Raw genomic sequence first — 57,671 nt, forward strand, 5'->3', positions numbered from 1 at the left:
GACACCTGTGAGCGGGTGATCTGGTTGGAGCACGGGGTGATGCTGATGGACGGTCCGACCGAGGACGTGCTGACCGCCTACGAGGCCAAGACCGGCAAGTAGCGCCCGCAACGCCGACGGGCCCGCCCTCCCCCTGTCGGGAGAGCGGGCCCGCCGCCGCGTTCCGCGAAGATCCGCCGCCGCGGCTGCTAGGAGCTGTCCGGCTGATCATGTGCCTGGCTCACGCCTGGATCGTTGGTCCAACCATGGGGCGGGTTCAGCGTGGTGATCTGTCGGATGTCGAGTGGGAACGGCTGCGGCCGTTCCTGCCGGTGAGCAACGGTCGCTGCGGGCGGTGGCGGGTCGCGGCCGGCGCCCGCGAGGAGCCGCCACCCGCACAGCCCACCCCAAAGGGGGCGGAGCGACAGAACGCCAGGCCGAATCTGCGCGGCTGCGCCTCGTCGACCGGCTGGTGGAGGTGGTGCGGGAGGTGAGGGGCCGGGCCGCTCGCGGGGCGGCTTCACCAGCACGGTCCACCTGAGCGCCGACGGGCGTTGCCGCCCGCTGTCCCTGGTCATCACCGCAGGCCAGCGGGGGGATGGCCCCGAGTTCAAGCCGGTCCTGCCGCGAGTACCTGCGACATCGCGGCATCCCGCACACGATCGCGGAGCAGGTGGACAGCCGGGCCGGCCGTCTGCGCAAAGGCTCACGCGGCGGGTGGCCGACCGGCCGGCTTCGACGAGGACCGCCACAAGAAGCGCAACACGTCGAACGGGCACTGCTGGCACGCCGTCCGCCTCGTTCCGCTTGACATGTTGCTAGGCCCCTAACATTATTGGTTAGGTGCCTAGCAAAAATGAGCCTGATCAGCATGAATCAGCAGGCGCGTGGGCGAAGCGGTACCACCAGGCCAGCCAAGCGGTTCTGGAATCGATCCTGCGTCCCTACGGACTCGGACCGACCCAGTGGTACGTGCTCTACCAACTGGCTCACGATGGTCCGACCAGGCAGCGCGACCTCGTACGGGCGCTCCGTATAGAGCGCGCCACGATGACCGGCGTCGTTGCCGCCCTGGTCCGTAAAGGGCTCGTGGAACAGGTACCCGACCCCGTGGACCTGCGGCAGAAGACGCTGCGCCTCACCGAAGCGGGGGGCCAACTGTGGACACGGCTGCCCGACCCCATCGCCCGCATCCGCGCCGTCGCCTTCGACGGCGTGAGCGAGGAGGAGCAGGCGCAGGTCGCCCGCACTCTGCGTGCGGCCGCCGAACGACTCGCACACCATCTGAAGGAAGAGACACCCCTTTCATGACGATCCTCGTCACCGGTGCCACCGGATTGGTCGGCACCCGCCTCCTGCCCCGCCTCGTCGACGCCGGCGTCGACTGCCGCGCCCTCGTCCGTCCCGGCAAGTCCGCCCCCGACGGCGTCGCCCCTGTTGAGGGCGACATCCTCGACCCCGGCTCGCTCGATGGCGCGCTCGACGGCGTCACCGACGTCGTGCACCTGGCCGCCCTGTTCCGCACCCAGGACACGGACGCCATCCACCGCACCAACGTCGAGGGCACGCGCAACCTCATCGCAGCCACCAAGGCACAGGCTCCGCAAGCGCGCTTCACCATGGCCAGCACCGGCCTCGTCTACGGCTCCGGCCTGAACCGGCCCGCTCGCGAGGACGACCCCGCCACCGCCGACCTCCCCTACCCGGCCAGCAAGATCCTCGCCGAGGCCGACCTCAAGGCCAGCGGCCTCAACTGGAGCATCCTGCGTTTCGGCTTCGTCTACGGAGACAAGGACGGCCACCTCGAAGCCGCCCCTGGCCTGATGGCCAACTGGAAGTGGCACCCCGCCCAGTCCCTCAGCCTCATCCACCACCGTGACATCGCCACCGCCGTCGAGCTCGCCCTCACCGGCGCGATCGACGGGCACACCGTCAACGTCGTGGACGAGGCCCCCACCAGCATCTACGAAATCGCTCAGATCGTCGGTGCCCCCTACGAACCCTCCGCCGAACCGCTCAACGATCCCTGGATGGGCCGCGCCGACGGCACCCTCCTGCGCACCCTCGGCTTCACCGCCACCGTCCCCACCGTCTACCAGGCACAACGCCACGGCCTGCTGTGAGGAGACCAGTGTGCGGCCGTGGGCCCTGCCCAATGCCTCCCGCGCACGGCTCCACGATCTTCCATGCCAGTGCAACGGCCGTTGCGCGAGCCATCACCGTCACAGGTGGTACCCGTTCCGGAAGAGGGCCAGCCGAGAAGTCCGCATGATCGGCCGGACAGTTCCCAGACGGCAGGCCGCGCCGGCGACGGCTACTTGCGGGCGGTGATGCGCTCGGCGAGGTCGCGGACAGCGGAGGTGCCAGGGATGCCGGGAAGGCGGGCGGCGATGTTGGTCATGCCGTCGTTGATGCGAACGGACTGGACGCCGTCCCACAGGTGAGGAATTCATCCCAGGTGGCCAGGGTGGTTTCGGTATTGCCGCGCCTGAGCTGGACCTGCCGCAGGTCGGCGAGCACGATCGCCCGCGTCCTCTTGCGATCGAGGCCAAGGCCGAGTACTTGCTCGATGTATGGCAGCCACTCGACCGGGAGCCGCCGACCGGTTTCCCATCGGTAGACCTGCTGGCGGTCGAGGAAGCCGGCTTTTCCCCAGCGGGCTTCGGACAGGCCGGCCGCGAGCTGCGCCCGGCCGAGGTCTTGGACCTGTATCTGGAGGCTACGACCGCATGCGGGGGTGCGTGGACGTCGGGCGCACTACGGGCTGCCCTGCGTGCCTATGCGGCCGCCACCGGCCTGGAGAACCTGCACGGCCTGGACCGCTGACCGGCGGCGCCCGGCATCCCCGGAGGGCACCGGGCGCCGCCGTGGTCACGCGCCGTCGAGGCCGACGACCGTGCCGAACGGATCGACGACCTGCGCGATACGCCGGCCGGGCTCGACGACCAGCGGACCGCGGTGGTGCGTGCAGCCGGCTTCGAGGAGCCGCGCCCGGGTCTCCCCGACGTCGGTCACCTGCCAGTAGACGACGGGGCTGCCACCGCGCGGGTTGCGTTCGTCGTCCGCTGGGTGGAATCCCAGCTCGACGCCGGCCACCTGGACCCAGGCGTAGACGGCGCCGCTGTCGGCGATGTCGAGCTTGACCGGGGCGTCGAGGACTTCACCCCACCAGCGGGCCGACGCCTCGGGGTCTTCCGCGAAGACCATCACGGTACGTACGCCTGCGAACACCGGTCACCTCCGAGCAGGTGCCATCCTACGAGCCACGGATGCTGCCGTGGACCGGATCACCGGCCCACGGTTGTCCAGAGGTGAACCGGGCCCGGAACATCCAGCGGCTCCTGGATCGGGCCCGGCCCGTCGACGTCGACCTGCCGTCCGACGAGGCGTGACCTAGACGGCCGCGGTCAGTTCGCGGTCCAGGGGCTGGTCCTGGTCCTGGTCCTGGTCGTGGCGGATGTCGTCGACCGGGGACGCGGTGGCCGAGTCGAACGCCTCGCGGTCGAGGATGCCCTCCTGCGCGGCGACGATGATCGGCGCCACGATCTGGCCCGCCACGTTCGTGGCGGTGCGCATCATGTCCAGGATCGGGTCGATCGCCAGCAGCAGGCCCACGCCTTCCAGCGGCAGGCCGAGCGTGGAGAGGGTCAGCGTCAGCATGATGGTCGCGCCGGTGAGGCCGGCCGTCGCCGCGGAGCCGACCACCGAGACGAACGCGATCAGCACGTAGTCCTGCACGCCGAGGTGCACGTCGAAGATCTGCGCCACGAAGATCGACGCGATCGCCGGGTAGATCGACGCGCAGCCGTCCATCTTGGTGGTCGAGCCGAACGGCACCGCGAAGGAGGTGTACGTCTTCGGCACGCCGAGCCGCTCCGCCGACTTCTGCGTCACCGGCAGGGTGCCCACCGAGGAGCGGGACACGAACGCCAGCTGGATCGCGGGCCAGGCGCCCTTGAAGAACTGCAGCGGGTTGACCTTGGCGACCGTCGCGAGCAGCAGCGGGTAGACACCGAACAGGACCAGCGCGCAGCCCACGTACACGTCGGCGGTGAACGTCGCGTACTTGCCGATCAGGTCCCAGCCGTAGGAGGCGATGGCGTAGCCGATCAGGCCGACGGTGCCCAGGGGCGCGAGCCGGATGACCCACCACAGGGCGGTCTGCAGCAGTTCGAGGACGACCTCGCTCAGGGTCAGGACGGGCTTGGCCCGCTCGCCGACCTTCAGCACCGCGATGCCGGCGATCACCGCCATGAACACGATCTGCAGGACGTTCAGCTCGGTGAAGGGCGTGATGACGTCGGTCGGGATGATGCCGGTGAGGAAGTCGATCCAGGAGCCCGAGTGCTGCGGCAGCTTGCCGTCCTTGGCGGTGAGGCCGGTGCCGGAGCCGGGGTTGGTGATCAGGCCGATCGCGATGCCGATGGCGACCGCGATCAGCGACATGATCATGAACCAGAGCAGCGTCCTGGCGGCCAGCCGGGCCGCGTTGTTGACCTTGCGCAGGTTGGTGATCGACACCAGGATCGCGAAGAAGACCAGCGGCCCCACCGCGAGCTTCAGCAGCTGGATGAAGAGGCTGCCGATCTTGTCGAGCGTGGTGGTGAGCCAGCTGATGTCCTGGCCGCGGGCGAGCCAGCCGAGCAGGGCCCCGAGGACGAGGCCGGTGACTATCTGGGCCCAGAACGGGACCTTGGGCAGGGAACGGCTGCGGGGTCCGGCCGGACCGGTGCTGCCGGCGGCGGTGTTCGCGGACACGAACGCACTCCTGACATGGCGTGGGGATGGGGACGGAAGGGGCCGGCCGCCACGCGCGCGGGAGCGGGTGCCCGCCGGACCGCGGGCCGGCGCGCACGGGTGCGGCCGGGGCGGGGGAGGGCGAGGGGATGCGCTGCTGCGCGGGTGTGGCGCCGGGGAGGTTCAGGTGGTGCGGCGACAGACCGCGGACATGCAGCGGCAGAGATCGACGTGCAGACGCGACACGAGCGGAGTGCTCATGCCATGTTCAGGGTGCACGGATATCTTCACGCCCGACAGTTAACACGGTGGCTTTGGGACATTCAAAGCAGTTCTTGGGGTCCGCTTGACGGTGCGCGGCAACGCCCTTACGCCTCGCGGTAGTTGGGTACGAGGGCGGCCGGGCGCTGTGAGCTGGATCACGCCAGGGCGCCGGCGGCGGGCGGCGCGGGCGGAACGGGTGGCGCGGGCGTCGCGGGCGGCGTTGCGGCGTGGCGGCGACGGGCGTCGGCGCGGGCCGACCGTGGTGACATCGGAGTTACCCAGGGTAATCACGGCTGCCGCCGGGTGGCGGCGAGCGCCGCAGCATAGCGCCGGCGGCCCCGCCCGCAACCTCTGCGAGGTGCGGGTTGTCGTGCTGTACTGGCCAGATGAAGCGCAAGCTCAGGCAGGCCTTCACCGCGCACGGAGGACGGGCCGCCGGTACCGCGGACGCCCCCGCCGGGGGCGCCGCCGCCGACGCGCTGGTCGAACAGATGCGCCGCAGGGTCCGGCTCATGATCGAGATCACCGCGCGGGCGGGCGAGTACCGCAGGGGCCTGGTGAAGGCGGCCGGCCGGCTCAGCCCCGAGGAGGCGGTGATCCTCGACGACCTGGAGCAGCACGGCCTCCAGGTGCCGCAACTGCGCGACGTGCTGCGCGGCGGCCACGTGCTGGTCGACGACCCGGAACTGTACGAGAAGTGGCGGGCCGGCAAGGGCAACCACGCGCGGCTGTCCAGCCACCACCGCGACATCGACAAGAAGGTCTACCCCGACTTCGGGATGCGCGGCCATGTCGTCCGGGAGAAGCTGCACGGCCGTACCGTGAACGGCACCTGGGTGCAGCTGGAGAAGACCCCGGCCGCGTTCGGCGGCAGCAAGAAGCCCAGCCTGGACGACCTGCGGCACCTGATGGACTACGTCCAGTACCGCTTCACGGGCAGCAACGTCGGCCCCTGGGGCCTGTCGCGGATGACCGAGCGGCACCCGATGTACCTCTCGCCGGTGGTGGCCGTGCCCACCACGCTCACCCCGCCGGTCGCGCGGACGCTCACGCGGACCCTGCGCAGGATCGAGCAGAGCGACGACGTCACCGCCGTGTCGAAGGAGCTGGCGGCCCACTTCCCGCCGCCGGACCGGCCGGACCTCAGCGGCGAGCTGGGCCAGGCGCTGACCGGCCGGGGCGGGCGCGGGCTGTTCGGCAACTCCGAGGTGTGGGTCACCCAGGCGCCGTCGCGGGACGCGGCCCGGGTGCTCCGCGAGACGCACGAGCCGCCCGCGCGGAGCACGTGGCGGACAGGAGGGCCCTCATGAGCGACGACCGCGACGACCTCCCGCCCACCGGTCCCCCGAACCCGGCCGGGGAACCGGACCCGGCCGGCGACCCGGGCGCCCCCGGTGACCCGAGCGCCCCGGCCTCGCCCGGACCCGGCGAGGCGTCCGTCCCGTCCGGCCTGGTGTCGGCCGTGGTGAGCCTGGTGAACACCGGGCCGGTGCTGCTCGGTGCGTACACGATCGCCGAACTGACCGCCGTGGACGCGGTCGTGGACTTCCTGGAGGCCCGGCCCTCGGACGACGAACTGGCCGAGGCCGTCCGCTCCCTGGCCGCGCGCGAACTGCTGCTGGCAGGTGACGGCGAGCGGGTCCAGGTCCGCGGGGACCTGGGCATCGCGGTGGCGTTCCAGCAGCGGGCCCGCCGGGTGCTCGACGCCCGTACGACCGGCACCGTCGCGGGGGAGCCGTGGCGCATCCTGCTGCTCCCGCAGCCCGAGCGGATCTGCCTGATGGTGCGGATCGACGCGCTCGGCGTGCACCAGATCGGGCTCTACAAGCTCGAAGAGGCGGTGCGCATCCTCGTGGACTGGCTGCCCCGCGGGCAGTCGGCCGAGCCCGATCCGGACCTCGGCGCCGACGACCTGCTCGCCGGGGCGGAGCGGGCCGCGCTGCTCACGCTCGTGGAGTACACCGCCGAGGGGTCCGCCGAGATCGCGGGCGCCAGCACCGACCTGGTGCTCGCCCGCAAGGGCGGCCGGCTGCACCTCCTGACCCGGGACCCGGCGCACGACGACAAGCTGGAGCCGAAGCCGGTGTCGGGCAAGGACGAGATCCGCGACCGCCTCGTCAGCCTGCTGACCTGAGCGGACCCCGCCACCCGAGCGGACCCCACCCGATCCGATCCACCCGATCCGATCCGATCCGGCCCGCCCGATCCGATTCAGCCCGCCCGATTCGGCCCGGCCCGCCCGCCCCGTCTGCTATCCCTGAGCGGGTGCCCACACCTCCCACACCTCCCACACCTCCCACGCCTCCCGTGCCCGCGCCGCCCCCTGCCCCCGCGTCGCCTCCCGCCGCCCTCCCGACGCTGATCGTCGTCAGCGGTCCGCCCGGAGCCGGCAAGACCACGCTCGCGCACGCGATCGCCCGCGCGGTGGGGTGCCCGGCCGTCTGCCGCGACGAGATCAAGGAAGGCATGGTGCACGCCACCCCCGGCCATGTGCCCGGCCCGGCGGACGAGTTGAACACGCGCACGCTGCCGGCGTTCTTCGGCGTGCTCGAACTGCTGCTGCGGGCCGGGGTGACGACCGTCGCGGAGGCGGCGTACCAGGACCGTCTGTGGCGGCCCGGCCTGACGCCGCTGCTGACGACGGCCGACGTCCGCGTGGTCCACTGCACGGTCCGCGCGGACGTGGCGCTGGAGCGCACCCGCCTGCGGCTCGCGGCGAATCCGGTACGGCGCGCCCACGAGAGCGGCCCGCCGCAGGACCCGGCGGCGCACGCGGTCCGGCACGACGCGTTCGACCGGGTCGCCCTGGACGTGCCCTGGATCGAGGTGGACACCACGGACGGATACGCGCCCGGGCTCGACGAGATCGTCGCCTTCGCGGGCGGCCCGCGCCGGCCGGGCTCCGGGGAGCCTTCCACCCCGCGTTCCCCCACGTGACAAGGCCGGTGGAGCCGGAGGGAGTTGCCGGGCGGACGGAAGGGCAACGTCTTCGCCCCCGCGACTGCGGATTACTGCCCATGGGGCCGCTGACGAGGGGGCCGGCTGATCCTAGGGTGGACAAGTGAGCCTTTGGACCTCTTTGGAACCCGCGTCGGCGACCGTCGATCCCGGCGGGAGCACCACCGTACGACTGCGGGTGCGCAACACCGGCGACGTGGTGGACGAGTACCGTTTCGAGCCCGTCGGGAGCATCGCCCCCTGGGTCCAGGTGGAACCGCAGGTGCTGCGGCTCTACCCGGGCACCACGGACTCGATCCTGCTGACCTTCACGCCCCCGCGCACCCCGGACGCCACGGCGGGCCCGAACCCGTACGCGATCCGGGTCGTCCCCACCGAGAGCCCCGAGGCCACCACGGTTCCCGAAGGGAACCTCACCATCACGCCGTTCACCGAGGTCCGCGCCGAGATCGTGCCGCCGACCGTGAAGGGCCGCTTCCGCGGCAGGCCCAAACTCGCGGTCGACAACATCGGCAACACCAAGCTCACCGCCTCGATCAGGGGCACCGACAACGGCGACCAGCTCGCGTACGACATCCACCCGGCCAACGTGCAGATCGAGCCGGGGCGGGCGGCGTTCGTGAAGGCGACGCTCAGGCCGCGGCAGATGATCTGGTTCGGCTCCAGCCAGCAACGCCCGTACACGCTGGACGTGTCGCGGTCCGGGGCGACGCCGCTCAGCGTCGACGGGAGGTACGTGCAGCGCGGCTTCCTGCCGCGCTGGATCGCCGCCGCCTTCTGCGCGCTGCTCGGTCTCGCGGTCGCCTTCACGATGATCTGGCTGACCCACAAGCCCGCGGTCGGCTCGCTCGCGACGGCGAAGGTCAACCCGGCCGGCTTCGCCACGCTGACCCCCTCGCCGCCGGCGCCCACCACCCCGGTCACCACGCCGCCCACCTCCCAGGCCCCGACGACCAGCCCGCCCGCGGGCGGCGGCGGGGGCGGCGGCGCCCCGGCCAAGAAGAAGCCGAAGAGTCCGGTGCCGGCCACCAGGGTGCTGCTGCGGAACACCACCACCAACAAGTGCGCCGACATCCCCGGCGCCGACAACGGCCAGTCCGGCGGCCCGGTCAACGAGTTCACCTGCATCGGCGACGACACGGACAACCAGCTGTGGGACCTGGAGGTGCGGTACCCCTCGCTCGGCCCCGGCGGCACCCAGCTGTTCCAGATCCGCAATGACAAGGACCGGCTCTGCATGGACCTGCCGAACCTCGGTGCGGAGCCGATCACCACCCCCATCTCCGAGTACGCCTGCAACGGCACCACCGCCGACAACCAGCTGTGGTGGATCGACAAGCAGCCCGACGGCGCGTACTGGATTCGCAACTACGCCAGCGACAACAAGTGCCTGGACGTGTCCGGCGACAGCACCGGCGGCGACAACACCAAGCTGACCCTCTTCAACTGCACCGACACCGACGACCAGGAGTGGCAGGTCGTGCACCCGAACACGGACTGATCCGCGTCCGGCGACCGGCCCGCTCCTGGCCGCCGTTTCACCGGTTCGTTCGCCGGTCCCGGGTCAGCCGCGGCCGGCCGGGCGGTGCGCGTGGCCGCCGCCGGTGAGAACGGCCTGCGGGAGGTAGAGCGGCATCGAGTCCTCCCACTGGCTGTCGGTCAGCATCGTCTTGCCGGAGCCGTCGGCGTTCATGACCATGACCATGCCGTACGGCTGGAAGGTGTTGTCGTACAGCGCGGCCTCCTCCCGGAAGCCGTACATCCCGGTGTTGTAGAGGATGCGTCCGTCGGCGTTCCAGACCGCGTGGCCGTCGTTGGCGCCGCTGCTGGTGAGGACTTTCAGGCCGGTGCCGTCGGGCTTGACGGTGCAGACGTCGAAGTTGGTCGGCGCGGTCTTGCGGGTGAACAGGATGAGGCTGCCGTCGGGGGACCAGTCGGGCAGGTTGTCGGACCCGGTGGTGAGGACGGTGGTCGTCATGGTGGTGAGGTCCAGGACGCGCAGGCCGTTCTGCGCGCCCCACACCCGGTAGACGAGTCTGGTCCCGTCGGCCGAGTAGCTCGGGAAGCCGGAGTTGGTGGAGTTGTCGGTGAGGGCTTCCGCGCCCGTGCCGTCGCTGCGGACCCGCCAGATCGCGGCCGTCATGACGGCGCGCTCCTGGAACCAGCCGCCCAGGCCGAACGCGATCCACCCGCCGTCGGGTGACCAGGTCGGCCGGAACGCGCCGGCCAGGCCCTCGGCGACCAGCGTCTGGTCCAGGCCCGAGGTGGTGGTGTCGAAGACCACCTTCTGGTCGCTGCCGTCCGGGTTCATGGTGACGACGTCGGACATGGCCGCGCCGAGCTGCTTCTGGGTGATCGCCAGCCTGCCCTGGAGCGACAGGGCCGGGAAGACGTCGCAGAAGCGGTAGTCCCAGTCCGCGTCCCAGCTGTAGAGGGCTGCGTCGAGCGGCCGGACGGTGAAGTCCTGCTTCTCGTAGACCACCGACTTGCCGTCCGGCGACCAGCACGGCGAACGCACCCCGGCGCGGGTGAGATCGGGGATCGAGCCGTTGACGTAGACCAGGCCCTCGTCCGCGCCGTTCTTGAGCAGGTAGCCGATCTCGGTGTTGGTGACGTACTGCGGCGAGACCTTCAGGTTGGCGCCGGAGGTGTGCTCGACGCGGTCGGTGCCGGTGGCGAAGTCGACCGAGACGATCTGCGACTCGGCGATCCCGATGTCCTCCGGGCGGTGGGCGTCCCAGGTGTTCTGCACGGTCATCTCGTAGTAGACGATCCGCTGCCCGTCCGGGGACCACTTGGGCGAGCCCAGGCAGTATCCCGGCTTGGTCGCGAGCTGCCGGAAGCCGGTGCCGTCGGGCTTGATGACGTAGATGCTCAGTTCCTGGGTGTGCTCCCAGCCGTTGCCGTTGTCGTGGCCCGTCCACTGCGTGTTGCGGTCGCTGGAGAACGCGATCCACTGGCCGTCGGGCGACCAGACCGGGCGGAAGTGCCCGTCGGGGCTGCTGGGGTCACCGGCCAGCGCGGCGGTTCCGCTGAGGTTGGTGAGCGCGCCGGTCTTGGTGTCCATCAGCCAGATCTGCGACAGGTGGTCCGCGGAGCGGGTGGAGGAGAAGGCGAGGGTCCGCTTGTCCGGCGACAGGGTGGCGCTGTCGTACACCGCCGGACCGCCGATCACCGAGGTGACGCCGACGCCCTGGCCCGAGCCGTTGAGGCTCGCCGAGTAGATGTTCGCGTTGCCGTCCCCGGACCGCTCCGAGGTGAAGTGGATCGTCTTGCCGTCGGGCGAGTAGTTGGCGTGCCGGTCGAACGCCGCGTCGGTGGCCGACAGCAGCCGGCGCTCGTTGGAGCCGTCGGCGTTCGCGATGTACAGGGTCGACTTCGACGGCGCGATGCGGTTCATCAGCATCACGCCCTTCTTGCCGTCGGCGGCGGCGGCCACGGCGAAGGAGGGGGTGGGCAGCAGTGCGGCGCCGGCGGTGGCCGCGCCGGCCACCAGGAACGCTCGGCGCCCCATACCCGTCTTTCCAGATCCCATCTGAGTCCCAGCTCTCATCGATTGAACGATCGGATGGTGGACGTTGACCCTCGGCGGGCGAGGGCAGGTGGTGCGATCGGTGTGCATCCGTGCGATCCGTGTGTCCGCGCGATCCGCACGCGAGGTGCGGACAGGTCAGCGGCGGAAGAACGTGACGGAGTCCGGGTTGGGCACCGCGAGGGACATGCCGGTGTCCGTGAGCTTCCCGGAGCGCCGGTCGACGCCGAACACGTTGACGGTGTTGCTCGCCTCGTTGGCGACCAGCAGCCACCGCCCGCTCGGGTGGAGGGTGAAGCCCCAGGGCGTGGTGCCCCCGCAGGGGACGCTCTGGAGGGTGCTGAGCAGGTCGGTGCGCGGGTCGACGGCGAAGACCGTCAGGGAGTTCTCGCCCCGGTTGCCGGCGTAGACGAAGCGGCCGTCGCCGCTGATCGCCAGGTCCGAGGCGCTCTTGGTGCCGGTGAAGTCGGGTCCGTCGAGCGCGAGCGTCTGACGGTGCGTCAATTCGCCTTCGTGCGGGTCCCATCGGAGGGTCTGGAGGTCCGAGCTGAGCTCGCTCAGCAGGTAGACGGTGCGGCCGTCGGGGTGGAAGGCGACCCGGCGCGGGCCGGAGCCGGGCGCCGTCGGGTAGGCGTACGGGCCGGCCGGGCCGCCGGCGGACAGGGTGCGGGTCGCCCGGTCGAAGCGGTAGACGAAGACGCGGTCGGCGCCGAAGTCCGCGACCAGGGCGAACCTGCCGCTCGGATCGACCTCCGCGTGGTGCGGGTGCGGGCTTGCCTGCCGCGGGTTGGGGCCGGAGCCGGTGTCCTGTGCGAGCGAGGCGGGCGGGGCCAGCTCGCCGGTCCGGGAGATCGGCACGGCGGCGGTGAAGCCGTCCTCGAAGTTCGTGGCCAGCAGGGTGTTCGACGGCTGGTCGATGCCGATGTACGACACCCCGCCGCCGTTCAGGCCGGTGCCGCCGGTGGACAGCTCCCCGGTCTTCGCCAGGGCGCCGGTCGCCGGGTCGATCCGGAAGGTGTCGACGACCCCGCCGACCGCCATCGTGGCGACGTACAGGATCGGCAGCGTCGGGTGCGTGACCGCCCAGTCGGCGTTCGCCTCGCCCACCGGCCCGATCGGCGTCAGGTCGCCGCGGTCGGGGTCGAACCAGGCCCCGTGGATCTGGGTGCCCTTCCAGGTGTTGACGTACACGAGTTCCCGCGCGGTGCTCCTCGGTGCCGCCGTGCGCCTTGCCGGTGCTGCGGCGGTGGCGGGCGCGGCACCGAGCAGCGGTACGGCCGCGGCGGCGGTGGCCGCCATCGAGCCCAGGAGGAGCCGGCGGGAAGGGTGCGGGGCGCCCCCGGCGGAAGCGCCGCGGGAGCCGCTGACCGGTGCGTCCGGGGGGCGCCCGGTCGGAGTGGGTCTGGAATCAGGCATGGCGAGAGTGCTCCTTCGCATCTCGGAGGGACGAGGCGGCGATCCACGCCGCGGGGTGAGGAGGGGCGGGGAGGGGTGGGGGGAGCGGAAGCGGGCAGGCCGGGGCGACGGACGCGGTCCGGACGGGGGAGTGCGGGGAGTGCGGTCCGGACGGGGGCGTGCGGGGCGGCCTCCCGGGCGTCGGCCGCGGTGCGCGGGGGTGGTGCGCGCGGGCCGGAGGGCGTGGGCCGGAACGGCGTGTTGCCGGGGTACGGAGCGGGGCGGCGCCTACGGACGCGGGCCCGACGGGCGGCGGGTGGCCAGGCCGAGCCGCTTGAGGGCGTACTTGTCGAGCTGGGTCAGGATGCCGTTGAGGATCAGCGTGATCGCCATCAGGACGATCAGCCCGGCGAACTCGGTCGCCGCGTCCAGGTTCATCGCGGAGGTGAACAGCTCGTGGCCGACGCCTTCGGAGGAGGCGATGAACTCCCCGCCGATGACCCCGAGGATGGCCAGCGGACCGCCGGTCTTGAGCGCGGCGAAGAAGGGCGCGGCCAGCGTGGGGACGGTGACGTAGCTGAGCACGTGGTGCTTGCGGCCGCCCATCACCTGGATGATCTCCACGAGTTCGCGTTCGCGCAGCCGCAGGCCCAGGTAGAGGTTGTAGAAGACCACGAAGGCCACTCCGGTGGCGGCGATGTAGATCTTCGACCAGGAACCGATCCCGAAGAACAGCACGAACAGCGGGGCCAGCGCGATCTTGGGGACGCCGTTGACCGCCGCGACCAGGGGCTCCATCACCCGCCCGGCGAGCGGGAAGGAGCCCAGCACCAGGCCCATCACGGTGCCGATCGCCACTCCGATGCCGAAGCCGACCACCACCTCGAACGAGGTCGTCTTGATGTCGGTCCACCCCTGCGCCGAGCCGAGCAGGTGGTGCAGGGCCGTCCACACGTCGGTCGGTTTGCTCACCGCGTACTCCGGGATCACCGGGCCGCTCATCACCTGCCACAGGACCAGGCAGAGCGCGATCACGGCGAGGCGCAGCACCACCACCAGGGCGGTGCCCCGCCACCGGCTGCCGTGCTTCGCGGGGGCCGCCGGGACCTTGGCCTCGGTCTTCTTCACGATGTTGTCGGTTGCCGTCATCACCGTCTGCTCCTTCCTCTCTCAGCAGGTGCCGGGTCGGGTCACTTGAGGTACTTGTTGGTCCAGTCGTCGGAGCTGACCTGGGCCTGCTTGGTCAGCGCTCCCAGCGAGTTGATGAACGCCAGGGTCTTGGTCCACTCCCCGTCCGTCATCTCGCCGCTCTTCGGCCACTCGACCTGCGGCAGGGCGGTCTTGATCACCGCCGCCGGCACGCCGGGCAGGGCCTTCTGCGCCACGGTCTGCACCGTGGCCGAGTCGAGGTGGGCGTTCATGTACGCCGTCGCCTGCTGCACCGCGGTGGCGACCTTCCCGGCGATGTCGGCGTGCTGGGAGAGGTAGCTGTTGCGGCCGACCACGAACTGGCCGTAGCCGGCCTGCGCGGAGGACCAGGCCGGCACCTTGATCGAGTCGGCCACCACGACGCCGTCGCCGGAGTCCTGGATCTCCAGCGGGGACGGCTGGGAGGTGACGAACCAGTCGATCTGGTTGCTCTTCAAGGCGGCCTTGTCGGCGGCCGGGCTGGGCAGCGACACCCACTTCACCTTCCCGGCGTCGACGCCGTACGCCTTGAGGTAGACGCTCGCCTCGCCCTTGGTGTTGGCCGAACTGGAGCCGCCGGTGGAGCCGTCCAGGGCCTTGGCGACCTGGGCGGCGGGGGTGTCGGCGGTCAGGCCGTGCGCCTTGGCGAACTTGGTGCTGACGATCAGGCCGAGCGGGTTGCCGCCGCCGTCCGCGGCGATCGCGGTCTCCGGGATCTTCTTGTCGACGGCGGACAGGAAGTCGGTGGGGCTGTCGTTGAGGAACTGCACGGAGCCCGACTCCAGCGCGGAGGCGCCGGTGGACGCGGTCAGCGTCACGTACTTGACCTTGATGCCCTGCTTGCTGAAGTAGCCGTTGGCCTCCGCGAGCTTGATCGGCACGTCGAAGATGTTGCCGGCGATGCCGATGGTGACGGTGGTGGTGCCGTCGGCGTTCTTGGAGGTGCCGCCGCCTCCGCACGCGGTCAGCGCCACGCAGCCGAGCGCTATCGCGGTCACCGCCGCGAACGTCCGGGTCCCGGGGGCGTGTGGTCTGCCGCCGCGCCCGCCGGACGTGCCGGCCGGTGTGGCCGGGGCGCCGGTGCCGGCCGCAGCGGTCGTGCCGTCGTGCTGGTCGAGGTGTGCCATGAGATCTCCTGTCACCATGCCTGTCGGGTCTGGAAGTAGCGCTTCCAGAAGTCGAGCCGGACCTGGTCGGCCACCGGGATCGGCCCGAAGCGGCCGCCGATCTCCATCACGGTCGGCGAGCCGGCCGCGTACACCGGCCAGTGCGGCAGGCCGGGGCCGTTGGGATCGCCGGTGGCGGCGAAGTTGGCCCAGTACGCGGAGACCGTCGCCGAGACGGCGCGGTCCTCGTCGGTCCAGGGGGCGGCGCCGGGGTCGAGGTTGCCGAAGACGAACTCGATCTCGGCGCCGTGCGAGGCGCGCCGGGGCGACTGCCCCTGCGCGGGGGAGGGGTGCGTCCAGAAGTACGTGTACGCGGGGCGGGTGGCGTGCTCGGTCCACTGGGTGCCCCACAGGTACGTGGAGACGCGGGAGTTGTCGCGTACCGCGGCGTTGGCGGCGCGCGCGGCCTCGTCGTCGGTGCCGGCCGGGTACAGCCGCAGGAACTCCTCGGCGAGCGGGCCGAACTTCCGCCCGGCGTGGGCGAGATACCCGTCGAGCGTGACGTGCACCGGCGGCGCGCCCGGCCGTACCGCCGCCGTCCCCCGCGCCCGGTGCTCGGCGAACGTGGACTCGGGGACCGCCCCGCCCTCGTCCAGGTTGTTCCCGGCCAGGTAGCAGACGTCGTTCTGCCGGCCCTTGGCGTAGGTGTCCTCGTAGCCGTACGGGAGCACCCACCCGTCGAGCACCGGGCGGAACAGCGGCGGCTTGGCCGGGCCGGCGGTGTCGACGCCGCGGTCGAAGGCCGGCCGCCCGTCGATCAGCTTCTGCCAGGGCAGCGCGCGCAGTTCGGCCGGCGACCGCGCGCCGTGCTCCCGGGCGAAGCGGACGCCGTCCTGCTCGGCGTCGGCCAGCACGCGGTAGGAGGTGGCCAGGTAGCCCAGTTCGGGGTCCCGGGAGTAGCGGGCGTGGCTCTGCGCGATGGCCCGGTGGAACAGCCCCTCGGCGAGCGGCGACATGGCCAGGAAGTTCACCGACCCGGCGCCCGCCGACTGGCCGGCGACCGTGACCCGGTCCGGGTCCCCGCCGAAGCCGGCGATGTTGGCACGCACCCAGCGCAGCACCGCGATGCTGTCGAGCAGCCCGTAGTTGCCGGAGGCGCCGTGCCCGGACTCCTCGCTCAGTTCGGGGGTGGCCAGGAAACCGAAGGCGCCCAGCCGGTAGTTGAAGGTCACCACGACCAGGCCGAGCCGGGCCAGGGCCTCACCGTCGAAGCGGGCGTTGGCCCCGGTGCCGCCCCGGAAGCCGCCGCCGTAGATCCAGACCAGCACCGGCCGCGGGGTGCCGGTGGCGGCCATGCCCTGCGTCCAGACGTTGAGGTGGAGGCAGTCCTCGCTCATGGGCAGTTCGACGCCGGCGGTGGCCGCGTCGTGCGGCGCCTGCGGGCACATCGGGCCGAAGCGGCCGGCCCTGTGAACGCCGGACCACGGGGCCGGCGGCTGGGGCGGTCGCCAGCGCAGGTCGCCGACCGGAGGCGCGGCGTAGGGGATACCGCGGAAGACGGTGACCGTGCGGTCCCGCCCCGATATGCCTTCTACCAGGCCCGATTCGGTTGCCACTGGATGCTGCATGGAGTCACTTCCGGTCGGTGGAGCCGACGATTCATCCGTTGCTTCGCCGGTGGGGCGCGGTGCGCGGGCCCGGCGGACGGCGGACGGCGGGCGGCGGACGAGGGGGTGCGGGGCGCACGGCGGCGGGCCCGCTATCCGAGGACCAGCGCGTGCCGGGCGCTGGCGACGTGGTGCCGCATCGCGGCGGTGGCCGCTTCGGGGTTGCGGGTGACGATGGCGAGCAGGATGGCCTGGTGTTCGTCGAACGACCCCGACCGCGGGTGGTGCGCGGAGATGTTCCGGTACTGGCGCATCACCAGCGGGTACAGCAGGGTGTCGTACGCCCGGGCCAGCGTCGTCTGGTGGGCGGCCGCCTTCACCTGCTGGTGGAATCGGCGGTTGCCCTGCGAATACGCCGCCTGGTCGTCGCGCGACTGCGCGTCGGCCATTTCCTCCAGCGTGCGGCGCAATTCGCGGATCTCGTCCTCCGTGGCCCGTTCCGCCGCCTTGCCGGCCAGCGCGGATTCGAGGGTCTCGCGCGCTTCCAGAATGTCCTTCGCCTCTTCCGGCGAGAAGCTCCTGGTGCGCACGCCGCGATTGACCTCGCTGGTGACGTAGCCCTCCTGCGTCAACCGGACAAGGACCGAGCGCATGGTGCTGCGCGAGACGTTGAACATCCTGGTCAGGTCGGCTTCGGTGAGCCGGGTGTTCGGCTCGATGCTGCCCGACAGCAGGAGCGAGCGCAGTTCGTCGTACGCCTGGCTGTAGCGGGTGCCGGACGTCCTGGTCTCGCCGGTGGTGCCGTCGTTGTTGCTCTGGTCCATCGTGATCGCCTACGTGTCCTAGAAGGGAATGCGCAGCCCGTACCCGGTTCGGCGTTCGGCACGGCGGCGGGACGCGCCCCCGTGCCGCGGCTAGTTCCGGGCCGCGCCGAGTCCGGGGTAAAGGCGCCGTGCGGTGCCGGCGAAGATATTCTGCTGTGCCGGCTCGGGCAGTCCGGTCAGGACGTTCCGCGCGAGTGCGAGGAGTTCCGGCAGCGACTGCTCGGCGGCGGGGCAGTTCGATCCCCAGGCGATCCGTTCCGCGCCGAACGCGGCGAGTACCGGATCGAGAAAGTCGGCCGCCTCCTTTCCGGCGTCCCGCAGCCGTTCGAGGTTGCGGTGCGTGAGTTTCAGGAACAGGCCCGGGTTCGCGGCGAGTTCGGCCACCTCCTGGCCGGCCCGCGCGGGCGACGCGGCGATGTCGGGGTATCCCATGTGGTCCAGGAGCACCCGGACACCGGGGAACCGCTCCAGCACCTCGACCAGTTGCCTGGTGGCCGGCCCCAGCCGCATCTGGAGGCAGACGGTGATGCCGGCCTCCTCGGCGGTCCGCCAGAAGTCGTGGGTCTCCGGCGCCGCGAACCACTCGCCCTGCGTGGGCACGGTGCTGCCGCTGGTGAACAGCCGCACCCCGGCGAGGCCGTTGTCGCCGACCAGGTCCAGCAGCCGCGCGCCGGAGCCGGGCCGCAGCGGGTCGAAGGTGCCCACGGCGACGAACCGCTCCGGCCGGCGCCGGCGGCTGTCCAGCACGTAGGAGTTGTCGTACCCGTAGGCGGTGGTGGCCTGCACCAGGACGGCCTGGCCGATGCCCGCCTCGTCCATGCGGGCGGCCATGCCGTCCGCGGTGACCGGCCGGGACGCGGCCCATTCCGACTGCTTCCCGCCGATCGGCGCCCGCGGATAGCGCGCCAGGTCCTCGGAGATGATGTGGCAGTGTGTGTCGACGACGTCCACGGTGTTCCCTCGCTCCTTGTGCTGCGTGTCTGTCCTGCGTGAACCGCGCGTGCGGTGACGGGTGGTGGGCGGTGCGGGCGCCCGGCGGGTGCGGGCGGTCAGGCGGTCAGGCGTCCGGGTGGTCGCCCTCGGCGAACAGCCGTCGCGGGTCGGCGGGGAAGCCCGCGTCGAGCAGGCCCTGGTCGCGGGAGTAGCGGACGGCCGCGGCCAGGCTCGCCTCGTTGGCGCCGATGCCGTACGGCACCGGGTCGCCGCCGATCTGGCGCGCCTGCCGGGCGAAGCGCGGAAGTTCGGTCCACTCCGGGTCCGCGGCGACCTGCCGCCGCTTGCTGTCGGCCAGCGCCGCGTACAGCGCCGTCGGCAGGTCCGGGTCGCGGGCCACCAGTTCGGAGCGGAGCGCGACCACCGAGTGCAGCGGGTAGATCCCCGTGCGCAGGTACCAGTCGGCACCGAGCACGTCGGCGTCGGCGAAGAGCGGGTACGGGCCGTCGTCGCCGGCGTCGTCACCGGTGCCGGTGCCGGTGCCGGTGGCGGTGGGGGTGGCTTCGGCCGCGGCCGTCCAGCCGGCCTTGGGCGCGCCGGCCCTTCCGGTGCCGGCGTTGCCGGTGAACGCGGCGTCGATCTCCCCGGCGCGCAGCAGCTCGCCCAGCGAGCGCCCGTCGGTGACCCGTTCGACGTTCGACGGGGCCCGCCCCTCGATGTGGTCGTCGTCGTCCACCACCCAGGTGATCTTCTCCACGTCCACGCCGTACTCGTCGCGGAGCACCCCGCGCACCCACACGCCGGTGCTCACCGTGTAGGCGCGCACCCCGACCCGGCGCCCCTCCAGGTCCTTCGGGACGCGGATGCCGGAGCCGGCGGCGCACTGGATGTCGCCGTGGTGGAAGCGGCGGTTGAGGAAGACCGGCACCGCGGTGAGCGGCACCCCTTCCTGGAGCGCCATCAGGTAGGAGACCGGGGCGAGTTCGCACACGTCGAACTCCAGGTCCCTGATCATCCGCCGGTAGGCGCCGATGATCGGCCTGACCCGCACCTCCTCGATGTCGTAGCCGTCCACCGCCGCGCTGCCGTCGAGCAGTGCCTGCACGTGCGGGTATGCGCCGAGTGCGACCGTGAGCTTGCCCATGCGTGTCCTCGTCCTGTCTTGTTCGGGTGCTTGCGGATGCCGTGCCGGGTGCGGTCCCGGTGCCGGGGGCACGGCGGGTCAGCCGCCCAGCCGCGCCGGCGGTACCCCGAGGGCCGCGCACGACCGGGCCACCAGCTCGTCGAAGTCCACCGCGCGTGGCAGCACGTCCTGCTCCAGCGCGTAGGCCGCGACCTGCGCGACCGGGCCGCGCAGCGCGTCGAAGCCCACCGGGTCGGACCCGCCCTCGTCCTTGGCGGCCATCTCGCGGATCGCGTCGTACATCGCGCAGATCGCCGCGGAGTTCTCGCGGGCGGCGGCCTCGGACACGCCGATCACGTGGTTGACGGGGGTGAAGCCCTTGCGCGCCGACCACTGAGCGGCGGCGTCGAGCGCGTCCGGGACGGCGGTGCGGATGCGGTCGTCGGCCGGGAGCTCGTTGCCCATGATCCCGTAGTCGAGGCGGCCGTCGAGGAAGTCCGCCTGCAGCTTGGCCCCTTCCGGCGCGCGCCGCACCCACGACGGGTCCTGGTAGGAGTCGACGTGTCCGTCCTCGTACACCGTCCAGTCCACCGTGCGCAGGTCCACGCCGTACTGCTCGGTGAGGAAGCCGCGCAGCCACACCCCGGTGGTCTGGCTCCAGGAGCGGACGCCGACGCTGCGGCCCGCCAGGTCCCGCACCGACAGGTTGCCCATGGTGACCAGGGTCTGGTGCTGAGCGCGCACCAGCGTGGTCACCGGCAGCAGCACCACCGGCCGGTCGTAGGCGGCGGCCTGGAGCAGCGTCACCACCGCGAGCTCGCACACGTCCACGGCCGCGTCGTTCACGAAGCCGCGCGACGCCTTGTGCACCGGCCGCACGTCGAGGCGTTCCACCTCGGTGCCCGCCGTCCGGGCGGCCTCCAGCGCCGCCGCCGCGAGGTCGTCGCGGCCCACAACCAACTTCATCTGGGACTCCTCCTGCTTCATGCCTCGGATGCCGGGTCCGCGGTCGCCGGCCGGTGGTGCCGCTCGTGGTGCCGGCGCAGCAGATCGGCGCCGTAGTCGTTGCCGTTCGGGGTGCGGACCACGGTGTGGATGTGCCGCCGCGTCGGCACGTCGTTGGCGAACATCACGCCGGCCTGGTGCTCGAACTCGACGAGGATCACCGGGCTGTGCACGCGGTAGTAGAAGGCGCTGTCCGGGCCGCCGTCGCCGATCCAGGCGAAGTACGTGTCCTGCCGGTGCGCGAGTACCTCGTCCATCCGTGCCGCGGCGTGGCCGGCGCCGGCCCGGCCGGTGTACAGGCCGAGCAACTCGGTGGCCAGCGCGTACTGGTGGCCGGTCAGCTCGGTGAACGGCATGCCCTGGTAGGCGAGTTCGTAGTTGTCCCGGAAGGCGCCCACGAACAGGTCGGGCGGCAGCTCGTCGGCGATCACCGCCCGGGCGCGCTGCCGCCCGGTCAGGCCGTCGAACAGCTCCTGCCCGACCGCCTCCTCGCGCCGGAAGACATGCGTGCCGGCGTACTTCCCCGAGGTGGCGTGCACCGGCTCCGCGCCGAGGAACGTCGGGGTGAGCACCATCTGGTCGCCGACGAAGGCGCAGTTGACGTTGACGTGGTGCCCGTCGAGCTGCCAGCCCCACGGGCCGCTTCCGGGGTCGCCGTAGACGGTGAACCAGTACAGCCACTCGTTGAGCAGGTGCTCCTCGCCGCGCAGCTCGCCGACCGTCAGGTTCAGGTGCATCAGGTCGAGGACCTGCGCGAAGCCCGCGTCACTCAGGCTGGCGCGGACGATCTCCAGGGCCGACTGCCTGGTCCGGTCGTCGAGTTCCTCCAGGCACAGCCCGTGCCGCAGGAAGTACCGGGCGCCGTTGGCCCAGTGCCGCCACGTCACGTCGTCCATCGGCAGCCGCCCGTCGGCCAGTTCGCGCGGTGCCAGCGCGGCCAGGTACCGCGCGGCTGCGCCGAGCACACCGCTGACGTCCACGCCGGTGGTCCGGAGCGGGAACAGGCCGGGGCGTATGCCGGACGGGTCGGCGACGCCGCGGAACGGCTCGTCCGCCGCGCGCCGGCGCCACTCGACCTTCTCCAGCAGCTCCGGGGTCCATACGTCGGGGCGCCGGGTGGGGGCGTCCCCGCGGACACGCAGTTCGCTCACGGCCGGCTCACCTCCGCGTCCCGCTCGTCGGGCGTCCCGGGCGTCTCGGCAGTCCTGGCAGTCCCGGCAGCCCTGGCAGCCCTGGTAGTCCCGGCACTCCCGGGCGCCGGTGCGGCGCCGAGGTGTGCGGTGTGCGCGGCGATCCGCTCGACGTCGATCGGGGACCGTACGACCTGCTGTTCCAGGGCGTAGCGGGCGCCGATCCCGACGGCCGCGACCAGTTCCGGGCGCCAGCCGGCCGCGACCACCCGGCCGGCCGGAGAGCCGTCGCGCTCGCCCGCGGTGGTCGCGATCGCGGCGGCCAGCGCTTCGACCAGCGCGGCGACCGCCTGCGGCGCGGACTCCAGCACCTCGTCGCGCACCACGACCATGTGGTTCACCGGCACGGTGCCGTGCCGGTCGATCCACGCCTGCGCGGCGGCCCGGGCGTCCGGGAGGACCGGGACGAGTTCGACGCCCTGGGTGCCGATGGCGCGCGGGCCGAGCACCGCCGAGCCCACCTCGCCGTCGCGCAGCAGGTCGGCGACCTTCGCGGCCCGGGACCGCCGGACGTTGTCCGGCTCGCGGTACCGCGCGACGTGCGGCTCCTCGGTGGTGACCCAGGTGACGTCCGAGGGCTGCACGCCGTAGTCCTCGCGCAGCACCCCGCGCACCCACAGGCCGGTGGTCTGGCTGTAGGAGCGCACCCCGACCCGGCTGCCCGCGAGCTGCCGCGGGGAGAGCGCCGGCCCGTCCGGCAGCCGGGTGAGCGACTGGTGGTGGGTGCCGCCGATCATCGCCACCGGCAGCAGCGTGATCGGCACGCCGGCCTCCCTGGCCTGGAAGTACGTCGCCAGCGCCATCTCGCAGACGTCGTACTCCAGGCCCCGCACCATCCGGGCGAAGGCCGAGTACAGCGGGGACGCCTGTGCCCAGTGGCACTCCACGCCGGGCACCGGGATCGTGCCGTCCTTCAGCGGCCGGGTGTGCGGGTAGTCCCCCAGCAGGACCGAGAGCGCGGTCATCACACGTCCTCGCCGTACTGGAGCCGCCGGTAGGGCACGCTCAGCACGTTCCGGGTGATCCGCACGTCGACCACGGTCGGGCGCGGGTCACGGACGAACTCCGCGAGCGCGGCGCGCAGTTCACCGGTGCTGCGGACGGTGGCGCCGGCCCCGCCGAGCGCGATCGCGACCGGGCCGAGGTCGGGGTTGGGGATCACCGCGAGCTGCGGGTCCAGGCCCTTGGCCTTCGCCTTGTGGAACTCCGCGCCCAGCCCCTCGTCGTTCATCACCACCACCAGCACCGGCAGGCCGTAACGGCAGGCGGTCTCGAACTCCGCCAGGTGCATCAGGAAGCTGGCGTCCCCCTCCACCACGAACGTCGGCCGGCCGCCGTTCGCCACGACGGCGCCGATGGTCAGCAGCGGGGCCTGGCCGATCGCGCCGAACATGCCGTAGTTCGACAGCACGTCGCGGGAGCGCTGGAAGAGCATCGTGCCGAAGTCGGTCTGGTGGCCGCTGCCGAGCACCAGCCCGATCTCGCCCGGGAGTTCGGCGTCCAGCACGCGGATGGCCTCGCGCGGGTCGAGCCGGCCCGGCTCGGCCTCGTAGCCGGACGGGGCCTTCAGCGGCTCGGTCAGCCGGTGCCGCACGTCGTCGGTGTGGAAGCCCTCCGGCTGCGCCGGGTGCTGCTCCAGGGCCCGGTTCAGCTCGGCGAGCGCGGTGCGCGCGTCGGCCCGTACGTAGCACTCCGCGGCCCGGCCGTTGCCCATCACCACGTGCGGCGCGTTGTCGATCTGCACGTAGGTGGCGTCGGGGAAGAGCAGGCCGTGTTCGGTGGTGTAGTGGTTCAGGCTGGCGCCGACCGCGATCACGCAGTCGGCCTCCTGGAGCAGCTCCATCGCGGCCTTGTTGCCGTACAGCCCGGAGATCCCGACGTGGAACTCGGTGGCGTCGCACAGCCAGTTCTTCGCCTGGAGCGTGGTGGCCAGCAGCGCGCCGGTCCGCCGCTGGAGCCGCAGCACCTCCTCACCGGCGTCCGAGGAGCGCGCTCCACGGCCCGCGATGATCACCACCCGCTTGGCCGCCCGCACCAGCGCCGATGCCTGTTCGATCCTGGCCGGGTCGGGCAACAACCGCGCGGTGTCGATGAGTTCGGTGGAGGGGATGTACGGCCCCGCCTCCTCGTACTCCTTGACCTGCACGTCGACGGGGGCGCTGAGCATCACCGGCCGGGACTCGGTCCTGGCCTGGTAGAAGGCCTGCTGCACGGCCTCCTCGGCGAGGTCGGGCCGGGAGACGTGGACGAAGCCGCACTCGATGGCGGCGGCGAACCGGCGCTGGTCGAGGTACTGCACCGCTGACTCGTCGCCCACCGGGGTCTCGCCGCAGAAGGCGACCAGCGGGGTGTGCGCGCGGGCGGCCACGATCATCGAGGTGGCGAGCTGGGCGGTGCCGGGGCCGCTGGTGGTGGTGACCACCCCTGGCCGGCCGGCGGTGCGCGCCCAGCCGTCGGCCATGCCCAGGCCCGAGCCCTCGTGGCGCACCTCGTACAGGTTCACCCCGCGCTCGTGCAGGGCGTTCATCCAGTGCATGTTGGCGTCGCCCATCATGCCGAAGACATCGGTCGCGCCCTCTTTGACGAACGCCTCGGCGAGCGCCTCGTAGACCTTCACTTGCCGTTCTCCTTCGCGGTCGTGGCGTGGTCCGCCGTGGTGGCGTGGGAGGAGAGCACGCCTTCCAGCCGTCCGAACACCCGCAGCGCGTTGCCGCCGTACACCGCCCGCCGGTCGGAGTCGGCCAAGGTGTCGATGGAGTCCAGGAGGTGCTTCGTGTCGTCGAACCGGTGCCCGGTCTCGGGGTCCACCCCGCGGACGGCGCCGATCATCTCCGAGGCGAAGAGGATGTTCTCCGCGGGGACGACGTCCACCAGCAGCTGCATGCCGCGCTGGTGGTACACGCAGGTGTCGAAGAAGACGTTCCGCAGCACCGCCTCCTCCAGCGGCGGCCGCCCCTGGTCCTGCATGAACCCGCGGTAGCGGCCCCAGTGGTAGGGGACGGCGCCGCCGCCGTGCGGCAGGATGAACTTCAGCGTCGGGAAGTCGGTGAACAGGTCCGACTGGCACAGCTGCATGAAGGCAGCGGTGTCGCCGTTGAGGTAGTGCGCGCAGGTGCCCTGGAGCGCGGGGTTGCGCGACATCGCGACATGGACCATCGCGGGGACGTCCAGCTCCGCCATCGTCTCGTAGAGCGGGTAGTAGACCTTGTCGGTCAGCGGCGGCGCCTGCCAGTAGCCGTCCGACGGGTCCGGGTTGAGCAGGCAGCCGACGAAGCCCAACTCCTCGACGCAGCGCCGCAGTTCGGTGGCGCTGCGGCGGACCGACGACGCCAGCGGCTCGCCCGGGGACTGCGGGAGCTGGCACACCCCGACGAACCGGCCGGGGAAGAGCCCGCACACCCGGGCGATCAGGTCGTTGCTGACGTGCGACCAGGCCAGGCTGGTCTGCTCGTCGCCGTAGTGGTGCGCCATCTTGCCCGCGCCGGGGGAGAAGAGGGCGACGTCGACGCCGCGCTCCCGCTGGAGTCTGAGCTGTCCCTGCTCGATGGCGGTGGTGATCTCGTCGTCGCTGATGCGGAGTTCGGCGGGCGACAGCCGCGCGCCCGATTCCTCGAACGCCTGGATCTGCCGTTCACGCCACTTCCCCAGTGCGGCCGGGGCCGTGGTGAAGTGACCGTGACAGTCGATGAGCATGGAAGTCTCCGAGATTCGCGTGGTGCGTGGCGCGCGGCGGGCCGGTGGATGGTGGGCGCCGCGGGCATGGAGGGCCGGCGGTGGGAGGTTTTCGGGCGCGCGAGGGCGCGGGAGGGCGGGGAAGGGCGGGGAAGGGGCGTGAAAACGTGGGGGCGCGGGAAGGCGGGACGGCTTGGGACGGTGGGAGGTGCCGGAAGGTACCGGCAGCCGTCAGTCGCGTCCGGTCAGCGTCCGGCCGAGCTCCAGGCCGGGGTAGGTCCGTACCGGCATGGACATCAGGAACCGGTAGCCGTCCTCCAGCACCTGCTTGACGTTGTCGGCGGTGACGTGGGGGTGGCCGACGGGGACGCCGCGGGCGGCGCAGATGTCGAGGACGCGGCGCTTGCACTCCCGCATCAGCGGGTGGTCGTACTGGCGCGGGATGCCCAGTTCCTGGCTCATGTCGCCCTCGCCGATGATGATCAGCCCGATGCCCGGCACCTGGTCGAGGATGTCCGGCAGGTTGTCGATGGCGAGCTGGTCCTCGATCATGAGGGCCACCAGGATCTCGCCGTCCGGGTCCAGCGGCCAGACGTCGGCCTTCGCGTAGTACTCCGCGTTGGAGATGCCCCAGTAGCGGGCCGCGGCGGCCGGGCTGTCGCCGCGCAGGCCGGCGGGTTCGTGGCGAGGGCGGTCGGGCAGCCGCGGGTAGCGGCAGGCGGCGACCGCGTTGTACGCCTCCTCGACCGTGGAGATGTGCGGCCACACGATGCCGTACGCGCCCAGGTCGAGCGCCTGCTTGGCCTGCCACTGCCCCTTCTCGGCGCCGTTGACCGGTATCCGGACCAGCGGGGTGAGCGCGGGGGCCACGCTGTCGGCGCCGAAGATCTGCCGCCGGTTCAGCAGGTACTGGAGGGTGTCGCGCAGCGCCGGCACGTCCCAGGGCTTGTGCTCGGTCTCGAAGACCAGGGCGTCGTAGCCGGTGGTGCCGAACTCCAGGGCGGCGGACGGGTCGGCCGCGGCGAAGGACGCGAAGACGTGCTGTCCCGCTTCGAGGGCGCCGATCACCTTATTGAGCCGGGGCGTTGCCACTGCCGACCTCCTCGGTCTGCGTCGTCTGCGGTGCGTGTGCGGTGTGCGGGAGAGAAGCGGGCGGGGCGGCTCGGTCCGAGGCCGTAGGGGTCGCCGGTGCCGGTGCCGCCGGGCTCCGCCGCCGGCCCAGGACGCGGGCGAGCCAGGCGAGGCAGCGGCGCAGCGGGCCGGTACGGGGCGGGGCGGCGGCCGGTGCGGGCACGGGGGCGGGTACGGGCGGGGCGGCGTCGGCTGCCGCCCGCTCGGCGGACGGCCCGGATGCCGCGGCGCCGACCGGCACGGACACCTGGCCGGTGGCCGGCTCGGCGCACTTCGCGACCAGCTTCGCCGAGAAGTCCTTGGTCATCCTGGAGATCACGACCCCGGCGCCCGACTCGACCAGCGACGCGAGCTTGCCGGTGAGGGTCACCTCGCCGTTCATCAGCACCCGCGCGCTGCCGGCCGCGGCGCCGTCGACCACGCGGAAGGTGGCGTCACCGCGGAAGCGGGTGGCCCCCTGCCCGTCGCCGCCGCGGGCGGTGAGCCGGCCCTCGGACTCGGGCTCGTCCAGCTCCAGCCGGATGCGGGCGGCGAACCTCACCCGGATCGCGCCGAACTTCACCACCAGGGCACCGTCGAACGACCCGTCGTCGTGGGCGGCGCCCAACTCGGCGCCACTGATGCAGGACACGACGTCCGAGGGGCTCGACACGACCTCCCAGACCCGGCCGCGCGGGCTCGGGACGTCGATCTCTTCCTTGATCGTTATCACTGCGGTTCCTTACGCGGAGGCGTCGGACAGGTCGATCTCCGACTTGAACAGGCTCCACAGGTCGTTGTAGAGCTCGGAGAACTCGTGCGACTCGACCAGCGACCCGATGGATCGGGGCCGGGGGAAGGGGACTTCGAGGGTGCGGTGCACCGTCCCGGGCCCCTTGGACATCACGATCACCTCGTCGGCGAGGTAGATCGCCTCGTTGAGGTCGTGGGTGACGAAGACGAGCGTGCCCTCCTGCTCCTCCCACAGATTGAGCAGGTCCTGCTGGAGCTTGAGCCGGGTGATGGCGTCCAGCGGGCCGAACGGCTCGTCCATCAGCACGATGGACGGGTCGTAGATCAGCGCGCGGGCGATGGCGACGCGTTTCTGCATGCCGCCGGAGAGCTCGCGCGGGTAGTGGTCCTCGAACCCGGTGAGGCCGACCACCTTGATCCAGTGCGCGATCCGCTCGTCACGCTCCGCCTTGGGGACCCTGCGGAACTTCAGCGCCAGGCCGATGTTGGCCTTCACGCTGAGCCAGGGCAGCAGGTTGGCCTTCTGGGTCACGTACGCGGCTTCGGAGTTGACCCCGGTGACGGGTTCGCCGTTGAAGTGGACCTCGCCCCTGGTCGGGCGGAGCAGGCCGGCGGCCAGGTTGAGGATCGTGCTCTTGCCGCACCCGCTCGGTCCGATCACGGCGACGAACTTGCGCCGCGCGACCCTGAACGAGACGTCCTCGATGGCCGGTTGGTGTCCCCCGGGGAATTCCAGGGTGACGTGGTCGAAGCGGAGTGCCTCCGCGCTGTGGTCCCGCTGGTTGGTCGACAACTCTGTCTCCTTGACCGGCTCGGGTGAGGCGATCCGGCACTCGCGTGTACACGTTCGAGTGGCCTTGCCGATGGGTCTCGATGGATTTCGACGACTGCGGCTGCGGCTGCGGCTCAGCTCGTCTCCGCGTGGCGCCCGACGCGTGGGGTTCCTCGCGTCGAGCGATGGATTGTCCAACAACTTGCGAGTGACCGTAACACCGCCGAATCAAGCCCACAAGAACTCTGCACGAAAATCGCGCAGTGAGCCGATGGGCGCCGTGAGTCACATCCAAGATTGTTGGACAAGTTAGCTATCTGGCCGCTCTCGGGGGCCTCGACAAGCTCCGCTGCGTGAGCGTCGAGGTCGGGGTCGAAGTCGACGTCGTACGGTCCGCGAGCTCGGAGGTTTGTGGCGGCGTTCGGCCGCCTGCTGCCGCAACTGTCCTCATCCCTGCGGCCGTTGGGCCGGGAGACGGTCGAGCGGATCGTGGGCTGCGAGACCGGCACGGTGCTGGTCGCCCGGTCCGGCGGCAAGGTCGTCGGCACCCTGACCCTGGTGCTGCTGCCGCTCGCCTCCGGCCCGCGCGGGCGGGTGGAGGACGTCGTGGTGGACGGCGCGGCGCGCGGCCAGGGGGTCGCGGCGCTGCTGACCGGGCACGCGGTGCGGCTCGCGCGGGAGGCCGGCGCGCGCAGTGTCGACCTCACCTCGCGCCCGGAACGCGGCGCCGCGAACCGGCTCTACGAGCGGCTCGGGTTCGCGGCGAGGCGGTCGACGGTGTACCGGTTCGCGGTCGGGGAGCAGGGGCAGCGGGCACCGGCGGGCGGGTGCCGTCGCGGGGCAAGCGCGCGCGGCGTGCTCGGCTCGCGCGGATTGCTCGGCGTGCTCGGCTCGTCCGGCGTGCTCGGCTCGCGTGGCGGTGGAGGGGGCCGGCGGCAGCGGCCGCGGGGGAGTGGTGAAGGCAACGGTCCGTCACGTTGACGGGACGCGCCGCCGCGTGGTGCCATGAAACGCATTTCCGATTCAGCAGCCAGGGGAAGCCGGTCGAAACCCGGCGCTGACCCGCAACCGTAGGCCCACCGCGAGGCGGGCGAGCCGGACCACCTGCGCTGAACAGCAAGTCACGCTCGCCGTCGAGGACTACGGCACGGACGACAGGCCGGTTCGTGTGCCGGCTTTCCCTCCGTGGCCCGCGCTCCGCGCCGGCCGGACCGGGGGGCCACCCGTGCTCGTTCTCGCCAGGCGTCGCCGTCACAGACGGCCGCGCACCGCCGTGCTGCTCACCGCGGCCGCGCTGACCTTCGGCTCGGTCGCGGCCGGCCTGGTGTCGGCCGCCGCGCCCGCGCACGCCGACCCGATCGGCGCCTGCACGCCGACCAAGGGCGCGGTCGTCGCGGTGGACTTCGCGCACTGGGGCGGCCCGGTCGTCCGCGGCTGCGACGCGCACCCGACCACCGGCATGAACCTGCTGCACGACGCCGGGTTCACCACCACCGGCACCGTGCACGACGGCCCCGGCTTCGTCTGCCGGATCGGCGACGCGGACTACGACGGCGGCACCGAGTACCCGACGGCGGCCGACGAGCCGTGCGTGCTCACCCCGCCGGCCGACGCCTACTGGTCGTTCTGGATCGCGCCGGCCGGGCAGCACACCTGGACCTACAGCCCGCTGGGCGCGCTGAGCGACCACCCGGCGGACGGCGAGGTCGAGGCGTGGGTCTTCGGCCCGACCGACACCGGCGGCACCACCGGCGGCCCGTCCTTCACCCCCGACTCCGTACGGGCCCAGGACACCTCGGCCACCACCCCGCCGGCCACGCCCCCGGCCACGCCGCCGACGTCGCCGGCCGGCCCCCCGGCCGCGGCCGACGCGGACCTGGCCGGTGCGGCGAAGTGGCTGACCGGGCGGCTCACCGACGGCGACCACGTGTACGACAGCGACAGGGACACCACCGACCTCGGCGCCACCGACTCCACCGCCGTGGCACTGGCCGCGGCCGGCGGGTCCGAGGCCACCGTCCGCAGGATCGACGCGTACCTGACCGCGCACCTCGCCGACTACCTCTTCCCCGACCCGACGGTCCCGGTGCCGAGCGTGGCCGCCACCGCGAACCTGGCGCTGCTCACCGAGATCCTCGGCGCCGACCCCGCCAAGGTCGGCGGCCGCGACCTGCTGGCCGACCTCACCGACCACGTCTGCACGGCCGCGGGCAGCCAGGGCAACTGCACCGCCGCCGGCGACTTCCACAACGTCGGCTCGCCGGACACCCAGGCGCTGGCGCTGCTCGCCCTGGAGCGCGGCGGCGTCACCCCGCCGCCCGCCGCGGTCTCCCGGCTCACCGGCATGCAGTGCGCCGACGGCGGCTTCTCCGCCTCGATGCTCGGCGCGAGCGAGCGCTGCTCCTCCGACCCGGCGATCACCGCCGACGCGGTCATCGCGCTCAAGCAACTCCCGGGTACCGCGGATGTGTTGAGCAAGGCCGGCGACTACCTGACCGGGCGGCAGGCCGCGGACGGCGGCTTCGTGCCGTACGGCGCCGCGTCCGCGGACACCGCCACCACCGCGGCCGCCGCGCAGGCGCTGCGCCTGCTCGGCGACACCGACCAGGCGGTGAGGGCCCGCGACTGGGCGGTCGCCCGCCAGTCCGACGGCGGCGGATTCACCGCGGACACCTCCGGCGGCGCCCCCGACGTCCACGCCACCACCCCGGCGCTGCTCGCCGCCACCGGCACCGACCTCGCCACGCTGACGTTCGGCGCGCGGCACACCACGCCGCCCACCTCCCCGTCGGCGACCGCGCCCACCACCCCGTCGGACACCTCCTCGCCCTCGCAGTCCCCGACCGCGGTCGGCCCGGACCTGGCCAAGGGGGTCGCCTACCTGGTGAACGGCGACAACCTGGTCGACGGCCACTCCTACGAGTCCTCGCCCGGCTTCGCCGACTTCGGCATGACCATCGACGGCCTGTTCGCCCTGGCCGCGACCGGCGGCGCCGACGACACCCTGGCGTCGATCTCGGACTTCCTCCAGCACGGCAAGGACGCCGGCGGTCGCGGTATCGACGCCTGGACGCTGATCGGCACCTCCTACGCCCAGGGCGGCTCGCTCGCCAAAGAGGCGGTGGCGGCCGAGGTGCTCGGCGCCGACCCCCGCGCCTTCGGCGGCCACGACCTGATCGCCGCGCTCGACGCCACCGTCTGCGCGAAGGCCGACGCCTCAGGCGGCTGCGCGGCCAAGGACGACTACGCCTACGCGACCTCGGTGTTCTCCCAGTCCCTCGGCGTCGTCGCGCAGATCCGGGCCGGCGAGGCCGACCGGGCGGCCGGGCCGATCACCTACCTGGAGAGCCTCCAGGACGCCGACGGCGCCTGGCCGAGCCTGATCCCGTCCGGCGGCGACCAGGACGCGGACAGCACCGCGATGGCGATGATGGCGCTGGACCTGGTGCCCGGCGACGCGGCGGCGCGGGCCGTCGCGAAGGGCGGCGCGTGGCTGGCGGGCAAGCAGCTGGCGAACGGCGGGTTCCACGGCGCGGCCGGCGACTCCGTCAACTCCGCGGCCCTCGCGATCCAGGGGCTCAGCCTGGACGGCGCAGGCGGCGGCACGTACACCGGGCAGATCGCCAAGGCCCGCGCGTTCCTGGCCGCCGAGCAGAACCCGGACGGCGGCTTCCGGGTCGCCTCCGACGCCGCCCAGACCACGTCCGACCTGCGCGCGTCCACGCAGGCGCTCGGCGGGGCGGTCGGCACCTCCTTCGGCACGCTGCTGCGGGACCTGCGCGACCAGAAGGCGGCCGCGGCCGGTGCCGGCTACCTCGTCAAGCAACTCGACGGCGGCGACCACCTGGCCAACGACTACGGCCCGGACTACGGCCTCACCGCCGACCTCTCGCTCGCGCTCGCCTCGACCGGCGGACAGGACGAGGCGCTGACCAAGACGACGGGTTACCTCGCCGGGCATGTCGCGCAGTACGCCGACCCGGACGGCACGTCCGACTACCCGGGCCCGTACAGCGGTTCGGCGGCCAAGCTGGCGCTGGTCGCCGAGGTGATGGGGCAGGACCCGCACCACTTCGGCGGGTTCGACCTGCTCACCACGCTGACCGGCCACGTCTGCACCGCGGCCACCGACGACGGCGCGTGCACCGCGCCGGGTGACTTCTCCCAGGCGTACTCCACGGTCTCGCAGGCCCTCGGCGTGCTCGCGCTGGCCCGCGGCGGCGTCACCGTACCGCCCGCCGCGGCCGACCGGCTGCTCCAACTCCAGTGCAAGGACGGCGGGTTCTCCTCCACGCTGATCGCGGCCGGCGCCAGCTGCACGTCCGACACGGACACCACCGGGTACGCCGTGCAGGCGCTCACGCTGGTGCCGGGGCACGCCGACGCGGTCGCCGCCGCGCGGGCGTACCTCGTCAAGGCGCAGCAGAGCAGCGGCGGTTACCAGGGCGCGGCCGGCGTCAGCACCAACTCCACCGCGCTGGCGGTGCAGGGCCTGCTCGCCACCGACCGGCTCCGCCCCGAACCCGCCCGCAGCGGGCAGGAGTTCCTGGTGTCGGCGCAGAACACCGACGGCGGCGTCCGGATCACCGCCGACGCGGGCGACTCCGACGTCCGCTCCAGCACGCAGGCCGTGCCGGCCCTCGCCGGCACCCCGCTGACCACGCTCACCCACGCGCTCGGCCCGATCACGGCGGTCGGCGGCGGTGACGACGGCGGTGCGTCCGGCGGCTCGTCGGGCGGCTCGTCGGGCGGTTCCGACTCCGGCTCGGGCTCCGGCGGCTCCTCCGGCGGCACGCTCGCGGCGACCGGTACGGCGGTGCTCTCGCTGGCCGCCGCTGCCGCGATCCTGCTGGCCGCCGGCGCCGCGATGACGGCCCTGCGCCGCAGGTCGGCCGACGAGGGGAGGCACCAGTGAGGAAGTTCTCCAGCCGAACGCGCCGGGCGGCGGCGCCCGGCTCGGGCCCCGGCGTACGGGAGCGGTTCGTCCGCGTGGGGGCCGCGCTCGCGGTGCTGTGCGCGGCCGCGCTGACCGGGCTCGGCCCCGGGGCTGGCAGCGCGGCGGCGAGCCCGCTGCCGATGAGCACGTGCACGACGACCTCCGGCGTGGTGCTCGCGGTGGACTTCAGCCACTGGGGCGGCCCGCTGCTGCGCTCGTGCGGCACCACGCCCACCACCGGCTACGCCCTGCTCAACCAGGGCGGTTGGCAGACCACGGGCACCCAGCACGACGGCCCGGCCTTCATCTGCCGGATCGGCTACGCCGGTTACCAGGGCGGCAAGCAGTACCCCACCAGCAAGGACGATGCGTGCGTGCTGACGCCGCCGGCCACCGCGTACTGGTCGTACTGGCACGCCGACCCGGGCCAGAACAGCTGGTCCTACAGCCAGTTGGGCTCGATGAGCTACCACCCCAAGCCCGGCAGCGTCGATCTGTGGATCTTCGGCGCGACGAACACCGCGGGCACCCAGGGGCGGCCGACGTTCTCCCCGGACAGCGTGCGGGCGCACAACACCGCGCCCGGGGGCGGGAGTTCGACCGGCGGCGGGGGTTCGACCTCCGGCGGCGGGAGTTCGACCTCCGGTGGCGGCGCGGGGAAGCCGCCCGCGACGCACTCGCCGCCCGCGTCCGGAGGGCAGCCGGCGGCGGGAGGCACGAAGGGCGGGACCGGCGGCAAGGCCAGTCCCTCGCCCCATCCGTCGGGCACCGGCCCGACCCCCACGGCGAGCCCGAGCTGCCCGGCCACCGATACGCCCACGCCCACGCCCACGCTCACGCGCACCGCGACGCCGACGCGCACGGCCACGCCGAGCCCGACCCGTACGCCGGCCCCCGCGGCCACCCCGAGTTGCCCGCCTTCCGCCACTCCCAGCGCGGACGCGGGAGCGGGCACCCGGTCGTCCTCCGCTCCGCCGGTGGTGGATGCCTCGCCGACGGCCGCCGTCCACCACTCCTCGGGCTCGTTCGTTCCCATCGCGGTGACGTCCGTGCTGGTGGCCGGGATCGGTGGCGCGACCGTCGTCCAGGTGCGGCGCCGCCGTCGGACGGAGTAGTCGTGACCCGCAGCGTGGTGCGTCCCGGCGCCGAGGGGCCGCCGACCGAACCGGCGAAGCCGGCTCAACCGGCTCAACCGGCTCAACCGGCCGGTTCCGGGCGGCGGTTGCCGCGCACCCTGCACCCGATCGCCTGGTGGATCTGGGGCATCGGCCTGGCCACCGCGGTCAGCCGCACCACCAACCCGCTGCTGCTCGGCCTGGTGCTGGTCGTGCTCGGCTACGTCGTCACCGAGCGCCGTACCGACGCGCCCTGGGCGAAGGGCTTCAAGTACTACCTGTGGCTCGCCCTGACGGTGATCGTGATCCGGGTGGCGTTCCGCTGCGTCTTCGCCTCCGGTATCACCCCCGCCGACCACATCATGTTCTCGCTGCCGCACATCCCGACTCCCCACTGGTACGCGGGAATCCAGCTCGGCGGCCCGGTCTCGCTGGAGGCCACCCTGTCCGCGGCCGTCGACGGGCTGCGGCTGGCCTGCCTGCTGTGCTGCATCGGCGCCGCCAACACCCTCGCCAACCCCAAGCGCGCGCTGCGCGTGCTGCCCGGCGCGCTGTACGAACTCGGCGTCGCCGTCACGGTGTCGATGAGCGTCGCGCCCCAACTCGTCGAGAGCGTGCAGCGGGTGGCCCGCGCCCGCCGGCTGCGCGCGGACCGGGCCAGGGGGCTGCGCGCGCTGCGCAGCATCGTCATCCCGGTGCTGGAGGACGCGCTGGAGCGGTCGCTGTACCTGGCCGCCGCGATGGACTCGCGCGGCTACGGCCGGGCCGGCAACGCCACCCGCGCCTCCCGCCGGGCGACCGGCGCGCTGATGCTGGTGGGCATGCTCGGCCTGTGCACCGGCGTCTACGGGCTGCTCGACGGCACCACTCCGCGCGCGCTCGGCCTGCCCGCGCTGCTGGCCGGCTCGCTGCTGTGCTGCGCCGGGCTCGCGCTCGGCGGTCGCCGGGTGCGCCGCACCAGCTACCGGCCCGACCCGTGGCGCGCCGCGGAGTGGGTGGTGGCCGGCTTCGGCTGCGCCACCGCCGTCGTGCTGTTCCTCACCGTCGGGTACAGCGCGAGCGACCTCAACCCGTCGCTGTATCCGCTGCGTTGGCCGTCGCTGCCGCTGCTGCCCGCCGCCGCGGTGCTGCTCGCGGGGGTCGCCGCTTTCGCCGCGCCGCCGCCCGCGCGCACTCCCGGCCGGGCGACGGCCACCTCCCAGCAGGCGGGCCGGAAGACCGGGAAGTCCGGCAGGACCGGGACATCCGGCAGGACCGGCAAGGCCGGGACATCCGCGGCGCCTGGGAACTCCGCGCCCGCGCCCACCTCCGCCCAGGACACCGACGACAACCACCGCGAGGCCCTGCTGTGATCCGTTTCGACCAGGTCAGCGTCCGCTACGACGGAACCGCCGCGCCCGTGCTGCGGGCGGTGGACCTGCGGATCGAGGAGGGCGAACTGTGCCTGGTGGTGGGCCGCACCGGCGCCGGCAAGTCCACGCTGCTCGGCACGATCAACGGCCTCGTGCCGCACTTCACCGGCGGCACCCTGGCCGGGCGGGTCACCGTCGACGGCCGCGACACCGCGCACCACCCGCCACGTGAACTCGCCGACGTCGTCGGCGTGGTCGGCCAGGACCCCTCGGCCGGCTTCGTCACCGACACCGTGGAGGAGGAACTCGCCTACGCCATGGAGCAGTTGGCGATTCCCGCGGACGTGATGCGCAAGCGGGTGGAGGAGACCCTCGACCTGCTCGGCCTGGCCGACCTGCGGCACCGCGCGCTCAGCGAACTCTCCGGCGGCCAGCAGCAGCGGGTCGCGATCGGCTCCGTGCTCACCGCCCACCCCCGCGTCCTCGTCCTGGACGAGCCCACCTCCGCGCTCGACCCGACCGCCGCCGAGGACGTGCTCGCCGCCGTCACCCGCCTCGTGCACGACCTCGGGGTGACCGTGGTGCTGGCCGAGCACCGGCTGGAACGCGTCGTGCAGTACGCCGACCGCGTCATCCACCTCACCGGCGACGGCACCGTCACCGACGGCCCGCCCGGCACCGTATTCCGCACGTCCACGGTGGCGCCCCCGGTGGTGGACCTGGGCCGCCTCGCACGGTGGGACCCGCTCCCGCTGTCCGTACGTGACGCCCGCCGCGCCGCCGCGCCGCTGCGCGAACGGCTCACACCGCTTCCGGTGCCGCCGCCGCGCCCAACGGCGCCCGAGGCGGGGGCCGTTGACCGCGCCGCCGCGGAGCCGGCCGCCGCCGAGCCCGTCGCCGCGGAGCCGGCCGTACCGGTGCTCAGCGCCAAGGGCGTCGTGGTCCGCTACGGCGAGGTGATCGCCGTCCGCGAGGTGGACCTCGACCTGCGGGCCGGGCAGGTCACCGCGCTGATGGGCCGCAACGGCTCCGGCAAGTCCTCGCTGATGTGGGCGCTGCACGGTGCGGGCCCGCGCCAGGCCGGCACCGTACGGGTCGGGGGCGGGCAGGAGGCAGCCCCGGTCGGCGCCGAACAGCCCCCGCAGCGCGGTTGGTTCGGCCGGCGCCGGGCGCGTACGGCCGAACGGCGCGGCCCGATCGGCCTCGTCCCGCAGACCCCCACCGACCTGCTCTACCTGGAGACCGTCGGCGCCGAACTCGCCCAGGCCGACCGGGAGTCCGACACCGCGGGCGCGCCCGCGGCCCGGGCGATCCTCGACCGGCTCGCGCCCGGCATCGCCGACGACACCCACCCCCGCGACCTGTCCGAGGGCCAGAAACTCTCCCTGGTGCTGGCCATCCAGCTCACCACCGCGCCCACGGTCGTCCTGCTCGACGAGCCGACCCGCGGGCTCGACTACCAGGCGAAGCGGGCCCTCATCCAGATCGTCGACACGCTCTCCGCCGAGGGCCGCAGCGTCGTGATCGCCACCCACGACGTCGAATTCGTCGCCTCCAGCGCCGACCGGGTGATCGTCATGGCCGAGGGCGAGATCGTCGCCGACGGCCCGACGGCGGAGATCATCGTCGCCTCGCCCGCGTTCGCCCCGCAGACCGCCAAGATCCTCGCGCCGCTGCCGTACCTCACCGTCCCCCAGGTCGCCACCGCGCTCGATGGCCTCGGCGGCCTGGACGACCTCGGCACGGCGGAGGCTTCCCGATGAGCGCGCCCGCCGCCCGGCCCGCGGACGACCACGCGGCCGCGGGGAACCGTACGACCGGGGAGCGCCGTACCAGCGCGGTGCGGCTGCACGCCATGGCCACCGTGACCGTGGTGCTCGCCGCGTTCATCGGGGCGGTCGCCTTCTTCTGGCCGTTCGTCGTCGCGCCCGGCCGGTTCGGCGCCTCCTACGCGCCGCCGCTGATCTTCGGGGTGCTGCTCGTCCTGGTGCTCGCCGTCGTCTTCGCGGAGATCGCCGACGGCGGCATCGACGCGAAGGCGCTGGCCATGCTCGGGGTGCTCTCCGCGGTCAACGCGGCCCTGCGCCCGCTCGGCGCCGGAACCGCGGGCGTGGAGACGGTCTTCTTCGTCCTGGTGCTGGCCGGCCGCGTCTTCGGCCCCGGCTTCGGCTTCACCCTCGGCTGCACCTCGCTGTTCGCCTCCGCCCTCCTCACCGGCGGCGTCGGCCCCTGGATGCCGTACCAGATGTTCGGCTGCGCCTTCGTCGGCATGCTCGCCGGCCTCCTCCCGCGCGCCCGCGGCAAACGGGAAGTGCTGATGCTGGCGGTCTACGGCTCCGCGTCCGGCTACCTCTTCGGCTTCCTGCTCAACCTCTCCTTCTGGCCCTTCTCGCTCGACCCCGGCAGCTCCCTCGCCTACCTGCCCGGCCTGCCCTTCACCGAGCAGTGGCACCGCTACCTCGCCTTCGACGCGGCGACCTCCCTCGGATGGGACACCGGCCGCGCCGTCACCAACTTCGTCTGCGTCCTCGTCGCCGGCCCGGCCGTCCTCACCACGTTCCGCCGCGCGGCCCGCCGCGCCAACTTCACCCCCGCGATCCACTTCACGGACCCGCTCCCGCCGCCGGCCCCGACCCCGCCGCAGTGACGCGTCGGCAACGCGCAGACGGCGTCCGCGGGTCCGGGTATCCCCGTATCCGCCCATAGGTTCCTCCGTCCCACCGCCCGTCCGGCCTAAAGTGACCGGGTGGACAGCCGGAAGGATCAGAGCGCGTCGCAGGGCGGCATGGCCGAGAGGGCCCGGCCCGTCCCGACCAACGTCGTGGGCCTGGCCGCGGAGTTCACCGACCCGCTCTGGCGAGTACCCGTGCGCCTGACCCCCGTGGAAGTCGACCTGCTGCGTACCGAGCCGCTCCGGCGCCTGCACTTCGTCGCGCACGCGGGGGCCTCGACGATCAGCACCTTGCAGTCGTACTCCCGGCTGGAGCACACCCTCGGTGTCCTCGCGCTGGTCGCGCACTTCCGTCCGCGGGACGAACTCCTGCGGGTCGCGGCGCTGTTGCACGACATCGGCCACCTGCCGTTGAGCCACACCTTCGAAGGCGTCCGGGGCCTCGACCACCACGCCATCGGCTTGCGGTTGCTGCGGACCGACCCGATCCGTGGCGTGCTGGAGCAGTACGCGATCCGTACCGAGGACGTCGCCGTCGCGCTCGGCGGGCAGCCCGCCTCGCCCCTCACCAACCGCTCCGGGCTGCTGAACCTCGACCATCTCGACTCCTACGTGCGCAGCGGACGCGCGGCCGGACGTCTCGATGCCGATCCCGCCGTGCTGCTGGGCCGGCTCGTCCTCAAGGACGCCGTGGTGTCGGCGGACCGCGAGAGCGCCGCGTCACTGGTCGGCCTGGTCTGCGCGGAGGCCCGGCTGCATACCTCGTGGGACAACGTGGGTCCGGTCGCGGTGGTCCGGCGGCTGGCCGGCCGGCTGCTCGACCACACCACCCTCACCCCCGACCGGCTGGCCCGGATGACCGATCCGCAGCTGTGGTCCGCGTTCGACGCCTGCGCCGCCACGCGCGCGGAGAGCGCCATGATCCGGTACGAGCCGCACCGGTTGCGGGTGACGGTCGGGCATGCCCCCGGGGATGGCTGTGGCGAGGACTTCTCGCTGCGCAAGATCTACCGTTCCGCGCCGCTGGTGGAGGGGCAGCCGATCGAGGTGTCCGCGCCCGAGCTGGCCGCCGAGTTGGACGCGCTGGGTTCGCTGGCCACCGACTTCCATGTCCGGTGGAGCTGAGTGCCCGCTCGCGGTGCCGTCCCCACGTCCGCAGGTCCCCACGTCTCCGCGTCCCCACGTCTCCGCGACTCCACGTCTGCACGACTCCACGTCTGCCACGACTCCACGTGCATCGGCCAAGTGCGGGCGCGAGGCGGCCGGTTAGGGTCGATGGCATGACGACGTCCCTTGCCGGCAGCGCCTTCGACTCACTCCGTCTCGACGCCGTGCGCGACCAGGACGCGCTGCGTCGGATCTACCAGCCGCCCAGCGACGCGGCCGTGCGCAAGCAGATGAGCGAACTCACCGAGCAGACACGCCGGTTGATCGGCTGCTCCTCGCTGGTCCTGGTCGCCAGCGCGGACGCCGACGGCAACTGTGACGTCTCCCCGCGCGGCGGCCCCGCCGGGTTCGTCGCCGTCCTGGACGCACGGACGGTGGCGATACCCGACGCGACCGGCAACAAGCGGCTGGACACCCTGCAGAACGTCATCGCCACCGGCCGGGCCGGGCTGCTGTTCATCATCCCGGGGCGCACCACGACGCTCAGGGTGAACGGCCGGGCCTGCGTCTCCACCCGCCCGGAACTGCTCTCCCAACTGACCGCCGTCGGCAAGCCGCCGGCCAGCGCGCTGGTGCTGGGGATCGAGGAGGTCTACCCGCACTGCCCCAAGTCGCTCATGCGCAGCGCGGCCTGGAAGCCGGAGGAGTGGCTGCCGGCCGACGCCCAGCCGGCCTCGGCCGAGGTGACGCTGGCCCAACTGCGCAGGCCGGAACTGACGATCGCCGACATCGAGCAGGCGGAGGCGGACTCGCTGAAGTACCGCTACGAGTAACGCCCGGACCCGCGCGAGCCGCCCACCTCACGGGTCGCTCTGATTCCGGTGGCCCTGACTCCGGATGCCGTGATTCCCGGGGACCCGGGCCCGCGGCTCACGGACCGGGTACGGGCGGCGCCGCTGCCACGCCCTGGTCGTAGTCCGTGCGGGCGCTCTGGACCTCCTCGATATGGCACTCGGCCCATGCCTTGATCGCGGTCATCACCGGGAGCAGGCTGCGGCCGAGCGGGGTGAGCCCGTAGTCCACCCGGACCGGCACCGACGGCGTCACCGTGCGGGTGAGCAGGCCGTCGCGTTCCAGCGTCCGCAGCGTCTGGGTGAGCATCTTCTGGCTGACCCCGGCGATGATCCGGTTCAGGTCGCTGTACCGCCGCGGCCCGTCGGCCAGCGCGTTCAGCACCAGGCTCACCCACTTGTCGCTGATCCGGTCCAGCAGTTGGCGGGCCGGGCAGGTGGCGAGGTAGGCGTCGTAGGCGGCGCGCTCGTCGGCGCGGCGCTGGGCGGCGGTGCGGGTGGCCATGGCACTCCCGGGTCGGGTAGGCACTCCGAAGTGCGTACTTCCCGATGGAGAGTAACACTCCGTATGTTCGTGGTCATGAGAGCTGTGATCGTTCGTTCCTTCGGCGGCCCGGAAGTCCTTGAGGTGGCGGAGGTGGCCGTGCCGGAACCGGGTGCCGGCCAGGTCCGGATACGGGTCGCCGCCGCGGCAGTCAACCCGGTGGACCTCCAGACCCGTTCCGGCGCGCTCGCGGCGGGCGGCCTGCTCCCGGAGCGGGCGGTCGTCGGCCTCGGCTGGGATGTCGCCGGCACCGTCGACGCGCTCGGGCCCGAGGTTGTCGGCTTCCGACCCGGCGACGCGGTGATCGGGTTGTCCGACCGGCTGGCGCTGCCGCTCAAGACGCAGGCCGAGTACGTGGTGCTGGACGCGGACGCGGTCGCCGCGGTGCCGGCGGGCACCGACCTGGTGGCTGCCGCGACCCTGCCGCTGGGCGGGCTCACCGCTGCTCAGGCGCTCGACATCGCTCGCGTCGAGCCCGGCGACACGCTGCTGGTCACCGGAGCGGCCGGGTCGGTGGGCGGCTACACGGTGCGGCTCGCCGCGCTGGCCGGCGTGCGGGTGGTCGCGGTCGCGGGCGGCGGCGACGAGGAGTTGGTGCGCGGTCTCGGCGCGGAGTTCTTCGTGCCGCGTACCGCCGATCTGCCCGCCGCGGTACGCGACTTGGTACCGGGCGGCGTGCACGCCGCGGTCGACGCGGCGTCCGTGGGCATGCCGGTGCTGGACGCGGTGCGCGGCGGGGGCTCGCTGGTCGGTGTGCTGGGCAACGCGCCGACGCCGCTGCGCGGCATCCGGGTGGGCAACGTCTGGATTCGCGCGGACGGCTCCCGCCTCGCCGAGTTGGCCGCCGCAGGGCTGCGTCCCCGGGTCGCCGACGTCCTGCCACTGGACGAAGTCGGCGAGGCGCACCGCAGGTTGGCGGCGGGCGGCCTGCGCGGTCGCCTGGTGCTGGTGCCGTGAACGGATGTCGTGGGCCGATGCGGTGAGCTGATGTCGTGGGCTGACGCGGTGGGCTGACGTGGTGGGCCGACGTGGTGAGCCGCTGCCGTGCGTCGACGTGGTGGGCCGACGTGGTGAGCCGCTGCTGTGCGTCGACGTGGTGGGCCGACGTGGTGAGCCGCTGCCGTGCGTCGACGTGGTGGGCCGACGTGGTGAGCCGCTGCCGTGCGTCGACGTGGTGGACTGACGTGGTGAGCCGGGACGTCCGCGGAAGCCGCCCCGTACCGGGGAGCCGCCCCGTACCCTCGGGCCCCAGTTCGTCGGGAGCCTTTCCCGGACATGTTCGCCGATGTTCGCCGCTCGCGTAGGGGCTGCTTCTCCCGCACCGGCCCGTGGATGATGCGACGATGACTCAATTTAACGCGGTCGAGGAAGCGTTGGCCGAGGTCGTGTCGCAGGGGCGTTGCCTCGGTGCCGCACTGCGCGTGCTGCATGACGGCGAGGAGGTCCTGGACCTCGCTGTCGGTGACGCCACTTCGACTCAGGCGATGGCGGCGGACACTGTCGTGCCGTGGTTCTCGGCATCGAAGCTGGCGGCGACCGTGGCCGTTGCCCGCGCATGGGAACTGGGCCTGCTGCACCCGAACGATCGCGTCGTACAGCACCTTCCGGAGTTCGCCGGACCTGGCAAGGATGACATCCGCATCGAGCATCTCCTGACCCACACTGCGCCGTTGCGGGCCGTCGACCGTGAGACCGGCCGACGGTTCGCCGACGGCAGGCATGCCCTGCTGGAGTTGGTACTGCGCGGTGACGCCGACCCCGATTGGACGCCTGGCACCCGAGCGGCCTACCTCGGCCACGCCGGGTATCTGCTCCTCGACGAGATCGTGCGACGAGGCAGCGGGCGACCGTTCGCGGACTTCCTGCACCAACAGGTCGCTGCGCCCCTGCGGTTGACCTCTCGACTGGGGGCTCCTCCCGGCGCCGACGTCGTCGACGTGCCGTGGTTCGGCCCGGCCGAACTGGCCTCCCGCGTCGCGCGTTTCGACGTCAGCATGGGGTATCCCAGCGCCTGCATGGCGGGCCCGTTCGGTGATGCCGCCGAGATCTGCGAGATGGTACGGCAGGTTGGTACACGGCACGGCCGACGTGTCCTCTCGCCCGAGACCTGTGCCGCCTTGGTCACCGATCAGCGACCGCCAACGCTGATCGACGAGTCCGCCGGGCGCGCCCGGCGCTGGGGACTGGGCATGGTCCTCGCCGCTGAGAACTTCGGACCTGCCTCGCCTGCGTCCTTTGGCGCGTTGGGAGGAACGGCGTGCCTGGTCTTCGCAGATCCCGAAGCCGGCCTCACCGTCTCCCTGTATTTCAACGGGAACACCGGCGCCGCCGACAGACTCAGCCGTGACCGGCGTGTCATCGACGCGCTCTACCGCGACCTCCGACAACCCGGACGCCGTAGGCCATGAGCGCCGATGCGCAGACGGCGTCCAACGGACGGCCACCCCCCTGCGCGGCGCCCTCGAACCGCTCGGCTTCCCCGACGGCCGCACCTTCGCCTGCGCCCACGGCACGTACAGCGGCCACCTCGTCGACGACCCCGACGACCCCGACAACCTCCAGCCGGCAGCGGGTCGGTACGACTCCACGCGGCCACCTGCCGGATCAGCCCGTAGGCCAACGCCACGAGCCCGCTGATCGACAGCAGCACGCCGGCGGGGTCCAGTGGCCGCCGGGTGGGGCCGCGTCAATGCCGGCGGCACGCACGTGCTCGCCGATGGTCCACTCCGGCGTCGACCTGCCCGCCGGTACGGCGCCCCCGTCGCGGCCCCACCGTCACGGCCCCCTCCGGGACGTCGGCGTCGTGATCCACGGCCTCCGGGTGATATTCCTGTACGGGGAGTGCCGGAGCGTAGCGCTCCGCGCGAAAGAGCGATGAGGAGCCAGCTGTATGAAGTTCGGGATCTCCACGTTCATCACCGACCGCAGCATCCGCCCCGCGCCCCTGGGGCGGGCCCTGGAGGAACGGGGGTTCGACTCGCTGTTCATCGCCGAGCACAGCCACATCCCGGCGGACCGCCGCTCGGCCTACCCCGGCGGCGGCGAACTGCCCGAGATCTACTACCGCACTCTGGACCCGTTCGTGGCGCTGGCCGCGGTCGCGACCGTCACCGAGCGGCTGCTGGTGGGCACGGGCATCGCGCTCGTCGCCCAGCGCGACCCGATCCACACGGCGAAGGAGGTGGCCTCGCTCGACCTGATCTCCGGGGGCCGGGTCGTCTTCGGCATCGGGGTCGGCTGGAACCGCGAGGAGATGGCGAACCACGGCACCGACCCCGCCGTCCGGGGCCGGCTCGCCAACGAGCGGCTGCGCGCGATGATCGAGCTGTGGACGAAGGAACAAGCCGAGTTCCACGGCGAGTTCGTCGACTTCGACCCCGTCTACGCGTGGCCGAAGCCGGTCCAGCAGCCGCACCCGCCGATCTACGTCGGCGGCGGCCAGGGCGCCTTCCCCCGGGTCGTCGAACTCGGTGACGCCTGGCTCGCCAACAGCCTGCCGCCGAAGGTGCTGAAGGAGCGGATCGAGGAACTGCGCGCCCTGGCCGGCCGCGACGTCCCGGTCACGGTCTACGCGGCGCCCGTTGAGCCCGAGACGATCGAGGCGTACGCGGAACTCGGCGTCGAGCGGGTGCAGTTCTACCTGCCGTCCGACCCCGAACCGGCCGCCCTCGCGCATCTCGACCGCTGCGCCGAGTTGGCGGGCCGCTTCAGCTGATGCCCGCGCTGAGCGGAACCGAGGCTCGCGAACGGTTCGCGGCGTCCCCGATCGCCCGGCTGGCGACCGTGGACGCCGCCGGCCGCCCGCACCTGGTCCCGGCGGTCTTCGCGGTGGCCGGGGACCGGCTGGCCATGGCGGTGGACCACAAGCCCAAGCGTTCGCCCCGGCTCAAACGACTCGCCAACATCCGTGCCAATGCGGCGGTTTCGCTGCTCGTCGACGGCTACCACGAGGACTGGGACCGGCTGTGGTGGGCCCGCGCGGACGGGCGGGCGCGGGTGCTGCCCCCCGCCGCGCGGTCCGCCGAAGCGGCGCGCCTGACCGCCCTGCTCGTGGCCAGGTACCCGCGCCACTACGCGGATCGGCCGCCGTCCGGCGAGGTCGTGGAGGTCGTCGTCACCACGTGGACCGGCTGGCGCGCGACCTGATCCGCCGCGCCCGCGCGGCCTGATCGTACGGTCCGGCGCGACCGGATCGTACGAGTCCGCGGCGCCCGATCGTACGGGGCCGGCGCGACCCGAACGTCCGGTCCCGCGGCGCCCGATCGTCCGGTCCCGCGCGGATCGATCCCGCGTGCCCCGGCACCCGGTCGTACGGTCGGCGCGGCCCGACCCCACGCCTGCACGCCCCCGTCCGTACGGTCCCGCGCGCCCCGATCCCCACGCGCCCGCGGCACCCCGCACCACCGGTTCTCCCCATACGGCCGCCGACGGTCCGCCCGCGCTTCCTCTGTACGCGCCGAACCGCCTGATGTAACGTCGCCGACGTACATGAGGCTTGAATCGATTCAAGCAATCGTTTCGCCTCGCCGCCCGCCCCGGAGGTGCCGCAGTGTCGCCGTCAACGCAGAAGCCGGAAACGGCTTCGGCCGCGGTCCCGACCGGGGCCCGGGGTCGTACCCGGGGGAGCCGGGCCGGGGCCGGCCGGGGCCGGGGGAGAAGCCGCGGCGCCGTGGCCGCGCTGCTCTGCGCCGTACTGGCGCTGTTCCTGCCGGCCGCGGGCGCCCACGCGGCGTCGCCACGGATGAAGGTGACGGACCTTCAAGCGGACTACACGGCACACCCGTTGGGCATCGACGACGCCCACCCCAGCCTGAGCTGGCAGTTGGGCTCGCCGGTCAACGGCGCGCGGCAGACGGCGTACCGGATTCTCGTGGCGAGCACGCAGGACCGGCTCACGCCGGGGCGCGCCGACGTGTGGGACAGCGGGAAGGTCGGCTCGGCCGCGTCCGTGGGCGTGCCGTACGGCGGTCCCGCGCTGCGCTCCTCGCAGCGCTACTTCTGGACGGTCCAGGTGTGGGACGGCCAGGGCGCCGGGTCCGGCTGGGCGCCGTCCACCTGGTGGGAGACGGGGCTGCTGCACGCGGCCGACTGGCAGGGCGCGCAGTGGATCAGCCCGGACACCGCCGGGCAGGGCAACTGGTCGGACTTCGACCTGGACGTGGACTTCACCATCCGCAAGGGCGCGGCGAGCGTGCTCTTCCGCGCGCAGGACGCGAGCAACCTGCTGATGTGGCAGATCAACTCCGAGGTCGACCCGGGCAAGGTCATGCTGCGCCCGCACGCCGAAGTGGGCGGCTCCTTCAGCCACATCGTGCCCGACGTCGACGTCAGCCAGGTGATCACGCAGCAGAACGTGGGCGACAAGCACCACTTGAGGATCGAGGCGGACGGCCCGACGATCAGCACCTGGATCGACGGCACCCTGGTGAACACCCTCACCGACCACACCTTCACCCAGGGCACGATCGGCTTCCGCGTCGGCGATTCGACCGAGGACTCGCTCTACGGCGCGCTCGCCGTCCACGGCCTCGACGGCAACTCCCTCTTCTCCGACGACTTCGCCGCCGACCCCGACCCGTCCTTCCCGCAAGCACAGGTCAGCAACGGCCAGTTGGAGCCCACCTCCGGCATCGAACTGCTGGACACCAGCCCCGCCGCCCCCATGCTGCGCCACGACTTCACGCTCGGCGGCAAGAAGATCGCCAGTGCCCGCGCCTACGTGGACGGCCTGGGCCTGTACGAACTCCACGTCAACGGCCACAAGATCGGCGACGATGTCCTCAGCCCCGCCGACACCCCGTACGACCAGCGGGACCTGTACCAGACCTATGACGTGACCTCCCAACTGCGCTCCGGCGCCAACGCGGTCGGGATCTGGCTCGGCAACGGCTACGGGCCGCGGTTCAGCCCGTACGGCTTCCGGTGGCTGGGCCCGAAGCAGGCGACGATGCTGCTGGAGGTCACCTACACCGACGGCACCCGCCAGGCGGTCACCACCGGCTCCGGCTGGACCTGGTCGAACGGCCCGATCACCGCAGACGACATGTACGGCGGCGAGACCTACGACGCGCGCCAGGCCCAACCGGGCTGGGACAGCCCCGGGTTCGCCACCTCGGACCAGCACCCGGTGACGGCGGTCGCCGCGCCCGGCGGCAGCCTCGTCGCCGACGACGTCCCGCCGGTGCGGGTCACGCGGACGCTGCGCCCGGTGCGCATGACGCAGCCCCAGCCCGGCGTCTACGTCTACGACCTGGGCCAGGACATCGCGGGCTGGGAGCAGTTGCGGGTGAAGGGCCCGGCCGGCGCCACCGTGCGGATGCGCACCGCCGAGGAGGTCGGCGCCGACGGCATGCTCGACACCAGGACCAACCGCAGCGCCGCCGCCACCGACCGCTACACGCTGGCCGGCACCGGCCGCACCGAGACGTACGAACCCCGCTTCACCTACCACGGGTTCAGGTACGTGGAGGTCACCGGCTACCCGGGCACGCCCACCCTCGACTCGATCTCGGGGCGGGTCGTGCACGCGGACGTGGCGTCGACCGCCACCTTCGACTCCTCCGACCCGACGCTCGATCGGATCTGGCAGAACAACCAGCGCACCATCCTCAACAACTCGATGAGCCTGCCCACCGACAACCCGGTCCGCGACGAGCGCACGCCCCCGGGCATGGACGTGCAGGCGTACCACGACGCCTCCACCGGCGAGTTCGCGATGGACCGTTTCTACGCGAGCTACCTGCGCGACATGCCGCCGGGCACCGCGCTGCCCAACGACGCGGGCAACGCGCAGAACCCGGACATGGGCGGCGACCAGATCTCGCTGGCCTGGACGCTCTACCAGCAGTACGGCGACAGGGCCACGCTCGCCGCGATGTACCCGGCGATGAAGGCGTTCGTCGACAAGAACGCGACCGACGTCCCCGGGCACATCTGGCCGGCCGACCACGGCTTCGGCGACTGGTGCCCGCCGGTCTACGGCCCCGGCGTCAACGGCGGCCTCGGCAGCCCGGGTGTCGGCTCCTGCACCAGCGAGGTCTCACTGGTCAACACCGCGCTGTCCTACCTCCAGGCGTCCGACACCGCGCTGGCCGCCCAGGCGCTCGGCGACACCGCCGGCGCCGCGCACTTCACCGGCCTCGCCTCGGACATCAAGGACGCGTTCAACGCGGCCTTCCTCAACTCCGCACACGACGGCTACGCCGACGGCCGGCAGACCACCAGCATCCTGCCGCTCGCCTTCGGCATGGTCCCCGCGGCCGACCTCACCGCCGTCGGCGACCAGCTCGTCCACACCATCACCGTCGCCAACCAGGGCCACCTCGACACCGGCATCTTCGGCACCCGCTACCTGATGGACGCGCTCACCGCCATCGGCCGCACCGACCTCGCGACGAGCGTCCTGGACCAGAAGTCGTACCCCGGCTTCGGGTACGAGATCGCCCAGGGGGCCACCACCGACTGGGAGGAGTGGACCTACGACTCCAGCATGGAGTCCCACGACCACGCGATGTTCAGCGGCATCAACGCCTCCTTCACCTCCGTGCTCGGCGGGATCAGCGCGACGAGCGCGGGCTACGGCACCCTCGCGGTCGCACCCCAGGTGCCCACCGGCCTCACCCACGTCTCCGCCTCGGTGCAGACCGTCCGCGGCCCGGTCACCTCGACCTGGACCCGTACCGCCCGCTCCTACGTACTCGACGTCACGATCCCCGCGAACGCCACCGCCACGGTCACCGTCCCCCTCCTCGGCTCCCCCGCCCCCCACCTCCACTCCACCCCCGGCGCCCACCTGTCGCGCCTCACCCCCACCACGGCCCGGTACGCCGTCACCTCGGGCCACTGGCACTTCACGCTCACGCGGTGACAAGGACGGCGGGTGGGGGCGTCGTGCCCTCACCCGCCGGAGTCGAACTACGCCTGGTTCGTGCCGACGAGGTACGACATGCAGACGCTCGGTGATATCGCCTTCGCCATCGCGGGCGGGGTCGCGGCTTCCGCGGTGGTGGAGAGAAACCCCACGGAGAGCACGCCGGCGAGAATGGCGGAAACGGCCAGAAGACGCGGCGAGAAGACAGGCTTGTTCACGGACGTGGTTCTCCAAAGAGCTTCATCTGAGTTGACGCGTGGATTTCAAGGCAGCGCAATCGAGCGCAAGCCACGGTGATCGCACGCTGCTTGCAGAGGAGGCGGCTTCCGGGCGGGGCAAGCTTGGCCAGGCATGCCCATGGGGGCGCCGGTCCGTCGGCTCCAGCTGTTGCGTGGGGAGCCTAGCGTAAGGATCACCTGGCGCCTAACGCCCTTGGCCCATGAGGCAGTTGGCGCAAGGGGCGCGATAGGATGCGGACCTGCTGACGGCGGCTCCGGCACCCCTCGGCCCGGACAACCACTGGCCAGCGGTTCCGGGGCCCTCGGGCGCCCCGCGGGCCCGCGCGGGCCGGGTGGGGTGGGGGTCCCGCACCCGGGCGTCAAGGCCGCTGCAAGCTCCCTGCAAGGAATCCTCCGAACCCCTCGGGTAATTCCCCGACACGGCCCGATCAGGTGCGCCGAAACCGTCGGCGCGGGTGGGGTCGAGTCGCCCGGATCGCGGGGTCCGGGCAGGCGGAGGGGGAGTTTCTATGCACGCCGAAATCGGCCCGGAAAGGCCGATGGATTGGGAACGCGAGCAGTGGATGACGGTTCGCGGCTGCAAGAAAGTACTGGTGATCGCGACGACGCTGACGTACGCTCAGCGGCTTTCGGACATCATCCCGATGTTCGATTCCGATATGAGGGTGCAGCTTTTCTTCACCGTGGCGCCGCACGCCTTCAGCGAGGGCGTGACGCGGTTCCTGCGCCGGCTCGGCGCCCCGGTGATCCCGTGGGAGCAGGCGGTGCGGGGCGAGTTCGACCTGGCGCTCGCGGCGGGCTGGGAGCACATCGACCAGGTCCGCGCGCCGCTCGTGCTCCTATCGCACGGCGCCGGGCAGATCAAGGTCCAGCGGGTCTGGCGCGGCCGGCCCGGCCAGGAACGCCCGCCGGGCATGCTCAGCCGGGACAACCTCACCCGGGACGGGCGGGTGATCCCCGCCGCGGTGGCCCTGGCCCACCGCGACGACCTGGCGACGCTCGCCCGGAACTGCCCCGAGGGCGTGCCCGTGGCCACGGTGGTGGGCGACCCGGTGTACGACCGGCTCGTGGCGAGCGTGCCGCACCGGGAGGAGTACCGGGCCGCGCTCGGGCTCCGCACCGGGCAGGAACTGGTGCTGGTCTGCAGTACATGGGGCCCGGGCGCGTCCTTCTCGGCGCTGGACGAGTTACTGCCGCGTCTGCTCAGCGAGTTACCGCGCCGCCGCTACCGTGTGGCGGTGCTCACCCACCCCAACATCTGGGCGGGACACGGCTGGCGGCAGGTGCACGCGTGGCTGGCCGACTACCGCCGCAGGGGCGTCGCGCTGGTGCCGCCGGAGGCCGACTGGCGCGCGCTGGTGGCCGCGGCGAACTGGGTCGTGGGCGACCACGGTTCGGTCACCTCCTACGCCACCGTCACACCCGCACCCATCCTGCTGGCCCGCTACCCGCACCGCCGGGTCCACCACGCCTCACCGGCCGCCGCCCTCGCCCGGATCGCCCCGGCGCTGGTGACGGCCCGCCCGCTGGAGACCCAACTGCGGTACGCGGCAGAGGAGTACCGGCGCGCGGAGTACGAGGCCGTGGCCGCCCGGCTCTCCTCCGAACCCGGCCGGTTCAACCAGCGCGTCCGCGCGCTCGTCTACGGGCTGCTGGGCATCGGGCGGCCCGCCTACCCGGTGCCGCCCGAGCCGGTTCCGGCGCCCGCGCCGCTGGACCGGTGGACGGCGGACGCGAGGGGTGAGGCGGCATGACGCCGCGGCGAAGGGGTACGGCGCCGCGCCGCGCCGTCGTGGCCGTGTACCGGCGGCAGGAGGCAGGCGGTGCGAGCCGCCCCGACCGGCTGATCGTCGTGCGGGAGTCCGCGTGCCCGCGGGTCACCGTCCGGCGGTTGCCGGGTGGCGGGCGGCCCGCACCGGGCAAGGTCGTCGACGAGCACGTGAACGCGGAACTGGTGGCGGGCTCGCCGTGGACGGAGCGGGCGGACGTCCTCATGCTCGGCTGCGCGCACCGGCCCGATACGGCGGTGCGGGTGGCCGGCGAGATGCTGGCGCGGTTCCCCGGCTGCCTGGTGGCGGCGGTTCCCACCACCGGCGGCGGCTGCGTCGCGACGGCCCGCGACGGCCAGTGCGTGGCCGTGGCCCCGGCGGCCGGGCAGCGCCCGCCGACGGCCGACGAACTGGCCGTGGCCGTGTCGTGCCTGCACGCCGAACTCGTGCTCGGCGGCTCCTGGGCCGGCGTGAGGGCGATCTGCCTCGCGGCGCCCGCCGGGCCGCGGGCGCCGCAGGGCGGTCAGGTGCGGCTCAGGCCGCACCCGGCCCCGCCGGCGGGCGCGCCACCCGGCGACCGCCTCCCGGCGTGAACGAGGCCGCGCCGATGCGTACTTCCCGCATCGGCCGGCACCCGCAGCAGCACTGACCCGCACGTACGCAAACGACCCGCACCGGCCGGCACCCACGGCACCGATCCGCACCCACGGCGCCGCCCCGACCGGCCGGCGCTCAGCCCGACCCGCACCGGCCCGTATTCAAGGGGCGGTCTCGGTTGGCGGGCGCTCCCACCGGCCCGCACCGGCCCGCACCCACGGCGCCGCCCCAACCGGCGGGCGCTCCCACCGGCCCGCACCGGCCCGTACTCACGGCGCCGCCCCGATCGGCGGGCGCTTAACCCGACCCGCACCGCCCCGTACTCACGGGGCTGCCTCGATCGGCGGGCGCTTAACCCGACCCGCACCGCCCCGTACTCACGGGGCTGCCTCGATCGGCGGGCGCTCAGCCCGACCCGCACCGCCCCGCACCCACGGGCGCCGCTCCGATCGGCGGGCGCTCCCACCGACCCGCACCGAACTCCATTGATCAGTAACCGCACCTACCTGCGCGAACCCGAACCCGCGTCAGGACGAGGCGTCTTCGGGCGGCGGCAGATCCCGAAGGCGCCCTTCCGCGCGCTCGGAATCGACCGGGCTGACAGCGGCGTAGATCCGCAGCGCGTCCTCGTACTGCCGCCGCGCGGCGGCCAGGTCACCGTCCTGCTCGGCGAGCCGCCCCAGCATCTCCAGGGTTCTGGCCTGCCAGTAGGCGGACCCGGTCGCCTCGAACTCGGCCAGGGCGAGCCGCAGTTCCCGGTCGCCGTCCTCGCGGCGGCCGGCTCGGGACAGGGCGAACCCGAAGAGCGCACGGGCCCGGGCCGCGTCGTAGGGGTCGTGTTCCGCCGCCAACTCCCGATGGGCCCGGCCCAGGCGCTCGGCGGCGCCCTCGAAGTCGTCCTGCTCCAGGGCGAGTTCGCCCAGGCGCAGCCGGGACAGCGCGGCGCCGCGGCGGTAGCCCACCGACTCCCGCAGTTCGAGGGCCCGTTCGTACGCCGCCGCGGCGCGGTCCGGTTGCCCCGCGCCCCGGTAGGAGCTGCCGAGCCCGCTCAGGGCCTGCGCCTCGTCGCGGAGGTTGCCCTCGGCGCGGGCGAGGTCGAGGGCCTGGGAGAACCACCGGGCCGCCTCGTCGTAACGGCCGGCGCTGCGCAGCCCGATGCCTCCCGAGGTGAGCATGCGCGCCTGTCCCGCGGTGTCACCGTCCAGACGCGCCGAGTCGAGCCCGGTCTCGTGGGCGGATATCCACGAGTCGTACAGCCGCAGCCGCAGGAACATCGGCCACAGCGCGTCGGCGAGTTGCCACGCGGCGGCGTGCCACTGGTGGCGGGCCGCCAGCCGCACCGCGGGTGTGAGGGCCTCGCGGTGCGTCTCCAGCCAGGCGAGGGCCGCGCTCTCGTCGGCGAACGCCCTACCCGCCCGGGGCGGGAAGCGGTAGTCGCGCGGGAGGGTGCGGTGGCTGGGGGAGAGCAGCTCCTCGGCGGACGTGGCCATGGCCAGGCACCAGTCGACGTAGCGGCGCAGCGTGTCCTCGCGGGCCGGCGCGGTCTCCTCCGCCTCCGCGCGCTGGGCGGCGTGCAGCCGCACCAGGGAGTGGAAGTGGCACAGGCCGGCCCCCGCCGGTTCCAGCAGGTTCGCCTCGACCAGCACCTCGATCAGCCGCTCGGCCTCGGCGTCGGAGAGCCCTGCCGCGGCGGCCGCCAGCGCCGGATCGAACCGGGTGGCGGGCAGCAGGCCCAGGCAGCGGTAGAGGTGGGCGGCGTCCGCTCGCAGCGCCCGGTAGGACGCGTCCAGGACGGTCTGCACGGTGTCGGTGCCCTCCGCTCGTAGTTCGCCCAGCAGCCCCGCGCCCGCGGTCAGCGCGTCGCGCAGCGACGCCACCGGCTGGTCCGGGCGCGCGGCCAGCCTTGCCGCCGCGAGCCGTATCGCCAACGGGAGCCCGGCGCACAGCGCGACGACCTCCCGCACCGCCGTCGGCTCGCGCTCGGCGCGGGCGCGCCCGGCGCCCCGGGCGAACAACTCCTCCGCCGCCCGCGGGCCGAGCACGTCGAGCCGGCAGAACCCCGCCCCGTCCACGGCCAGGCCGGTCAGCCGGTGCCGGCTGGTGGCCAGGACGAGGCTGCCGGGCGCGCTGGGCAGCAGGGCGCGCACGTCCGCGGCGGTCAGCGCGTTGTCCACCATGACGGCGAACCGGCGGGCCGCGGTGACCGAGCGCCACAAGGCCGCGCGCTCGGCGAGGCCGGTCGGCTCGACCGTCTCGCCGAAGGCGCGCAGCAGGTACCCGAGCACCTCCGCCGCGCTCGCCGGGTCACCGGGCGAGCCGTCGCGCAGCGCCACGTAGAGCTGGCCGTCGGGGAACTCCGCCGTGCGGGAGCCGAGCCACCGGGAGACCAGCGCGGTCTTGCCGACGCCGGCCTGGCCGCTGACCACGATCACCTGGGCCACGCCCGGCTCCCGTCCGTCGCGCAGCTCGTCCAGTGCCCGCAGGTCCCGCTGCCGGTCGGTGAAGTGCGCGGGGACGGGGAGGAGTTGACGCGGGATGGGACGTTCCGGCGCGGCGGGCCGCGGCATCTGGTGGACGTGGATTCCGCCGGTGATGTCCCGCGCCTGGACGACCGGGCCGTGCACTTGCGCGTTGCCGCCCAAAGTGTTCGCGACCATGTCGACGCCCCCGCCCGCCGCGGGAAACCGCGCCATCCACTGCCGAATCCGGTCCAGCAGCGGGCCGTTGCGCGCCGCGCACGCGGCGAGAACGGCGGCGTGGCCGCGTAGAGTCGCCGACACGGCGGCGGCGCCGGTGCCGACGGGGTCCGCTTGCAGGTCGTGCCATGCCGCGGCGAGGACCGGGTCGTCCGCGGCCGCGTCGTCCACCAGTCGCGCGAGTTCCTGCCAGGCGGCCGAGCCATGCCCGGTGGTATCGGAAAACTTGGCCGATAACAGAGCCTCGGCCACACCCTCGTCCCGCATTCTTCCCCGCCCCTCGCCGACAACGGCCCCTCGCGGCCCGCGGGACGCCCGCATCGGACGTCCCGTTCCGCGGTGTCCCTTCAAGGAATACCCTGCGATGGCGGTATGGGGGCTTCTCGGTCCGGCAGGACAGCCCGTTTGAGTCGCGGTGTGCGGGTGTCCGCCGGCCCGGTCGGCGGCGGGCCGGCCCGTACAGCGGAACCGTCCGGTGGGAGACACTGATGGAGTTCCAGATACGCGTACTGGGGCCGGTGGAACTGCGTGCCGGGGAACGCTGGACCGCCCTCGGGTCGACCAAGGAACGGACCGTGCTGGCCGCCCTCGCCTGGGACGTGGGCAGCGCCGTCAGCGTGGACCGGCTCGTCGACCGGGTCTGGGACGACAACCCCCCGGCCAAACCCCGCGACGCGCTGTACGCCTACGTCTCCCGTATCCGCCGGGCGCTGCACGACGTCGCGGGACCGGCCGCTCCCGCGCTGGAGCGCCGTACCCACACCTACGTCCTCCAGGCCGACCGGGCGGCCGTCGACCTGCACCGGTACGTGGGACTGGTCGACCAGGCGCACGCGGTCGCCCGGCGCGGTGACGGACAGGAGGCGCTGCACCTGCTCCGGCAGGCCCAAGGGCTCAGGCGCGGCGAACCCCTGGCGGGCCTGCCCGGCACGTGGGCGGCGGGCATCCGCGCCGCGATGGACGGGAAGGAGGTGGACGCGGCCACGCTCCAGGCGGGCGTCGCCCTGCGGCTGGGCCACTACCAGGACCTGGCCCCGCGCCTGGCGTCCCTGGCCGAGGCGCACCCGACCAACGAGACGCTGGTGGAACTGCTCGCCGTCGCGCTGTACGGCACCGGCCGCGCGGTCGAGGCGGCCGACGCGCTGCACCACTTCCTGAGCCGGCTGGTGAGGGAGTTCGGCACCGCCCCCGGCGCCCGGTTACAGGCCGTGCAGCAGGGCATCCTCAGCAGGGTCCCGGTCGCCGACCTGCTGCCACCCGCGCCGGGAGCGCCGGCCGAACCTCCCCCCGCGCCGGAACCCGACCGCACCGACAACCTGCCCCACGACATCGAACTGGTCGGCCGCGCGGCCGAGATAAGCCGGCTGTCCGCCGGCATCCACACCCCGCACGGCACGGCCGCGGTGGTCTCGCTCGAAGCGGTGGACGGCATGCCGGGCGTCGGCAAGACCTCCCTCGCGGTCCACGTCGCCCACCAGTTGAGCGACGGCTACCCCGACGGCTGCGTCTTCCTGGACCTGCGCGGCGGCGCGGAGGCCGGCGCGATGCCGGTCGCGGACGCGCTGACCGACCTGCTGCACCTGTCCGGCGTCCCGGTCGCGAGCATCCCGCAGCACGTCGACGCGCTGAGGTCGGCATGGCACACCGCGATGGCGAACCGCCGGCTGATCCTGGTCCTCGACAACGTCGCCGACGCCGACCAGGTGCGGCCGCTACTGCCGTGGGCGTCGCCGTCGCTGGTCATCCTCACCAGCCGGCGCCGGCTCACCGAGATCCCCGGAGTGCGGCCGGTGACCCTCGACGTCATGCCGCTGCGCGACGCGGTCAGCATGTTCCGGCACCGGGTCGGGGCCGAGCGGGCGCCGACCGCCGACGCGACCGCGCAGATCGTCCGGCTGTGCGGGTTCCTGCCGCTGGCGATCGAACTCGTGGCGAGCCGCTTCCTGTCCCGCCCGGCCTGGAGCGCGGCGGAACTCGTGGACTCCCTGACCCGCGCCGGCAGCCGCGTCCCCCAGATCCGCGACGGCCGCCGCGAACTGGCCCGCGCGTTCGAGGTGTCCTACCGCCCGCTGACGCCGCTGCAGCGGATGGTCTTCCGGCGGCTGGGCACGCACCTGGGCCCCGAGGTGGGCCCGCACGCGGCCGCCGCCCTCAGTGGGCTGTCCGTCGAGGACACCGACCGCGCCCTGGAGGGCCTGCTCGGCTGCCACCTGCTCCAGGAACCCACGCCGTACCGCTACCGGTTGCACGACCTGCTGCGCGACTACGCCCAGGGCCTGGCCGCCGCCGAGGACGGGCCCGAGGAGACGCGGGCGGCCGTCGAACGGCTCGTCGACTTCTACCTGGCCATGGCGGACCTGGCCGACCGCCAGGTGTACCCGTTCCGCTGCCGTGTCGAGGTCGCCACCTCGCTGCCCGCCCCCGCGCCCTGGGGCACCCGGGGCGACCCGAGCCGCTGGCTCCTCACCGAAGGCCCCAACCTGCTGGCCGTGCTGGCCTGGTCCGGCGCGCACCGGTCGGCCCGCGACACCGCCCTCCTCGCGCACGTCCTCGCCGGCTTCCTGGACACCGAGGGATACCTGACGACCGCCGACGCCGTGCTGCGCGCGGCGGTCGCGTACTGGCGGGACACCGACGACCGGACCGGGTACGCGTGCGCGCTGCTCGACCTGGCCGCGGTGTCCATCCACCGCGGCCAGTACGACGAGGGGAGCGCCGCCGCGCGCACCGCGCTCGACGAGGCCCGGGCGGTCGCCGACCCGGAGATCGAGGCGGAGGCCCTGCACCAGCTCGGCATCGCCCTGTGGGCCGGCGGGCAGTACGCGCAGGCCGTCGACTGCCACCACGCCGCCCTCGTGCTGCGCGCGGACGGCCCCGCGCTGCAACAGGCCCGCAGCCTCAACATGCTGGGCACGCTGTTACTGGTGACGGGCGACCCCGAGCGGGCGCTGGAGGTCTTCCTCGACACGCTGGGGAAGTTCCGGGAGGTGCGCGACCGGCGCGGCGAGTGGCGCACCCTGAACAACCTCGGGGAGACCCACGCCAAGCTCGGCGACCTCGAACAGGCCGACACCGCCTACCGCCAGGCGCTCGGGCTCGCCCGCCACGTCGGTAGCCGGGTGGACTGCGCCACGCTCCAGATGAACCTGGCGGGCGCGCTGCTGACCGCCGGGAAACCGGACGAGGCCCTCGCGCTGTACCAGGAGGTGCTGCCCGTGCTGCGCAGCGTGGGCGACCGGCGGAACGAGGCCATCGCCCTGCACGGAGTCGGCCGGACCCTGCAAGCGGTCGGGCAGTTCCACGAGTCGATCGGCCACCACACGGCCGCGCTCGCCGTCGCGCGCGAGATCGGCGCGGTCCACGAGGAGGCCGAGACGCTCAGGGACCTCGGCATCGCCGAGCACCGGGTCGGCCGGCTCGCGCAGGCCGGACGGCACCTCCAGGACAGCCTCGCCATCGCCGAGCGCATCCAGGCACCCGCCGAGGAGACCGCGACGCTCACCGCGCTGGCCGACCTGCGCCGGCAGCAGGGGGCGGCCGAGGAGGCCGAAGCTCTGCGCGCCCGGGTCCGCGCGCTCCAGGTGAAGCACCGGCTGCCGAGGGCGTAGGGCACGGCATCTGTCATCCGGCAGGCGGCAGGCGGCAGGCGGCAGGCGGCAGGCGGCAGGCGGCATCCGGCAGGCGGCATCCGGCAGGCGGTCAGCGGGAGTTCAGCGCGGTCCGGTACGGCGGCGGCCCAGCAGGTAGGCGGCGGCGGTGAGGGTGACGACGGTCTG

Annotated in this window: 46 protein-coding genes, 2 pseudogenes and 1 riboswitch (1 of these 49 running past the window's edge); of the genes and pseudogenes, 26 read left to right on the top strand and 22 right to left on the bottom strand. The window is 73.1% G+C overall.

Annotated elements, in window-relative coordinates; all coding sequences use genetic code 11:
* From AB0399_RS10675 to AB0399_RS10695, 5 genes and pseudogenes are all read left to right on the top strand, one after another.
* Positions 1–102 (top strand): annotated as a pseudogene (locus AB0399_RS10675) (ABC transporter ATP-binding protein); the annotation flags it as partial.
* Between the two features lie 378 nt (positions 103–480).
* A pseudogene (locus tag AB0399_RS10680) lies at positions 481–703 on the top strand (IS5/IS1182 family transposase); the annotation flags it as partial.
* Positions 704–822: 119 nt separating this feature from the next.
* Positions 823–1,290, top strand: coding sequence for a MarR family transcriptional regulator (locus AB0399_RS10685; protein ID WP_366411000.1), 468 nt, complete (start codon positions 823–825; stop codon positions 1,288–1,290).
* Positions 1,287–2,102: an NAD-dependent epimerase/dehydratase family protein gene (locus AB0399_RS10690; protein ID WP_366411001.1), complete on the top strand. Its 816-nt coding sequence runs from the start codon at positions 1,287–1,289 to the stop codon at positions 2,100–2,102. Before AB0399_RS10685 ends, AB0399_RS10690 begins: the two co-directional genes overlap by 4 nt.
* Before the next feature lie 439 nt (positions 2,103–2,541).
* Positions 2,542–2,805 carry a hypothetical protein gene (locus AB0399_RS10695; RefSeq protein ID WP_366411002.1) on the top strand — a complete coding sequence of 88 codons (264 nt, stop codon included), beginning with the start codon at positions 2,542–2,544 and terminating at the stop codon, positions 2,803–2,805.
* A gap of 45 nt (positions 2,806–2,850) precedes the next feature.
* Here the strand turns inward: AB0399_RS10695 and AB0399_RS10700 are convergent, their stop codons facing one another.
* Together AB0399_RS10700 and AB0399_RS10705 are read right to left on the bottom strand one after the other, a co-directional pair.
* Positions 2,851–3,210, bottom strand: coding sequence for a VOC family protein (locus AB0399_RS10700; RefSeq protein WP_366411003.1), 360 nt, complete (start codon positions 3,208–3,210; stop codon positions 2,851–2,853).
* A 162-nt stretch (positions 3,211–3,372) separates the two neighbouring features.
* On the bottom strand, positions 3,373–4,737 hold the full coding sequence (locus AB0399_RS10705; RefSeq protein WP_328463463.1) for a dicarboxylate/amino acid:cation symporter: 1,365 nt from the start codon (positions 4,735–4,737) through the stop codon (positions 3,373–3,375).
* 629 nt (positions 4,738–5,366) lie between these two features.
* Between AB0399_RS10705 and AB0399_RS10710 the strand changes: the two genes are divergently transcribed.
* The 4 genes from AB0399_RS10710 (at position 5,367) to AB0399_RS10725 (ending at position 9,439) form a co-directional block, all read left to right on the top strand.
* The gene (locus AB0399_RS10710) at positions 5,367–6,290 is read left to right on the top strand and encodes a hypothetical protein (protein WP_329369933.1); all 924 of its coding nucleotides are present in this window, start codon (positions 5,367–5,369) and stop codon (positions 6,288–6,290) included.
* On the top strand, positions 6,287–7,114 hold the full coding sequence (locus AB0399_RS10715; protein ID WP_366411004.1) for a collagen-like protein: 828 nt from the start codon (positions 6,287–6,289) through the stop codon (positions 7,112–7,114). Before AB0399_RS10710 ends, AB0399_RS10715 begins: the two co-directional genes overlap by 4 nt.
* Before the next feature lie 173 nt (positions 7,115–7,287).
* Positions 7,288–7,917, top strand: a complete 630-nt coding sequence (locus tag AB0399_RS10720) for an AAA family ATPase (protein ID WP_366411005.1) — start codon at positions 7,288–7,290, stop codon at positions 7,915–7,917.
* Positions 7,918–8,041: 124 nt separating this feature from the next.
* The gene (locus tag AB0399_RS10725; protein ID WP_366411006.1) at positions 8,042–9,439 is read left to right on the top strand and encodes an RICIN domain-containing protein; all 1,398 of its coding nucleotides are present in this window, start codon (positions 8,042–8,044) and stop codon (positions 9,437–9,439) included.
* 63 nt (positions 9,440–9,502) lie between these two features.
* Here AB0399_RS10725 and AB0399_RS10730 read toward each other — a convergent pair whose 3' ends face one another.
* The 16 genes from AB0399_RS10730 to AB0399_RS10805 all read right to left on the bottom strand — a co-directional run bounded on the left by AB0399_RS10730 (position 9,503) and on the right by AB0399_RS10805 (position 28,169).
* Positions 9,503–11,452: a hypothetical protein gene (locus tag AB0399_RS10730; protein ID WP_366411007.1), complete on the bottom strand. Its 1,950-nt coding sequence runs from the start codon at positions 11,450–11,452 to the stop codon at positions 9,503–9,505.
* A gap of 156 nt (positions 11,453–11,608) precedes the next feature.
* Positions 11,609–12,886 (bottom strand): lactonase family protein, encoded by a 1,278-nt coding sequence (locus AB0399_RS10735; protein WP_366411008.1) that lies wholly within the window; start codon positions 12,884–12,886, stop codon positions 11,609–11,611.
* A gap of 267 nt (positions 12,887–13,153) precedes the next feature.
* The gene (locus tag AB0399_RS10740; RefSeq protein WP_329369944.1) at positions 13,154–14,014 is read right to left on the bottom strand and encodes an ABC transporter permease; all 861 of its coding nucleotides are present in this window, start codon (positions 14,012–14,014) and stop codon (positions 13,154–13,156) included.
* Between the two features lie 41 nt (positions 14,015–14,055).
* Complete coding sequence (locus AB0399_RS10745) at positions 14,056–15,180, bottom strand: ABC transporter substrate-binding protein (RefSeq protein ID WP_366411009.1); 1,125 nt, start codon at positions 15,178–15,180, stop codon at positions 14,056–14,058.
* Between the two features lie 11 nt (positions 15,181–15,191).
* On the bottom strand, positions 15,192–16,775 hold the full coding sequence (locus tag AB0399_RS10750; RefSeq protein ID WP_366411010.1) for a carboxylesterase family protein: 1,584 nt from the start codon (positions 16,773–16,775) through the stop codon (positions 15,192–15,194).
* A 143-nt stretch (positions 16,776–16,918) separates the two neighbouring features.
* On the bottom strand, positions 16,919–17,590 hold the full coding sequence (locus AB0399_RS10755) for a GntR family transcriptional regulator (protein ID WP_329369950.1): 672 nt from the start codon (positions 17,588–17,590) through the stop codon (positions 16,919–16,921).
* Between the two features lie 90 nt (positions 17,591–17,680).
* Positions 17,681–18,541, bottom strand: a complete 861-nt coding sequence (locus AB0399_RS10760) for an amidohydrolase family protein (protein WP_366411011.1) — start codon at positions 18,539–18,541, stop codon at positions 17,681–17,683.
* Positions 18,542–18,647: 106 nt separating this feature from the next.
* Positions 18,648–19,667, bottom strand: a complete 1,020-nt coding sequence (locus tag AB0399_RS10765; RefSeq protein WP_366411012.1) for an ABC transporter substrate-binding protein — start codon at positions 19,665–19,667, stop codon at positions 18,648–18,650.
* Positions 19,668–19,745: 78 nt separating this feature from the next.
* Positions 19,746–20,612: a hypothetical protein gene (locus AB0399_RS10770; RefSeq protein WP_366411013.1), complete on the bottom strand. Its 867-nt coding sequence runs from the start codon at positions 20,610–20,612 to the stop codon at positions 19,746–19,748.
* Positions 20,613–20,629: 17 nt separating this feature from the next.
* The gene (locus AB0399_RS10775) at positions 20,630–21,802 is read right to left on the bottom strand and encodes a DUF3500 domain-containing protein (RefSeq protein ID WP_366411014.1); all 1,173 of its coding nucleotides are present in this window, start codon (positions 21,800–21,802) and stop codon (positions 20,630–20,632) included.
* The gene (locus tag AB0399_RS10780) at positions 21,799–22,806 is read right to left on the bottom strand and encodes a hypothetical protein (protein WP_366411015.1); all 1,008 of its coding nucleotides are present in this window, start codon (positions 22,804–22,806) and stop codon (positions 21,799–21,801) included. Before AB0399_RS10780 ends, AB0399_RS10775 begins: the two co-directional genes overlap by 4 nt.
* Positions 22,806–24,458, bottom strand: a complete 1,653-nt coding sequence (locus AB0399_RS10785) for a thiamine pyrophosphate-binding protein (protein ID WP_366411016.1) — start codon at positions 24,456–24,458, stop codon at positions 22,806–22,808. The genes AB0399_RS10780 and AB0399_RS10785 overlap by 1 nt, the downstream gene beginning before the upstream one ends.
* Positions 24,455–25,534: an amidohydrolase family protein gene (locus tag AB0399_RS10790; protein WP_329369963.1), complete on the bottom strand. Its 1,080-nt coding sequence runs from the start codon at positions 25,532–25,534 to the stop codon at positions 24,455–24,457. The genes AB0399_RS10785 and AB0399_RS10790 overlap by 4 nt, the downstream gene beginning before the upstream one ends.
* Positions 25,535–25,744: 210 nt before the next feature.
* Positions 25,745–26,605, bottom strand: coding sequence for an aldolase/citrate lyase family protein (locus AB0399_RS10795; RefSeq protein ID WP_329369965.1), 861 nt, complete (start codon positions 26,603–26,605; stop codon positions 25,745–25,747).
* Entirely contained in the window at positions 26,583–27,356 is a 774-nt protein-coding gene (locus AB0399_RS10800; RefSeq protein WP_366411017.1) for an SRPBCC domain-containing protein, read from the bottom strand. Before AB0399_RS10800 ends, AB0399_RS10795 begins: the two co-directional genes overlap by 23 nt.
* A gap of 9 nt (positions 27,357–27,365) precedes the next feature.
* Complete coding sequence (locus AB0399_RS10805) at positions 27,366–28,169, bottom strand: ABC transporter ATP-binding protein (RefSeq protein WP_329369969.1); 804 nt, start codon at positions 28,167–28,169, stop codon at positions 27,366–27,368.
* A gap of 390 nt (positions 28,170–28,559) precedes the next feature.
* On the opposite strand from AB0399_RS10805, the gene AB0399_RS10810 reads away from it, so the two are divergent.
* The 8 genes from AB0399_RS10810 (at position 28,560) to AB0399_RS10845 (ending at position 40,162) form a co-directional block, all read left to right on the top strand.
* Positions 28,560–29,129, top strand: coding sequence for a GNAT family N-acetyltransferase (locus AB0399_RS10810; RefSeq protein ID WP_366411018.1), 570 nt, complete (start codon positions 28,560–28,562; stop codon positions 29,127–29,129).
* 12 nt (positions 29,130–29,141) lie between these two features.
* A riboswitch (cobalamin riboswitch) is annotated at positions 29,142–29,275 on the top strand.
* 98 nt (positions 29,276–29,373) lie between these two features.
* Positions 29,374–33,063, top strand: a complete 3,690-nt coding sequence (locus AB0399_RS10815; protein WP_366411019.1) for a prenyltransferase/squalene oxidase repeat-containing protein — start codon at positions 29,374–29,376, stop codon at positions 33,061–33,063.
* 161 nt (positions 33,064–33,224) lie between these two features.
* Complete coding sequence (locus tag AB0399_RS10820) at positions 33,225–34,199, top strand: hypothetical protein (protein ID WP_366411075.1); 975 nt, start codon at positions 33,225–33,227, stop codon at positions 34,197–34,199.
* 107 nt (positions 34,200–34,306) lie between these two features.
* Positions 34,307–35,551 carry a CbiQ family ECF transporter T component gene (locus AB0399_RS10825; RefSeq protein WP_366411076.1) on the top strand — a complete coding sequence of 415 codons (1,245 nt, stop codon included), beginning with the start codon at positions 34,307–34,309 and terminating at the stop codon, positions 35,549–35,551.
* Complete coding sequence (locus tag AB0399_RS10830; protein ID WP_366411020.1) at positions 35,548–37,314, top strand: ATP-binding cassette domain-containing protein; 1,767 nt, start codon at positions 35,548–35,550, stop codon at positions 37,312–37,314. The genes AB0399_RS10825 and AB0399_RS10830 overlap by 4 nt, the downstream gene beginning before the upstream one ends.
* Before the next feature lie 92 nt (positions 37,315–37,406).
* Positions 37,407–38,198 (top strand): ECF transporter S component, encoded by a 792-nt coding sequence (locus tag AB0399_RS10835; protein ID WP_366411077.1) that lies wholly within the window; start codon positions 37,407–37,409, stop codon positions 38,196–38,198.
* Between the two features lie 99 nt (positions 38,199–38,297).
* Entirely contained in the window at positions 38,298–39,347 is a 1,050-nt protein-coding gene (locus AB0399_RS10840; RefSeq protein ID WP_366411021.1) for an HD domain-containing protein, read from the top strand.
* Positions 39,348–39,502: 155 nt separating this feature from the next.
* Positions 39,503–40,162: an MSMEG_1061 family FMN-dependent PPOX-type flavoprotein gene (locus AB0399_RS10845; RefSeq protein WP_329369979.1), complete on the top strand. Its 660-nt coding sequence runs from the start codon at positions 39,503–39,505 to the stop codon at positions 40,160–40,162.
* A gap of 97 nt (positions 40,163–40,259) precedes the next feature.
* Here the strand turns inward: AB0399_RS10845 and AB0399_RS10850 are convergent, their stop codons facing one another.
* Entirely contained in the window at positions 40,260–40,685 is a 426-nt protein-coding gene (locus AB0399_RS10850) for a helix-turn-helix domain-containing protein (protein ID WP_329369980.1), read from the bottom strand.
* Between the two features lie 75 nt (positions 40,686–40,760).
* On the opposite strand from AB0399_RS10850, the gene AB0399_RS10855 reads away from it, so the two are divergent.
* From AB0399_RS10855 to AB0399_RS10880, 6 genes are all read left to right on the top strand, one after another.
* Entirely contained in the window at positions 40,761–41,681 is a 921-nt protein-coding gene (locus AB0399_RS10855) for an NADP-dependent oxidoreductase (RefSeq protein WP_366411022.1), read from the top strand.
* Between the two features lie 58 nt (positions 41,682–41,739).
* On the top strand, positions 41,740–41,907 hold the full coding sequence (locus tag AB0399_RS10860; RefSeq protein WP_366411023.1) for a hypothetical protein: 168 nt from the start codon (positions 41,740–41,742) through the stop codon (positions 41,905–41,907).
* Between the two features lie 160 nt (positions 41,908–42,067).
* The gene (locus AB0399_RS10865; RefSeq protein ID WP_366411024.1) at positions 42,068–43,132 is read left to right on the top strand and encodes a serine hydrolase domain-containing protein; all 1,065 of its coding nucleotides are present in this window, start codon (positions 42,068–42,070) and stop codon (positions 43,130–43,132) included.
* A gap of 482 nt (positions 43,133–43,614) precedes the next feature.
* Positions 43,615–44,439 (top strand): LLM class F420-dependent oxidoreductase, encoded by an 825-nt coding sequence (locus tag AB0399_RS10870; RefSeq protein ID WP_329369985.1) that lies wholly within the window; start codon positions 43,615–43,617, stop codon positions 44,437–44,439.
* Positions 44,439–44,870, top strand: coding sequence for a TIGR03668 family PPOX class F420-dependent oxidoreductase (locus tag AB0399_RS10875; RefSeq protein WP_366411025.1), 432 nt, complete (start codon positions 44,439–44,441; stop codon positions 44,868–44,870). The genes AB0399_RS10870 and AB0399_RS10875 overlap by 1 nt, the downstream gene beginning before the upstream one ends.
* A 523-nt stretch (positions 44,871–45,393) precedes the next feature.
* Positions 45,394–48,591 carry a family 78 glycoside hydrolase catalytic domain gene (locus AB0399_RS10880; protein ID WP_366411026.1) on the top strand — a complete coding sequence of 1,066 codons (3,198 nt, stop codon included), beginning with the start codon at positions 45,394–45,396 and terminating at the stop codon, positions 48,589–48,591.
* A gap of 47 nt (positions 48,592–48,638) precedes the next feature.
* Here AB0399_RS10880 and AB0399_RS10885 read toward each other — a convergent pair whose 3' ends face one another.
* On the bottom strand, positions 48,639–48,812 hold the full coding sequence (locus AB0399_RS10885) for a hypothetical protein (protein WP_329369990.1): 174 nt from the start codon (positions 48,810–48,812) through the stop codon (positions 48,639–48,641).
* Positions 48,813–49,492: 680 nt separating this feature from the next.
* On the opposite strand from AB0399_RS10885, the gene AB0399_RS10890 reads away from it, so the two are divergent.
* Both AB0399_RS10890 and AB0399_RS10895 read left to right on the top strand, forming a co-directional pair.
* Entirely contained in the window at positions 49,493–50,587 is a 1,095-nt protein-coding gene (locus AB0399_RS10890; RefSeq protein ID WP_366411027.1) for a hypothetical protein, read from the top strand.
* Positions 50,584–51,195: a hypothetical protein gene (locus AB0399_RS10895; protein WP_366411028.1), complete on the top strand. Its 612-nt coding sequence runs from the start codon at positions 50,584–50,586 to the stop codon at positions 51,193–51,195. Before AB0399_RS10890 ends, AB0399_RS10895 begins: the two co-directional genes overlap by 4 nt.
* Positions 51,196–51,726: 531 nt before the next feature.
* Here the strand turns inward: AB0399_RS10895 and AB0399_RS10900 are convergent.
* Positions 51,727–54,066 carry a tetratricopeptide repeat protein gene (locus tag AB0399_RS10900; protein WP_366411029.1) on the bottom strand — a complete coding sequence of 780 codons (2,340 nt, stop codon included), beginning with the start codon at positions 54,064–54,066 and terminating at the stop codon, positions 51,727–51,729.
* 317 nt (positions 54,067–54,383) lie between these two features.
* Between AB0399_RS10900 and AB0399_RS10905 the strand changes: the two genes are divergently transcribed.
* Complete coding sequence (locus tag AB0399_RS10905) at positions 54,384–57,503, top strand: tetratricopeptide repeat protein (protein ID WP_366411030.1); 3,120 nt, start codon at positions 54,384–54,386, stop codon at positions 57,501–57,503.
* Between the two features lie 102 nt (positions 57,504–57,605).
* Here AB0399_RS10905 and AB0399_RS10910 read toward each other — a convergent pair whose 3' ends face one another.
* Positions 57,606–57,671, bottom strand: partial view of an AarF/UbiB family protein gene (locus AB0399_RS10910; RefSeq protein WP_366411031.1) — the 3' portion only. The gene runs 1,440 nt beyond the window's last position; 66 of the gene's 1,506 nt are visible here — the last part of the coding sequence; the start codon falls outside the window, past its right edge — the gene reads right to left on this strand; the stop codon is at positions 57,606–57,608.

This window comes from Streptomyces sp. NPDC088194 (genome assembly GCF_040702025.1).
Classification (GTDB): domain Bacteria; phylum Actinomycetota; class Actinomycetes; order Streptomycetales; family Streptomycetaceae; genus Actinacidiphila.

What these genes read in the sequence shown, in the direction of transcription:
- AB0399_RS10710 (WP_329369933.1), top strand. Translation starts at nt 5,367, where the DNA reads ATGAAGCGCAAGCTCAGGCAGGCCTTCACCGCGCACGGAGGACGGGCC.
- AB0399_RS10875 (WP_366411025.1), top strand. Translation starts at nt 44,439, where the DNA reads ATGCCCGCGCTGAGCGGAACCGAGGCTCGCGAACGGTTCGCGGCGTCC.
- AB0399_RS10745 (WP_366411009.1), bottom strand. Translation starts at nt 15,180, where the DNA reads ATGGCACACCTCGACCAGCACGACGGCACGACCGCTGCGGCCGGCACC.
- AB0399_RS10855 (WP_366411022.1), top strand. Translation starts at nt 40,761, where the DNA reads ATGAGAGCTGTGATCGTTCGTTCCTTCGGCGGCCCGGAAGTCCTTGAG.
- AB0399_RS10890 (WP_366411027.1), top strand. Translation starts at nt 49,493, where the DNA reads ATGAGGGTGCAGCTTTTCTTCACCGTGGCGCCGCACGCCTTCAGCGAG.
- AB0399_RS10715 (WP_366411004.1), top strand. Translation starts at nt 6,287, where the DNA reads ATGAGCGACGACCGCGACGACCTCCCGCCCACCGGTCCCCCGAACCCG.
- AB0399_RS10735 (WP_366411008.1), bottom strand. Translation starts at nt 12,886, where the DNA reads ATGCCTGATTCCAGACCCACTCCGACCGGGCGCCCCCCGGACGCACCG.
- AB0399_RS10740 (WP_329369944.1), bottom strand. Translation starts at nt 14,014, where the DNA reads ATGACGGCAACCGACAACATCGTGAAGAAGACCGAGGCCAAGGTCCCG.
- AB0399_RS10850 (WP_329369980.1), bottom strand. Translation starts at nt 40,685, where the DNA reads ATGGCCACCCGCACCGCCGCCCAGCGCCGCGCCGACGAGCGCGCCGCC.
- AB0399_RS10870 (WP_329369985.1), top strand. Translation starts at nt 43,615, where the DNA reads ATGAAGTTCGGGATCTCCACGTTCATCACCGACCGCAGCATCCGCCCC.
- AB0399_RS10690 (WP_366411001.1), top strand. Translation starts at nt 1,287, where the DNA reads ATGACGATCCTCGTCACCGGTGCCACCGGATTGGTCGGCACCCGCCTC.
- AB0399_RS10770 (WP_366411013.1), bottom strand. Translation starts at nt 20,612, where the DNA reads ATGAAGTTGGTTGTGGGCCGCGACGACCTCGCGGCGGCGGCGCTGGAG.
- AB0399_RS10865 (WP_366411024.1), top strand. Translation starts at nt 42,068, where the DNA reads ATGACTCAATTTAACGCGGTCGAGGAAGCGTTGGCCGAGGTCGTGTCG.
- AB0399_RS10835 (WP_366411077.1), top strand. Translation starts at nt 37,407, where the DNA reads ATGGCCACCGTGACCGTGGTGCTCGCCGCGTTCATCGGGGCGGTCGCC.
- AB0399_RS10895 (WP_366411028.1), top strand. Translation starts at nt 50,584, where the DNA reads ATGACGCCGCGGCGAAGGGGTACGGCGCCGCGCCGCGCCGTCGTGGCC.
- AB0399_RS10730 (WP_366411007.1), bottom strand. Translation starts at nt 11,452, where the DNA reads ATGGGGCGCCGAGCGTTCCTGGTGGCCGGCGCGGCCACCGCCGGCGCC.
- AB0399_RS10905 (WP_366411030.1), top strand. Translation starts at nt 54,384, where the DNA reads ATGGAGTTCCAGATACGCGTACTGGGGCCGGTGGAACTGCGTGCCGGG.
- AB0399_RS10780 (WP_366411015.1), bottom strand. Translation starts at nt 22,806, where the DNA reads ATGACCGCGCTCTCGGTCCTGCTGGGGGACTACCCGCACACCCGGCCG.
- AB0399_RS10755 (WP_329369950.1), bottom strand. Translation starts at nt 17,590, where the DNA reads ATGGACCAGAGCAACAACGACGGCACCACCGGCGAGACCAGGACGTCC.
- AB0399_RS10790 (WP_329369963.1), bottom strand. Translation starts at nt 25,534, where the DNA reads ATGCTCATCGACTGTCACGGTCACTTCACCACGGCCCCGGCCGCACTG.
- AB0399_RS10765 (WP_366411012.1), bottom strand. Translation starts at nt 19,667, where the DNA reads ATGGGCAAGCTCACGGTCGCACTCGGCGCATACCCGCACGTGCAGGCA.
- AB0399_RS10820 (WP_366411075.1), top strand. Translation starts at nt 33,225, where the DNA reads ATGAGCACGTGCACGACGACCTCCGGCGTGGTGCTCGCGGTGGACTTC.
- AB0399_RS10845 (WP_329369979.1), top strand. Translation starts at nt 39,503, where the DNA reads ATGACGACGTCCCTTGCCGGCAGCGCCTTCGACTCACTCCGTCTCGAC.